Origin of the sequence: Bacteroides bouchesdurhonensis (assembly GCF_900155865.1) — a bacterium.
Taxonomy (GTDB): Bacteria; Bacteroidota; Bacteroidia; order Bacteroidales; family Bacteroidaceae; genus Bacteroides; species Bacteroides bouchesdurhonensis.
Map to the genome: position 1 here is coordinate 1 of NZ_LT707006.1, position 57,671 is coordinate 57,671.

Consider the following 57,671-nt stretch of genomic DNA (forward strand, 5'->3'; position numbering starts at 1 on the left):
GATCATCTGGCTTTGACGTATAACGGTAACCGGTTGCAGGCAGTCAAGGATGCGGCAACAAACTCTGTCTATGGGAATGGTACGGAGTTTAAAGACGGCAGTAACCAGACAACGGAATACACTTATGATAAAAATGGCAATCTGACTAAAGATTTAAACAAGGATATTAGTAAAATCGGATATAATCTTTTAAATTTGCCTGATGAGGTAACCTTTGCCAACGGTAACAGTATCCGGTATGAGTATGCTGCTGACATATCTCACGTTACAACATTAATCTATGAAATGATAATTGTATGGATTCTGTTTAAAAGAATACCGATGTCTGGGAACAGGTAACGGATCTTGTAATCTCAGATTCCATGTCAAAGCCTCCTGAAGTAGTTCTGATTGTTTAGCTACATATTTTTTGTTATCAAACAGATTATTGATTTCAGATGGATCTTTTTTCAGATTATACAATTCACCTCTTCCATAATTATCCAAAATCAGCTTCCAATCTCCCTTGCGCACCATGCGTTGTGTTCCGCTTTGTGTCCAGGTATTCAGTTCATCAAAGTGAGCTATCTTATTCGGCGTAAAAGCACCTTCTTTTTGAAATGACAAAGGCTCTTCTCGAGTAAAGTCTTCTCCTCCGAATCCTTGTTCTACTATCATACTTGAAAACTCTCTTTTCGGATAACTTTTTCCTGTAAGCATAGGCCATAAACTACGTCCCTGCACTCCCACCGGAATATCGGCTCCAATAGCAGTACAAAGAGTCGGGAAAATATCAGCAATAGAAACATGAGCTTCCATTGGCTTTTGCTGTTTAGAAATACCTGCGCCAGCCCACACCATCGGAATACGTGTCAAAGACTCAGGAGTTCCGGCTCCTTTACGGATCAGCCCATATTCACCACAATAGTCACCATGGTCAGAAAGAATAATGAAAATTGTGTTTTCATATTTCCCCTCAGCTTTCAGAGTTTCAATTAATCGCTTCACTTGATCATCTATCAGTCGTATCATTCCCATATAATTACCTCTTAACCTGGGAAGATCTTTTTGCAAGTCAGGGCAAGAACCGTCTTCCAATTCTGCTAATATCTGATATTTTTCACTTTTACGCGCTAAATCCTTACGACTGGTACGGGGTTGAGGTAATTTCTCCGGCGCAAACATTGAATAATAAGGTTCACATACTTGATAAGGATTATGAGGTTCCGGGAAAGACACCCAAATAAAAAAAGGATTTTCTTGTGCCTTGATCCAGTCTAATGCTTCATTTACAATTGTAACAGGCTGTTGTTGTTCCAAAGGAATCGGAGAAGGTTCCAACCATTGTCCGCGTGCATCCTTATCGAGGAAGTTGGCCAGCTTCTTTTCGCCTTCTGTCTTGTTCTTCACAGACTTCCCCCAATGTCCGTATTCAATCCAATGATCCATATCGGTTGGTTTCAGATAAGAATGATTCTTGCCGACAAGTGCTGTTTTATATCCTTTTTCTTTAAACACATGAACCATATCTTTTTGATAATAGACATCCAATACATTATGATTGGTACGTACGTGGGTAGCCGACGGGAAACGTCCCGTAAACATAGAGCAGCGAGCAGGAGAACTCGCAGGTGCCACAGTATAAGCTTTATCAAACCAAGTGTTTTGATGAGCTAACGAATCAACATAAGGTGTTATGTCCATTGGGAAGCCCTCTCTTCCACAAAGATCAGCACGTTGCTGGTCAGTCATAATCAATACGACATTCGGAGTTTTCGTCTGTTGCGCGATAGCAGAAATACTGACAGAAGTTACCGCTGCTGCCAGAGAAAAAGATATATTGTTCATATGCAATTTACCAATAACTTAGTGAGATTATTTATTCTGCCCCGGATAAGGTTCTACCATACAACGCTTCGCCCATGCTTCATAAGCTTTTACCATTTCTGTTACCTTTTCAGGGTATTTGTTAGCAAGATTGTGTTGTTCACTACGATCCTCATTCAGGTTATACAATTCCCATTTCGCTTTTTCTCCAGGGCGGACAATCTTCCAGCCATCATTGGAAAGAAAAGCGCGTTCATTGAAATGTTCAAAACCAAGGTAGTCATGTCCTTCACGATGACCGCTCTTAAAGATAGGCAGAAGGCTCTTACCTTCCATTGGTATAATATCATGACCTTTATACTTTTCCGGATAGCTTGCATCTGCCAAATCAATACAAGTTGCCATAATATCCATTACATGACCGATTTCAGATGTCATTCCACCCACATTTTTTTTGATTCCTTTTGGCCAATGTGCAATCATAGGAGTACAAATACCACCTTCATAAGACTTAGCTTTCCAGAAACGGAAAGGAGTATTGGCTACATTAGCCCAACGAGCTCCTAACGACGCATAGGTAGTTTCCGGACCAGGCAATACTTCTTTGTTATGTGGATATACCATCACCTCTCCTTTGCGAGTCATATCAGGACGGTCATTTTCACCCGGGGAATAATTCTGGCAGAGCTCATTACTACATCCGTTATCGGAAAGAAATAAGATCAATGTGTTATCCAACTGTCCGGTACGTTCTAAAGCGTCAATCACTTGACCAATTCCTTGGTCCATACGATCAATCATCGCTGCATGGACCGCCATGGCACGAGCATCCCACTCTGCAGTCGGATTGTTTTCCCACTTATCTTGAAATTGACGATCAGATAAGAAGTTATCCATTCCAGGAAATATTCCCAATTGTTTTTGCCGTTCGTAACGAGCATTACGAATGGCTTCCCAACCTACTTTATAAGTATCTTTATACTTCTCAATATCTTCAGGCAAAGCATGAAGTGGCCAGTGAGGTGCCGTATAAGCCAGATACATAAAAAATGGTTTGTTTTCTTTTGCATATTCGTTCACTTCTTTCACAGCACGGTCCGAAAGAGCCTGAGTGATATAATATCCATCCGGTACTTCTTTTATAGGTTCTTCACCTTCTACCAGGCTAAACGGATCAAAGTAATCCACCACTCCATAAATGGTTCCATAATGAGTGTCAAAACCTCGATTCACCGGATAATGGCATAAGTCAGAGAAAGTATCATGAAATACATGATGTGCCAACCATTCCCGTTGGTCTTTACGCAAGGGGGTTTCGGCAATATGCCATTTACCTACCATACTGGTGGTATATCCTACTCCTTTCAGAACTTCCGCAATGGTGACTGCATTACGCGAAAGCGTACCCCGATACCCCGGTAAATTGTCATCAAACGTCATACGACCGATACCCGCCTGATGTTGGTAAAGTCCGGTTAATAAAGAAGCACGAGTCGGGCAACTACGACTAGCATTATAGAAATGATTGAAACGAACACCTTGCTGTGCCAGCTTGTCCAAATTGGGAGTGTGAATCTCACTACCATAACATCCTAAATCAGAATAACCTAAATCATCCGCAAGAATCACTAGAATATTCGGACGCTTGTCGGTCCTCTTATTTTTGTCTTTTGCGACGAAATTTCCGGCTAGTGTCAGTGCGGCCGGTAGAAGTAATAATTTAGAATTCATAAATATTAGATATTTAATTTATTTTCAATAGTACAAATATAGGCATTACACCTTACATAATACAAAAATTATTATTCAATAAAGGAAAAATACAGACCATTATATATTCCAAATGCATTGTACCGGATAAGTCCACTCTTGAATTTATCCAGTACAATGCAAAATATTCTTTTTAATTACAGCTTCTATTTTTAAGAAACTTATTTATTCCTTGTAGGTCGTGGTCCCATATAAGAACGTTTCATTCCACCAAAGTCCAAAACAATCTTTTGAATAACTGTTCCTGCATCTCCGCAAATAATTTTTACCGTATGTTTACCAGGCTTATCTATATGCAGAGTGGTTTTATTTATTCTACAATTTTTCAATACGCTTTCATACCAAAGTTGTGCATACTCAAAAGAAGAAGTGGATGGATTCATCACAGGACCTTCGTCGATACATACACCATATTTTGTTTCGACATTCGTTGCTTCATGTCCAGCATATCCTCTGTCTTTACATAGGACGAATGTTGGCAGGACATACGTATAAACATCTACAGAACCTTGTTCGAAAGTGTAAAAATCATATTCTAATCGTGGGGTACTACGTCCTGCTGTCCGCTGTGGTGGAGCCACTGGGTTACCTAATTGGATAGCTGTATTTTCAACACCCAGATTAGGAATTGTTATCATCTTGATATCTTTATTCTCCACTTTGCGATGAAAACTTGCTGCATCTATTGAGACATAGCCGTTATGCTCAACGAACAGGGTATCCATCTCCGCCAGCGAAGGTGAGGAAGGATTGAATACTGAAACGTAAACATTTTCTTTTTCGCCGTTGGCAGACGAGATTTCCAATGTCCCCAACACTCTTTCGCCTACAGGTACTTTTGTCCAATCGATTGATACATCAATACGTTCTTCAGTAGCTGTCTCACCAGTTTTCTTATTCAATACAATCCAATCGTTTGAAACATTTGCCTGCCATTTTAACGGTGCCGTACCTTTATTGAAAACGTCTACATAATATGAACGGCGTAAGTAGGTATTAAAAGCTGGTAATGAGTGGAAACTTTTCAACCCTTTTAATATATCTTCCTCTTCCGCCATCACTCCCAAAGATGCATTATTTTCCAATGAAACTGTGCGCAATTCCGGAAGTTTGAAATAAGAGGAGGCAAAACCTTGTTTCATGGTCATCATATGGTTCCATTTACCACCTAACAAAGAGTTATATCCGTCCGTAATTATTTGCAGGCTATCATAACATACCTTTGTCTTATTTGCCAAGAATCCGGTAGCCGCTCTCTGCTGAATGGAATACCAACGATTTTTCTGACCATTCAAAACCATCTGATTAAGTAACTCACAGCCTTTTACCGGATAATATAACAACTGATAGAAACAGGCTTTTTGGTGGTCATCCGACAATTGATTCAGTATCTTCTCAACAATAGACCCAATACGTGTATATTCGGCCAAGCGAATATCTGCTTCCCGGTAATTTGTAAATGAGAAGTCGGTATCTGTATTCCGTTCATTCCCATGTTTGTCTGTTGCCCATTGATAGCCCCACCCCATAAACTCCGGTTTACGCTCAAAGGCTAACTTGTAGAAAGAGTTAATCACATCTTGATATTCTTCCCGATATTCATCTCCTAACATACCACACAACCATTCGGTACGGTAATTGGCTGCTCTTTCAAAATTGAAGGCGTTGATATCAAAAGCCATTGTCAGAAAATAGTCTACTGCAAATTCACAAGATTTAATATCACCGGCATTAAGTAACCAGATACGGTCGGCTGTCATATCATAAGCTTTACGCAGCTCTTCATACATTAAAGTAGGTGAAACCGTATTCATCCAAAGGTGATCATGAGGTTTACCTAGATAAGAAGAATGGTAATATACGCCGGAACGTCCGGAACGCTTCTGTTCTTTCGGACTACTCAAACGTTTCATATAGCCGTAATTGTCATCCGGCCAGATAATAGTCACATCATCCGGAAGTTCCAACCCCTCATCATATACATCCAATACTTCCTTGTAAGGGGTAAAAGCTTGAGGAATATCTTCTGCACGTTTGCCAATGACATCGACCAGCATTTGTCTCTGCGCCATTAGTGCTTCCTGAAGCATCTTCTTTCTATCGGACATATCATTGCTGGCATTCATTGCTTTATCATGCAAACCACGTAAAGCCAATGTATATACATTTTCAAAAGGAGCACATTCTTCAACACGTGATTTCAAGACTTTATCTACACCTGTTTTGTTATTGATATAGTCCCATTCACCCATTTTATCACGTTTCCACTCACTAGCTGTATTAAACAGCAATGGTTCGCAATGTGACGATCCCATGACAATAGCAAAACTATCCGCTACTAATCTGTTTTCCGGAATCCGATGAAATGCCATCGACGCATCGTGCATGGCGGGACATAAGTAATTGGCTTGAAGACGTAATAACAACTCACAAACCTTTGCATATGTTCTGGGGCCGAAGTTTCCACGTTCTTTTTCAAAATTCTCTTTTGACCATTTATAAAGTCCCCAATCTTCGTCATTGATAAAGATACCTCTGAACTTTACTGTCGGTTCGTTCGAAATATACTTATTGACGTTTACATTCAACTGTTTAAGTTGTTTTACCGGAGCATCGGCCCACCAATACCAAGGAGAGACACCTATCGCTCTGGAAATAGAAAGAAGTCCATAAGCTGTACCACGTCTGTCACTACCAGCAATTACAATTGCATTTTTGATACCTGGTACAGGATTGCTAACCTTCTCTATCAAATATCTTTCCCATCCCCCTGCTATGGATGTAGTGTCAATCTTATTTCGAGCAGCTAATTTGTTGATCCATTCACTTTCACCAATAGTACCTACAATAATAGCGTAACGTGCTGATACATCACCCGGTTCCTTTTCTGCAATTTCCAATGTCTGACCCGCCACACGATTCACATCTTCTACAAATAAAGAAACACTCTTACGTACCACTATTTCATCTTTTCCATCAACACAAACAACAGCCTTTGAGGATGGCGAAACAATAGGAAAACTATTTTTCCCTGCCCCTTTATTCAATAACACTTGCGCTTCTGCTGAAATACAACAACAGCAAAAGAGTCCTAACAACAAAGATTTGGTTTTCATAAAAAATTAATTTATGTATCAATGATACAAATGAAAATAAAAATAAATAGAAACAGGATAAAATATAAACCGATGATTGAGAAATTAGGATCAAATGCTCAATCTCATTCTACTAAGCAACAAAATGTACTCAAAATACAACAATATCGCCTATAACTCAATGACTGTCTTCAAATGAAAACGATCAATTAATAATGCACGCAGTTCTTCATCAGCAACAAATAGACTGGTAGAAAATATTTCTCCAATAGCTCCATTAGTTGTCACTACCGCTAATTGCTTACAACCTTCTACCAATTTACCACTGTGAGGAGAAATTAAATGTTTGCGCTCAGCAGAGTCATTTCCTGAAGTTGTGAGACATTCATCAAATAATATCAAAGCATTATTCTCACTGTCTTTTCCTATATGAAGTCGCTTGTCAAAATCAACTTTCCACCCTTTACCATTAGGGTGGTTTCCTATTGCCAATATCGAACTATTTCCCATATTTATTAATGCATTTCTTATTGCATAACTTTCCAATATCCCTCTAATCCGCTCCAAAGCATATCCTTTCAGGAAACCGGATAAATTTATGGTTGTTCCCTTTTTCTGAAAAAATACAGTCTGGTCTTCGGCAGACAATTGTACCGATTGTATCGTATTTCGGGTATAATGTTCAGAATGGACAGTGACATCAAAACAACCCAAAGTTTTCCTGTGATATTCCAGACATAAATAAATCATTTCATAAAGAGATGAACTGAGTTTCACAGGATGTAAAGAGGCTGTTTGGTTGATCTGTGCAAGTTCGCTATCCGCATCATAATAATTGGCAGTCTTTTCTAATTGCCGCAATATATCCTGTATAGTTGCAATGACCAACAATAATTTATCTTCTGAGTACTGACTGGATAAAATAATATCTACCCGGGTATGCATAGACGGAAACCAAGCATAGAGTAAACTGTCACCATCAGAAGATTGTCTATATAAATGTTGAAAAGAACGACACATGACAAGGGCTTTGTGTAAAATGTCCACCTTTCTTCAAAAGCAAGGTGGACATTTTATTTCTTATTTCAGTTCTTTAATCTTCACATTCTTGAACCATACTTCATCTCCATGATCTTGCAGAAGAATATTTCCTTCTTCAAAATTTCCGAAGTTCGGCCAGTTTTTGTATTTACTGTAAGCCACCAATGCATTCCACATATCATTGTTACGATCGTATTCGATAAGCTTAACGCCATTCAACCAATGTTCAACATGGTTATCTTTTACAATAATAGTAGCCGTATTAAACTCTCCTTTTTTAAAAGGTTTTTCAACCGGAGCCGGAATCAGGTCATACAGTGAACCAAGTTTTCTGTTACCCTTCACACCTAGTTTAGCGTCAGGATGTTTGTCGTCATCAAGAATCTGGAATTCGCAACCAATGGCAGAACCTTCTCCTTTATTCATATCCGGATTAACGAAGTATTTAATTCCACTATTAGCACCTTCAGTAATCTTGAAATCTACAGTTAAAATAAAATTCTTATATTTACGTGTAGTCACGATATCACCACCATTAGCTGATTCCGCTCCACCACTCTTCATCACTTTCAGGATACCATCTTCAATTTTCCAACCTTTTTCCGGGAAAGTAGAAAGTTTTGCTCCTCTCCACCCGTTAGTAGTCTTACCATCCCACAGCAATACCCAACCGTCTTTGGCTTCACTCGGAGAAATAGTATTAGGTATCGCATTTACTTCTGATGCAACCTTATTGTCGCCTTTGCAACCAGTGAAGCAAAGAGCGACAAATACTAACAACATCCATTGGATGTGCCAAACATTACTTTTTGTCTTCTTTTTCATAATACATTTTTTTTAAGATAAATAATATTAATTGTTACGTTTATTGAGCAAATCGTGCTTGTACTTTAATAGATCATTGTTATTAAAATAAAAGTCAGTCATATAAAAGGCTACATCTACTGTGTTTTCACTGGGAGGATAGCTTAAATTTTTAACTACATAGTTATAATCATCCGTTTCAGTTTCTGTGCATCTTACAAAGATTTCTATATCACCTCCTTCATCAGCAGCATTACCGATAGCATGTACTTTCAAAGCAATAAATCCTTCAGGAGTCTTATCATCCCAGAGGTTAGCATAAGGTACCCCATTGATCCAAGTACGAATCGAATTTCCAACAGCTTCAATACGAACTTTGTTCCAAGCATTGTTTTTAAAAACTGTTTACGTACACGGATTCTTAGTTTAAGGATACAGCCAACTACGACGTGCTTCATCATAAATGCCACCTGAGCATGCACTTTTAGATGGATCGATTTCGAATTGATAACCATGTACGCGTCCTTTCTGGTAATCTTTTGTACTTTCACTACGAAATCGTACACCAGAGTTCAAACCATCATCTACTTTGAAATCAAATTCAAGAATAAAATCTCCATAGTTTTTTGTCGTAGCAAGAAATGTGTTATTGGTTCCCATTTTAGAAATACCTACAATGGCACCATCTACAACTTTATACTCAACTGTACCGTTCAGCCTCTTCCACCCTTTCAGGTTCTTACCATTAAAAAGAGGTTCCCAATTCTGTGCTGTCAAAGAAGCGGCACAGAACAAAAGTAAAGCCAGTAAAATATTCTTTTTCATATACAATCTTTTCTAATTTGTAGAATTAACACTAATCCTGTTGGTACTAAATTTGGTTGTTATTATCTATATATGTATTTTCGTGTACGCAAACGATATTAAAGAATTTAATACCCTTATTTGTGGTGCCAAAGTTAAGAAAGAAAATTCATTTAAAACGCAATATTCTGACCAACAAAGGAAAAAATCTATTCAAACTAACTAAAAACAAGGAGAAAATATCCATCACCTGATATTTCCCCCTATTATTCTATAAAAAAGTAGTGATTTACGTTTCTACGTTTATTTTCCTTTTAGGAAAATATTCTGCAGTCTTACATTATATCCCCCTATTTGAAAATGAGTGCAGCAACTATACTTTCCCCAGTATTTGTCCTTCTTGAAAAAACGTTTCACAGAAGTATGCAGAAAAACGTCCATCAGAAAACTCAATGAGATACCATCCGGATACTCTTTGACAAACTGTGCAAACTTAATTAACTATAGGAAATTATATCAGTCTATTTTCAATAAGTTCTTTACATTATCGCACACAGATACTGCAACTTTTGAGTCGGCACATCCATAATAAAGATATAATTTCTTTTTAAAGTAAGCCAATCCTTCGATAAAGACTGTTCCATCCTTGTATTGGCCGCTTTTCTCAAAAGAAGCTTCGGGAACAAAGAAAGGTTTATCCAAACGATCTAAAAGTTTATAAGGATCTTTGTTGTCAAATAGCATTTGTCCGGCACAATAAGCACCTCCCGGATAGTTTGGATCTCCGTTTTTTTTATCATTTTTACCATTATACATTAAAACAATACCATACTTCGTCCGAATAGCCGGAGGACCACATTCTGTCATCTGACTGTCAAAGTATCCTTTACGTGGTCTAGCCAGTTTCTTTAATTGATTATTTTCATCCAATACCGGATACCAATCCACCAGATTTTCAGACGTGGCAGCATAAACAGCATATTCGCCCCAATACATAAAGTATTTACCATCTACTTTATCAATGACTATTTTTCCATCATTCACTTTTGTAAGAATAGAAGCCGATTTACTTGCAATCTTAGCAAACCGACCATCATAAGCTTTTTCAAAAGCAAGCCCATGTTTGGTCCAGTTCTTCAAATCTCTGGAGGTAGCAACGGCAAGGCGGGGAGTTTGACGGTTCCACGCTGTATAAAGCATTACATACAATCCATCTTTAGTCATCGCTACACGAGGGTCTTCACAACCACCCGGACACTCAATACTTTTAAATTCATCTTCAGCAGGAAAGAGTACTGGTGCCTTCAATCTTGACATTGTTATTCCGTTTGTACTTTCGGCATATCCAATACGGGATGTTCTTTTTCCTATCCCCTGTGCAGAGTTGTCTTCTGCCCGATAGAGTACAACAATCTTTCCATCTTTTACAGTAGCTGCCGGATTAAAAGTATCACTTTCTTCCCATTTGATTTTTTGTTCTTGCATTGGACAATCAAAAGCTGTCGGTTGTGGGGAAATGACCGGATTACCTTTTTCAGGGCGCAAAAATGGCCCTATCACCCACTTTTCAGATTGTTTTTCACTTGAAACAATTGAAGAAGGCAACGTGGAGAATCCACATAAGAATAGTCCTATTGCCAAACAAGTTAAGAGTCTTAATTTCATTTTGTCTTTTAGTTTATCAATAAATAAAATTACGCTTTTGAATTCGCTTATATATCTAATTAAACTTTCATAAGCGCATCCAATCATTTCATTATAAATAGCTTATTTTGAGCATATTCATAGTCTATTATTGGTTGTTAATAGTTGAACTATAAAGTATTAATAACTGAGATGTATACTATTAATAGTTAAGATATAGACCATTAATACTCCACAAACAGTTTAATAATGCCCCACCAGGATTTCAGAGAATCACTGGCGTATGTTGAATATTTCTTTCAACGTTTCTCCTCTTAAAGTCTTTCCTGAAATTGCTTTCAGTTTAAAGCCACAAAGTTTCTCCCAGTTTCTTAGTGTAGCCTCATCGACCACCTTTTGTAAGTCGGCATCCCATTCGTTCAAATACCCTCTTAATCCCAGATATTGCACCATAGGAAAATCTTTATCTTCCGGGCGTACATCACGATAATAGATCAACGTTGCCTTTTCTCTGATAAGGATGTCTTGCAAAATAGCTATATCAACCGCACGTACTGAGGTCTTCCGATCTATAGCAAGAGAAGCTGTAATTCCTGCTGCCTGTCCTAAAGCCATCCAGCAAGGTTCCATACGTAATGTAGAAAAGCCGATGTGTGAACCAGATACAGGTACTGGCAATAACAGGTTATCCACCTTGCGGGGCAGAATAACACCCAAAGGAACTGTATATACAGCAGTAGGATAGCTAATAAATCCATCCAAGTGGACTCGTCCAGTTTCCCGCTTACGGGCAGCATGTGAATCAAGTGCATAATGACTGGCGGTCACACTGCCTGAATGCAGGGGCGGACGTTTACCCGGTGACACTGGCAACGCATCTTTGGCCGTAAAAAAATACACCCCTTCAAATCGGCGGCCTTCACGGACATATACTTGACGAGGAAAATATCCATTATCCTCATACTCATCTTTCGCAAGTCCCCACTGTGATATCTCTTTGCGAAAATGTTCAGGAAGCTCGCTGTCATTCTGTGCAAACCAGAACAACCCTAATGTATAATCCCTTAGACGTTCAGCAAATTTATCTCTCCATTCCCAAGAGGAAGTAGGCCAAGGCCAATTTTCTTCGGGAAGATCAGTAGAAAGGAATGCAGCATGTTGGTTATTCCCGTCTGCCTTTCGGTTGGGGAGTTTAACTAAGCTACTCAGTTTCCAGATTCCCCAGCTGTCTCCAGGTAATTTACTACGGTTTCCTCCAGCTATGTGACGGCGATTTTCTTCCATCATTTCGTCTGTCACTTCTGCCATCACACGCTGCGTATTTCGCCCAGTCCATACATCTTCTATGAGTGATACGTATTCTTTCCGATTATAAGATTTCGGTTTGGGGAAAGCAATACGTTTCGCAGGATCATCAGTCAGGCAAAGTCGATAATTATATGCCTGTACTGCGTTATCCGCCTGTCCCGTACTACCTTCTGCAGGTAAGCTTTTCCAGTATTCATAAGTACGTCCGGCTCCCGGTTCTCCAAATTCCTCACGACTCTCCCTACCTACGCGGAATGGAACCCCGGCAGCAGCACCTAAATCTCCTTCATAAGTAGCGTCTATAAAGATTTTACCGAAGTATGTTTCGTTCTGTCCTGTTTCCCGGTTCAATATGCGGATACTTTCGATATGTCCGTCTCTAAGTGAGATATTTTTGTCTTCCGCATCAAACTGCCGCAGCAAAAACACATTGATCTTGTCTTTGTGTTCTTCCAACATCTGTTTGTAGACATGGGCTGCAACTAAAGGTTCAAAATGAAAGCCATCACTACAGTCTTTCACCTGTTGTGATTTATCTCCATATCGGTCGATATAGTATTGTTTTACTCTTGATGTAAACTCTGAGAATAACCCTGTAGTTGCTTGACGAGTAGCAATATCCGTTGCCCCCAATCCATTGACCGGAAGGCCACCCACATGGCTGGTACGTTCCAGGATTACTGAAGTTTTACCTTCTCGGGCGGCGGCAATTGCCGCCATTATACCCCCGGGATTTCCACCGACAATTACCAGGTCATAGCTATTCTGCGCAGATATTCCCCAGCTGAGTAGTAATAAGATACTAAGTGTGTAGAGTCTTCTCACTTTATACGCTTGTTTTAATTTTTATTCTAAATTACTATTCTTGTCCCTATTATTTCAGTTTATACTCTTGGCTCTCTGTATTCCATCCCTTCAGAACCAACATTACACCTTCTCCTAGTTTCTCCTTACCCGTCTCAATGGTTACCACCTTATTCTCTTTAGGCATCAACGTAAAGAAGTTATCCGTATAGAATGATGGACGGATCGGACTCATTTTCGAATTCAAGAATTGCAGCTGATTGAAGAAAGCAATGCGGTTGGAGCTGTTCTTCAGAACCACATCCACAAAGTAACGGTTTCCCTCTTCCCTAACCTTATATGACAGCTTCACTCTGGCAGACTTGAGATCACCCAATTGTTTGAAACCCGAAGTGGCAGGTCCTGTCAACGTGGTCTTTCCCTCATATTTATCCTTAGAACGCCAGTAGAAGTTCGAAGAAACTTCTTTCCCCTTTTCATCCTTCAGGGTCAGCTTGATAAAATGAACCTGGGATATATTCTCTGGGAAACGGATCGTCAGTACATCATTCGCGACTCCGTCCTCAGGAAGATTCACTATAGCAGATTCTTCCAATACTTTCCGACTGTCGATATCATAGACCTGTGCCACTACTTTATAGTCATTGAAATCCCGGTAAAAGTCATTCACTACCGATACGGTATTTTTCAAGTAATCAAACTGTGCATGCAACGGCTCCAACGAGTTGGCTGTATGATAAAGCGATGCCGTCGGCTCCAAAGACCAGTCCCACATACGGGAAGCCACCTGACGCATCGAGCAGTTATGATACCAGAACAGTAGACCCGAACAAAAACGGTCACCGTAATCCAGCTTGTTGTAGTTCCATACCTCCCAGATGCTCTTAGAGTTAATGGCACCCAACAATTGTCCGTTGCGGGCAAACTCATCAATAGATAAAGATTCACCGTATTGATTGACCAGATCTGTATAAAGGGTAGTCATCAAATGGAAACCATTCCCGTCCAGATAATCCCACACCTTCTTGTTAATAGGCCAGAGGTCTTTCTCATCCATCATCTCACGAAGGATTTCTACCGTAGGAAGTGTCGGGGCTCCATACTCAGGATTAAAGCCATCTACACGACTGCCGCGGGGAGAAGCCGTATTTTCATAATGTTGCATCGGGTTCACTTGTTTATAAGGGCTTCCGTCGTGTACACCAGCACACTCGGATTGCATCTGGTAACCTCTGGTTCCATCCAGTTCCATCAACAATTCAGGAGTACCTGTCACCTCGGAGCTTTCATTGGATGCCACGTAATAGGCCAGTGAAGGATGGTTACGGATACGTTTTACCGTCGAAGTGACATTGGCCAAATACGAACCTTTATCCTGGGGATGTTTCGTATCACCTGTCATCCAGAATTCCTGCCATACCAACAAACCTAATTCGTCACACAACTGGAAGAAATAATCAGATTCGGCAATGCCGCCTCCCCACATTCTCACCAGATTTACACCGGACTGGCGGGTATACCTCAGTTCGGCATAGGTACGTTCATCAGAAGTTCGCAGCATGGCTTCCGGAATCCAATTGGTTCCACGGATAAACAAGCGTTTGCCATTGACATAAAATACGCGGGATTTATCGGGTGTGTTTGTATCGGAAGTGATTTCACGTATACCGAATCTTGTTTTTACAGAGTCACAGACTACTCCGTCAACGGATACAGTCAGTTTTAAATCATACAGGTTCTGGGGTCCTTTATTAACAGGCCACCACAAACGGGGTGAGTTGATCACCAGTTGGGGAAATTCTTCGGGAGTGAAGGTCAGCACCTTTTCCTCTCCACGCAGAATTCGGAGTGATTTCTCAAAAGTAATGTTTTCACCAAGGATTTCGCCTTTTACTGTGCAGTTTATTCCGCTGTAGCTGTTCGAGGGATTAACTACTTCCACCGACACAGACTCGCGTGCCTGGTCATAGCCGGGCTTCCGCAGTTCGGATTTGACGAAGGGGTGGCGAAGGGCTACTTTGCCTGTTGTATAAAGGGATATGTTTCTCCAAATACCGGTGTTACGGTCACGAATACCGTCCATGAAGGTAAAATCCCATCCCACTGTCATCAGCATGGTGGTGTTCAGACCGATATTGCCGTTTCCACCATTATGGAATTCACCTACGGCTCCCCATGTTTTGGGCTTGGCACTACCGGGAACATCGACGGGATATACTTTAATGGCGAGCGCGTTTTTCTTGCCTATCTTGACGAATTCCGACACGTTGATGTAATCCTGCATAAACATGCCATGAATAGTACTGAGCAGATTTCCATTCACCCATACTTCCGCCCGGTAGTTAATTCCGTCGAGTTGAAGCCAGATGGTTTTTCCCTTGAAGGATTCGGGGACAGTGAATTCTGTGCGAAACCAGTAGGTGTAGAAATCGCGTCCTGTTTCCGAGATGTCGGGAATCAGCTTAGATTCCAGCTTGTTGTTGATTCCGTAATAGGGTTCGGGGTATTTCTTATTGTATACCAAGGAGTTCAGGACAGTTCCCGGAACGATGGCTGGCATCCACTCTGAAGTATGGAGATCCGGTTGGGAGATTGTCTCGCCGGATGCGTTCACATCGCCTGCTTTAATCATTTTCCATTGATAGTTTCCTCCATGGGTGATCTCTGAATCAAGCAGGAGACGTTCAGGAGAATGGGAGACATTGGTATGGCTCTGACCTGAAACAAATGGTGAACATAAGAAAATTAGGAATAGGAGAAAGAGATGTTTTAATATCTTGTACATGTTTAATTTCTTGTTTTTAATAATTAATTAAGTTATTCGACTTACTTTTCCAGTAGTGCAACTGTACACCACAGATAAGGAGCTTGTCCATGATAATCCCCCGTATTGCGGGGACGGTCATAGTAGTACTGCTTACTATTCTTCTTGTTTGTTCCGACACATACTTCTCTCACAGCCCCCTTATCATTAATATAGGACACCAAAGCCATCCATGCTTTACGTGCAGCAGGACCGTATACCTCTGCATCCAGCCAGCCATTCTTCACACCTACAATAAAAGCAAAAGTAAACATGGCAGATCCGGAAGTCTCGGCCCAGCAGTCAGGCTGGTCAATCAATTGGTTCCACATACCGCTTGAGGTTTGGTAATCCAGCAGGCTTTTCATCATGGTGTGATATCCCTGCATAATGCGTTCGCGGTTTGGATGATTTTTAGGGAGGTTACGTAGTAACTCGGTCATACCGGCAGCCATCCAGCCGTTACCGCGTCCCCAGTAAAATGGTACATCGGGAGCATGATAGAACAAGCCGTTGGGACGTTGCAGCTCATCCAGATAAAGTACCATTTCTTTGGCTGCACGGTCAAGGTACTTGCGATCTTTGGTTACCTTGTAAGCCTGAGTCTGTACGATGGTAATCATATACATATCGTCAATCCAAAGACGTGTCTGCCAGGAGTAGCCTTTGCCGGCCCATTCCTTTTCCGAAGGTTTCGCATTCTCAGGAACCTTCCATTGAGTATCAGCATAAGGCAGTCCCAGTTTCAGGTACTTCTTTTTCTTTGTCATCTGATACAGGTTCAGAGGCAGGCTTCCGAACATATTCAAATCGACATGATTCATAATAGGTAGCAACTTCTTTTCCGTGGTAAACAAAGGCTCGAATTTATTTTCCAGGAGTTTGAAGAGCTTTTTGTCCTTGGTTATTTTAGCCAATTGAAGGGCACCGTTCCAGTTAAAAGTCTCCGGATAACTAATCCATTTACCGGCATGCAGTGCGTGTTTACCATCTACAAAACGGTAGGCTAAACGTTTACCAACTTCTTCCGGAGTGTAACCTTCCGGGAAATCAGTCAATTGACTAGATTGAGCCAAAAGCAATTGAAAAGGAAAAAAAGATAATAGTATAAATATCTTCTTTAGCATAATGATAGATTTTTATTTATTAATCAATAGGGATATAAATATTATCAGAAAGAGTATAAGTTTAGTATTGAAAGAAAAATATTTTCCTCCCAATATTATATTTATGATCTCGTTACTCAATAATCACGAAATTCATGCTTGTCTGATTTAGGATTTTATCGATACTTCATTCCACTATTCAAGGAATAAAGGTAATTATATGAGTATTGTGATTACTCACTTTCAAACATAAACATGGATAGTGATTGTATATTTTATCCAGATAAATAAACGACACTTCGAATCGACTCCAACCAATCTGTTGGTAATCTTTATATCCCTATCTTAAATTTTACATCTAGTGTATATCATCCAAAACTATTATATTCTGTCTTTTTTACACATATTACATAGATTATACTATTCTATATCTTTAGAGAATATCAAAATATGGTATTCAAAAAAGATATAGAATAGGTCTTTCAATTCAACATTTACAACTTATAAAATTCATCCCATCCTTTACGCGGTGGTAATCCCGCCAACATCGAATTGGCAAATTCATTGTTAGTAATCTGTTTTGTACGAGGGTCAAAGAATAACTGTGTATTCAAACGTTGCGCCATTACTCCCAATGAGAATACCTGGCTCAACACCCCATTGATTTCAAACGGTGAACGCGTTTTCTCAACCCCCTGACAGGCAAGTAAGAAGTTCTCAAAGTGGTTTGAAGGACTTTTCGGTACTTCCGGTAATTTATCAGCCATTTCCTTTGCCTTTTCCTCAGGAATGATCGACAATGTACTGCCATGACTACCACCCTTAAAGATCAAATCCTTCGTATAGATAATCTTTCCGGGATTCAATTTAGCAGCCGGAGCAGTTCCCTGGTTCGTTGTAGGGATATTCGGATCCAGACCGGAAACGCCATAACCCGCCGGAATAGGAGGAAGGTTGTCCAAACCGTCATACCAGGTGATATCTACCGGTGGCATTCCCTTGCGGGCAGGGAAACGGAAAAGGATGGTGGAAGAATAAGGGAAGAAGTAATCATTATGGCCTTCCTGGTGAGTCAAGGTAATTTCATAAGGCAATCCCAATTCCAGGAACTCATGAACCGTGTCCAGAATATGTGCTCCCCAGTCACCCAAGGCACCCATACCGAAGTCATACCAGCAACGCCATTCACCTTGATGATACTTTTCATTATATTCATGATAAGGAACCGCTCCCAGCCATGTATCCCAGTCCATATCCTTGGGTAATTGTTGTCCGGAAGGGAGCTTATAAATGTTAGTATCCCACTTGTGCCAACGGCGAACATTATTCATGTGTGCGGACACGGCAGTAACGTCTTTAATAATTCCTGCGTCCATCCACGCTTTAAATTGGAAGTAATTCGCTTCCGAATGTCCCTGATTACCGACTTGAGTTGCCAAGTTAGGACGCTTCAATGCAGCCTGCATCAACAGTTCGGCTTCATAAAATGTACGTGCCAGTGGTTTTTCCACATATACATGTTTGCCTGAGGCCAGAGCCAGCATACTGATAGGAAAGTGGGAGTGGTCGGGAACAGCGATTGCCACAGCATCAAATTCATTTCCTGCCTTGTCGAACATCTGACGGAAGTCTCTGAACTGCTTTGCTTTGGGATACATACCAATTACCTTTTGAGTATGTTTGGCTCCCATGTCCACATCACACAATGCTACTACTTCCACCATACCGGTACGTGCAAAATCGCCGATGATTTGTTCACCGCGGTTTCCGATACCGATATAGGCGATCTTCACTTTGCCGTTTTTACCTCTGTTGGACGTTAGGTTCTGGGCGTTCAACGCTTCACCGCTTCCAAGTGCCAGACCGGCGGAAGCCATTGTCATTGTCTTAAGAAAGTCTCTTCGTGTTACCATAATTTGTTCATTGATATTGATTAAGTATTTCCTTTTGATTAACTATACGTATGAAGGTTTATTGCCGCATTCTATTTTTTATAAATATTGTCTTTATTCCACAAATAAAGAATACTCTGCAAAACCGTCCAAAAATTCATAGCTCACAAAAGTAAATATAATAATGAATATACCAGTTATCATCTCAAAAAAAAATGAATATGATATAGTTATTGTATATCAATCAGTATAATTGGACATAGAGTAGAAGAGGTTGCATCAAAAAGAGTCTTGACAACCTCTTACTGATTTAATTTAAACCACTATTAATCCCATTCAATCTGCTGATCTTCATCAGGAATCAATGTATTGAGGTCACGCTGCATAGACAAAGTTCCCTGCACTGTATATGGCAAACGTTGTCCAGGGCTAGTATGATAATCCACGAACTTATAATCAATATAAAGTGTATAGTAGATATGCTTTAGATACGGTTTAGTCACATCATACTGTTCCTCTATCGTATAATAAGATTGGTTAGATCCCAGCTCAAAAGCATTGCCCGAAACTTTATCATCATTATCACTCCAAAGCCTCAGTTTCTTCTTCTGAAGATCAATTTTCTCATCAGTAAATTCAATAAACACTTTATAAAACTTACGGTCCAAATAATCCACATCCCTCATTCCTGCATATATAAAGATAGTATTATCATCATATACATAACTTTTACGTTCAGTCACTGTAAATGTACCTTTATCCTGATCAGTAATTTTACATTGTGTACTAGCATAAGTACCAGAATAATCATTAAATGGAATCACGTTCAATAATGCTTTCCGATAGTGTTTACGCGGATTGGCCTGATAGTTGTATGACAAATCGTCCACAATCGTCAAAGGCAATATGTATTTGTCCGATAAATCAAGTGGATTCTCTCCATTTTGTCCTCCCAATGTAAAACTGATAGGCAATAAAGCACTACATTCTCCGGCAGGAATTTCCACTGTTTCAGGAAAACTACGATATTCAGGCGTCAGCATTTCATAATAAATCTTATCCATCTCACCATAACGTTCCTTATTCAGAGTTTTCAATGTATCCTCATCGACGGCAATGTGTACAACACAGTTATGAGTATTCATGGTCGATCCGCTAAGGAGCAAAGGAAGATTATATGACACCACTCCACCCGGTTTATAACGAACATAAACCGGAGTCACACCATCACTATTTGGCTCTGCTTTCAATGACACCAATTGCAGGAATTGTTCATCCTCCCATTCGTTGTTACACGATGCGCAGCACACTCCTGCCATCATTATTAGAAAAAGATAATATATTTTTTTCATATTCATACTTAATTTATAAGATTATTCCGGATCTCTCCATCCCGGATTTTGACTCAAATTCTTGTTACGTCTCAGTTCAGTAGGGTTAATTGGCCAGAACCACATCTTAAGAGAAAAGATATTTCTCAAAGAAGGTACTTCTACCGGAGTATGGAAACTTGCAGCCGCTGCTTTGGTACAGTATACATTGCAGCCATAAATTGGAGTAGATTCCTCAGCCGGAGCATCACACCAACGACGTAAATCAAAATAACGTTGCCCCTCAGCAAACAACTCAATCTGGCGTTCACGTTTCAACTTAATACGAAACTTCACCTGATCTTCATAAATATCAGCTTTGTAATCAGGAATACCAGCACGAATACGAATCGGCTGGATACCTTTCTTCAACTCTTCGATGTCTCGTTTAATGGTATAAGTACGACCATCCCATGAAATCACTTCATGAGATCTGGTCAGTTCATTTATTGCCTCCGCATAAATTAACAGGATTTCCGCATAACGGATATCCGGAGTAACCTTAGATCTCAGATATTTGGTTTCATAAGCATTTTCTTCCGTATGGGAGATGTCATCAGGATGCACATATTTTTTTATACCAATTCCACTGCGTAACCAATAAGTGGTTTGTTTGTAACCGTCAGGGCTGTCTCGGTAATAAAAAGCCTGTACATTCGTTCTTTCTCCTTTATTATCGTCTGAGTTAGCTTTCAATAGGTTCCAGGTTGCACCATTATAGGCCACAGAAGCATAGAAACGTGGTTCACGACCTACATACTGTTTACAAACTCCTACTCCCAATGGTCCCAGCTCAGGATAGTCAGCAAGTTCTCCTTTTTCTACAAGATCAGTATTACGTCCCCGCATATTATACCTCATAGGATCAATATACCCTTCTCTTCCAGCATACATGCTATTCATGCCATCACAGTCTTCCCCATCTTTCATGTAGTAAGCATCACATTGTTTCTGGGTCATTCCATGCGTATTATATCCACCACCATCATAACGAGGCATCTGATGAATTACCATAATATTTATACCCTCTCCGCCTTGATTTTGTCCACGCGTAAAGATTAGTTCCGGATTCTGACTAGCAAGAATGGCACCGTTGAATACAGAACGATATGACTCAAATGGATCTATATCCATATATCCTTCCGGCCATTTTTTTTCATCAAAATGATTGTCCGGATCAGATTGTGGTTCCAACGTCGCCGGATAAGCGATAGGATCATTACCAGCCGCTTTTTTATAAGCCACATACAATTTGTATTGGTTCAAGTCCATGACGTCTTTCGCTGCTGCAGCAGCTCTCGCCCATTTACTTTCATCCTTGGTGTCCGAAAGCAACGAATTACCCTGTCTGTCCACCATAGCTGTTTGTACTTCTGCGGGAGCACCTCCATTGGCCAATGGGCTAGCTGCATAAAGTAATGCACGTGCACGAAGTGCCAATGCAGCTCCACGAGTAGGACGAGCAAAATCTTGTATACCACGAGCCATCGGTAATGACGCAGCCGCATTCTTCAGTTCATTGGCAATGTAAGTAGCACACTCTTCATACGTATTTCTCGGATAAGCCATTTGATCGTAGTCCACAGTGTAATCCACACCTTCATCCGGTACAATGGGAACCGGACCAAACGTACGAAACAGAATCCAGTAATAATAAGCTCTCAAAAAACGAGCCTGCGCTTTTAAGTCAGCACGCTCTTCGTCTGTAAATTCCGTATTCATATCAATATAATTAAGGAACACAGCAGCTTGACGAATTGACTTATAAGCCATGTGCCAAATCAAATCACTATTATTTTTTAAACCGGTTTCATCGTACCTTCCATATTTCCAGTTTTCATAACCACCATCACCATAGTACATATCATCAGCAAAATTAAACGGCACATTATTTTTACTACATATATCCTGCATGTGGTTATTGCCGAGATAGGCATAACACTCTGCCAACCATCTATTCGTATAGTCTTTATTACTAAAGATATCTTCCATGGTCATACGTTCATCAAACAAGTAGTCTGAGTCTAGATAGTCTTTACATCCAGTAAATAAAACACTCAGACTAGCAACTACAAGAGATAAAATTAATATTCTTTTCTTCATATACTTTTGTCGTTTTATAAATTAACTGATACACCTAAAGCGAAAGTTTTACTAAGAGGATATTTCTTTCCATCCGAACTACCCATTTCCGGATCCCAAAGTTTGAACTTAGAGAAAGTAAGCAAATTAGTTCCTACAAAGAAGAAACGTACCGTATTCATATGAGCCTTATTTACCCAAGTCTTAGGAAGCGAATAACCAATATCCAATGTTTTCAAGCGCATATAAGAGCCATTTCTCAGCCAGTAAGTGGATTCTTGCTGATTATTGCTGTTAGCTCCGTAAGTCAGACGGGGATATTCGGCATTTGGATCTTCATTTTCGCCTAATATCCAGCGGTTACTATTAGCCATTTCAGTCAATATATTACCCCATCCATCACCGGAACTAAACATGAAGACAGTAGTGCCTTTAATCTGATAAGTTGATTTACCCACTCCCTGAAAATGCACATTTATATCCAATCCTTTCCACTTAGCAGCAATACCGAATCCGTATGTAAGGTTCGGTTTGGTAGTCGCACCAATAGCTACACGGTCGTCACTGTTGATAATACCATCCCCATTAATGTCTTTGTATTTGATGTCACCTGGCATTACTTCTCCCCATGTCTGGCGTGGACTATTACGAATATCATCATAATCTTTAAACAATCCCAAAGCAACTAATCCTTTAGCCTGGTTAATGCGATAACCTTGTTCTTGTTTGTAAAAATAGACCGTATTTTCCTCATCTTTTTCAAGAATCTTATTCTTGCTGTAAGTCATGTTACCGCGTATAGTCAAGTCTACCTTTCCTATTTTTTGGCGATATTTAAAATTCCCGTCAAAACCTTCCACTTTTACAGAACCCACATTAGCTTTCGGGTTACTTTCCACACCAGCCATCCATGGAAGATATTTGCGTTCCATATAAATGTCATCACGATGCTCATAAAAATAGTCTACTGTACCTGAGAATTTATCATCAAACATGCTGAAATCGATACCTAAGTCTTTTTTGGTAGCAATTTCCCATGAAACGTCTGCAGAAGAAACCGTTGCATAACGATAACCTTGCCATACTCTATCGTAACCATAGTCAGCGAACTGATAGTTAGAACCGTCGCCAATAGTATACAGATAAGGAAAACGGTCATTACCCAAATTGTCGTTACCAGTCTTACCGTATGAATAACGAACTTTGAACATATTCAACCATTTTCCGGCTATTTTCTTCACAAACGGTTCTTCTGCAACGTTCCATGCGCCTGAGACTGCAGGAAAGAACCCGAATCGATAATCTTTGTGAAAGTTTTCCGAACCAGTGTATCCGAAATTGAAGTCTATAAAATAACGATAGTTCCAATTGTAGTTTACACGTCCTGCAAGTCCCTGATTACGACGAGCTATACCATTCTTAATGTCTGATCCAATTCCTTGTGTAGATACTTTTGAAGACTGTGTATACTTCAACACTCCTCCTACATGGTGTAATTTAAACCCGCGATCATAATGTAATTCCCATTCAAAAAATTCTCTCCGGTCACCCGATGAGCCTGAAGTCTGTTCCATTTTCTTCTCCGCTACCGTTCTAGAGAAAACCAAATCACCTTCCGGTGTACGATAACGCTCCGCTTTCCATAGTTCCGGATATTTGTAACGTTTAATCCAGTTGGAGTTATTCGTATCATATCCAAAACGTCCGATAAACTTAAGTCCTTTGGTAACGAAATCCAGCTTCTGTTCCAAAGTAATATTTGTTTGAATGTCGTTTTTCCAGCTTTCATTATAACCAGTCTGTGTGGCTTGTATCCATGGATTAAAACGGTCACCGTTATCGTTTCCAATGGCCGGAATCTTCCCGTCTGAGTAAGTAATAGGTGCTGAGATAGCGTTATATCCCATCAATGCTGTCCAGATAGAGGTGGTTCCTTGTCCCGGATCATTCTGCTTACGCAACGAACCTGAAACACCAACCTTCAATAAAGTAGATTTAGTGATGTCTATATCTACATTCATACGATATGTCCATTTACGGAAATTCGTATTCGTGTTATAGTCTTTTTTCATTTCATCATCTACTTTGTACATACCCTGCTGATCCTGATAACTTCCTGACACAAAATAACGAGCCGTCTTACCACCACCACTCAGATTCAAAGTAGCACGTGAACTAAAAGCTCCGTCACGCATCATGACATCCATCCAATTTACGTTCGGAAATAAATCCGGATCCAGTCCCAAACGAAATAAATCTAGTTCTTCCGGTGAAAACAATGGTTCCTGATTACGCGTAATTTTGGCCTCATTCGCCATACGCGCATATGTATACCCATCTACAAAATCATAATTCTGCGTAAACGTGTTATAGAAACCTTCCAGTTTCACATTTACATTCACTTTACCTTCTTTTCCACGCTTGGTGTTGATCAATACTACACCATTCGCACCCTTGCTACCATAAATAGCCGTAGCAGAAGCATCCTTCAGCACGGTGAACGATTCGATATCTTCCACATTAACCTCATTAATATCACGTTCAAATCCATCTACTAATACCAATGCAGCGTTGCTAGCACCGAACGTTGATATACTACGTACCCAAAATTCGGAAGTCGTACCAGGACGTCCGTCTGCTGCCATAGCCATGATACCTGGGACCACACCTGCCAAACCATCTACAACAGAAGTAGTAGGCACTGATTTCAGTTCATCTACATCTACGTTCGTGATAGCACCTGTCACAGCAATCTTCTTTTGTGCACCAGTACCTGTTACAACAACCTCATCGATCTCACGCGCCACTGCCTCATTCAGTGTTACATTCACCACTCGTTGTTCCTTCACTAATACTTCCTTTGTTTCAAATCCGATATAGCTGAACACCAGTTTGTTGTAAGGAGGCATCTTAATCGAGTATTTACCATTCAAATCAGTAATCGCTCCCAATCCTGGCATATTCTGTATAGATACATTCGCACCAATCATTGGTTCCTTATTCGCATCAACTACTGTTCCTGTGATCGTCACCATTTCTTGCGCCAACACATGAACGGAAAGACCGATCAACATCATACATGTTAATAAAAAAATTTTCTTCATAAGTATATATATGTGTTTGTCAATTGTTATTCCTCTTTCGCAATCTTACGGATCACTTTATTACCTGCATCACCGACATAAAAGCAATTACGTTTTTCGTCATAAGCAATTGCTCTAGGGTTATTGAATCTTGCTTCGGTTCTGAGATCTCCGTTTGCATATCCGCTGGTTCCATTATTTCCGCGTCCGGCAAAAGTTTCGATACGCCCCTGAGGGTTCATAACACGGACACAATGATTTGCTTCATCGCAAAAGTAGAAGTCATATTCATCCTCTTCGCCTGCATATGCAGGATTCTTCACAAATACTCCTTGAGTCGGTTTATTCAATTTCGCTTTCGTTCCGACACCATCAATCCATCCCGCAGAGCTTTCCTGTCCGCAAATCAGATATGGAGCCATAAAACACTTCTTTTCTTCATCATAATCCGTACGGGCTATATAATGATTATTGTATTGCATCAGATAAGCGAACTTTCCAGATGGATGAGGGAACATACGTACAACTGCTTTTGAACGTGGATTTTGAAAAGCATATGTAAGTTGCTTAGTTTCGAAATCATATCTATTCACATCGCTGGCATAATAACCAGTACAGTAATACTCCCCATTAATAGGGTGGATCATACTACCATTGGTACTAATGTAATTGAATAGTCCAATAAAAGTCGTAAAGTTTGATGAGCGGGAAACCAAATAAGCTCCAGATCTGTTACTATTATTACTTGTATCATCCGTTAGCACCATGTCCTTGTTTTCATCAGAAGTCCATTGAATACTGAATACACGCTCCAAATCTGGAGTAATAAAATCATATACATATCCTTTTCCGTCATTCGCAGCGAAATCAATTAAACGATTCTTCTGAGTATGAGCACAGAAGTATAACTTGTCAAAGTTTGATTTGGGGTCAAATGACAACCATGTGATATCCGAAAATCCACCACAATCATCAAATGGTCCTTCCTTTTCTTCAAAATCAGTACTCACCTCATAGCGAGTTCCAAGGAATGTACTGACCAGCCATTTCTTTTCATATTCAAAAACCCCTTCAGCCTCACAGCCAGCTAGTACCTCACCATTTTCGTCCACAATACTTAGTTCGACGTTTCCATCGTAAGCTTTCTCAGGAATGACACAATACAGGCTACGATTTTTTACGGTAATTACCCGCGCATTCTTTCCTCCAATAGTTACCTTCACTTTGGAAGGGTCATTTCCAAAGTTATCTCCAAAAAGAATCAAATTACTACCGTATCCCCCCTTCCTGGGCGTAAAATCCGTAATAACTATCGGCTTGTTCGGATCAAAAGCTCCTTCCTGATCTTCATCGTCTTTGCAACTTGCGAAGCAAAGCGCAAATAATACCAGCATAATCCCATAAAACAGATTACCATGCCTAATTTTCCAATAAGTACTTTTTCTCATAAATTAAATTTTAAATCAGTTAATAAATATATAGCCATCATTATAAAATATTTACATATTCTCCATTTAAGAAATCGGTATCAGGTACTTTTCCTCACCATTCCGATCCACAGTTCCCCACTAAAGTGGTTTTATTATTGCCTTTAGTATTTCCGTTTACGCAAACGAAACCGCTGAAAAAAGCTATACTCTTCAGAAGTAAGTTTTGATTGATCGGATTTTTGTCTTTTCTCTCCTTGAAGAGGAATTTGATAAGAGCATGCATTCATATTTAGCTGATAAATAGGTATGTTGTAAATTAAGTATCTCATAATATTTTGTTTATCATTACTTGCATCCAATATCCTCCGATAACAGAGCGGGCTCTGAACCCCACGTATTCACCACTACCCGTATGATGCCAATCACTGATAGGTACACGAGTTTTTGTTTCATCAATGTATTTATAAAGGGGATCTATAAACTTCTCGAATGTATTCTGGTCAGGTGCCATTGCCGCCGTCCACATAATCCAGTCCGATTTAGTGTACTCTTTGCGAGAATCCAGAGGCAAACCATAAAGATTCTGCTTAGTCTGATAATACTTGATTTCTTTTTCGATTACGTTATTGGGGAAGAGATTCAGGTTCCAGATTTTATCCCAAACCATATTATATTTTTGACTCCAAGTATCTTTACGGTCAAAAGCAAGACGATAATGATCACCTTCGTTTGCCATTTCTTCCCATTTCACCGCCATATTCTTGGCAATAACAGCATATTTGTCCGCAACATCATCCAAACCAAGTAGACGTGCCATCTCACTATATCCGGCAACACCCATAATAGCTTTTATTGACAAGTTCGCATTATGCGCCCAATGACCCGCAAAGTCATCCGTACAAAGTTGNATTCTCAGGGTCCTGTCCATACCGCAGTCTTGCAAACAATGTATTGTATATCAATTTGTTACATAAAAATGTATTGTCTTTGTGTTGTGTTTTTTATACTATGTCTATGTACTAAAGAAGTTTATTATAGATATGAAAGTATAATAGTAATATGACATGTTTATAATTAAAACATATACTGATGCTCATCTCTTAAATTGGCGAATAAACATCTTGTAAGTAACTGTTCACAATTAGTTAATGTTATCCGTCATTCTTCGCTTCGCTCCTTTAGATAGATACTCATGATACATATTAATTAGGAATACTAACTTATTTGATTAATTTATTACGCTATAAAGAAGGCTCTGCATAGTCTATTTTTTGAAAAATAAGAATATTATTGTAGTTTTTCTTTCAGATATTAAAGATTGGTTAGTTCCTCGGTGAGAAACAACTTGTTTCTCACCGAGGAACTATTTGTTTCTTTTAAAGAAACTATGTCTTGGCTTTAAATCAAAATACGAAATTTACAACATGTTAATTATTAACCTTTTATAGAAATAAAGCACTACCTTTGATAATTATAGGATGATTATTGACAAATAAGCTAAGATTTATAACCAGCAATGAATAGTAAAATATATTTTTATTACATAAGTTACAGTTCGCAATTAGTCAATGCTGTCTATTATCCCCTTAAACAACAGATGCTCATGATATGAATTAATTAGGAACACTTACCTATATCATCTTGTTTATTATAGTATGAACATGTAGAATAAAATAGTATATGAATAATTTAAATCATAATATAAAAACAAATCTTTTTAATTTTATTGGGCAAGTCTAGCCCTCAGTTCCTTCAATCTATTAGCGGCTTGCAGATTATCAACTTTGATATATCGCATAAAAGCAGATGGACTTTTGTGACCAGATATTCGCATCAATTCTTCTGCAGGAAAACCTGATAAATACATATTCGTACAAAAAGAGCGTCTACAAGTATGGGAGTATATTAGTTCCCATTTTTCGTATATTCGTTTTTCTCGTTCTTTGCCTTTTTTACGAACTATTTCAACTTTCTGTCTTAACTTCGCTTTTAGTCCCAACTCTTTTACCCTATCATTAAATAAATATCTTGGTATTTTGGGTAATTCATAATTGTATTTTTTAAGAATCTCTGGAACATAATCAATCATGGGAATAATAACTGCCTTATGTACTTTTCTTTGTTTAAGGTTTATATTTCCATTATCCAAATCAATGTGTTCTGGACCTAAAGTTGAAAGATCACTATATCGTAAACCTGTAAAACATCCAGTGATAAATATATCGCGTATTTTCTCCAATTGCTTATCATCCGATAGATCGAGCTCGTATATCGCTGCTAATTCTTTTTCACTTAAATAAATAGCATCAGTTTCTTCCTCTACAACTTTGAAACATCTTAGATCAATTGGCGGAATGGCTCCTTTTACAATCTGAAAATTAACAAATCCTTTCAATAATCGTATAATTTTCCCTGCAGAGTTAGTGAGTAATCCTTTTGTTCCATTTGGCTTTTCAGCTTTATAGAATAAATAATCCATGAATTCATTGTAAAATGTCAAATTCAAATTATGAAATGACAAAGGTTGAGATGAATATTCCTTAAAAGCAATTAGATGTTTACGAAGTGTTCTATAATCTTTGATCTGATCTTTAGAAACAGATGGAGCCTTTTCTATAATATATCTTTCTAATGCATCAAATATATCTATTCGATGGGAACGCAAATCATATTCCCTATCTTTTTCCAATTCGAGCAAAACAAAATCAACAGTCGGATCTAGATTATTATCTTTAGCATAAGTAAGAATTTTGCCAAGTTTTGATGTGATTCTAATTAAACAAGAATCAATTTCTTCGTATTGTGGACAAGCACGTTTAATCCATCTCTTCTTGGCATCCCAATATTCAGGTTTAATATTGTATCCAGTAGAGATGAGTGTACGTTTAAACCGATCATAATTATATCGAATATAAAGAACTGTAGTGCCCTCTTGAGTAACGTACTTTGGTTTAATATATGGAAAATATTTTGCTATAGTGATCTGTATTGCATTCGTGTTGCAAATTTAAGAAAGCTATCTAAAACAGCAAATATCTCTTTAGTTAAAGTTGATGATTGCTCATGCTTTTATAATTTTCTTTAAGCTAAGGAAAATATCTGTTCATAAAAGGATAAATATTGCTCAAACGGCATAGAGACCTCTATTTATTGAGTCTAAAAAAGGAGAAAAACATAAAAAAGAGCAGATTTTATCCTTTCTTGACCATAGATTTTCCTTATTTTTTATATTAATTGTCTTATTTTGTATCGATCGAAATAAAATGCTATGGGAAATAACTAGCCTTTACAGGTTTTATGTCTACTCAAGATACACAAAACAGTAGTACTTTTCTCCATAACATTCTATTCAAGATTTGACAATACTGGTATTTGTTAATAGGTAAAAAGAAAAAATAAAAGTATTAAGGATTAAAGTTTTCATTAAGGTATTATTTAAGGTAAGAAGAAATTTAGCTAACATGGGGTTGTTTTATTATTAAGGTAAGAAGATTGTAGGATGGATAACCTTAAATTTTAGATTAATTAAAAGAATTATGAAGAAACTACTAATTATGATGGCTCTTTCTGTTAGTATGCTGATTAATGCTCAGACAACTAACTTTTTTGAACCTGTTAAAGAAATAGCACTACGTGTCCCGTCAGTGCCAATTGTTGTTTCAGACCCATATTTTTCAATTTGGTCTCCTTATGACAAATTGATGGAAGGGAGTACAGAACATTGGACAAGTGCAAAGAAGCCTTTATTGGGTGCCCTACGGGTAGATGGTAAAGTATATCGTTTTCTAGGTAAAGATAAAATAAATTTAGTCCCGATTGCCCCTATGACAAATGTAGAACGTTGGGAAGCAGCTTATACGAATAGCACACCATCTAATGGATGGCAAGAATTTCAATTTGATGATAGCAGTTGGAAAAAAGGAAAGGCTGCTTTTGGTAGCCACGATATGCAACGGGTTCACACTGAATGGAAAGGGAATGATACTGATATTTATATTCGTCGCGAATTCGATATTAATAATTTAGATTTAGCAGAAGATTTTTATTTAATTTATTCTCATGATGATGTATTTGAACTATATCTCAATGGGGAAAAATTAGTTTCTACAGATCTAGTTTGGAGAGACAATGTGTATTTGAAACTGACTGATGCAGCAAAGAAAAAATTGCGTAATGGTAAGAATGTGATTGCTGCTCATTGCCACAATACTACAGGAGGTTCCTATGTGGATTTTGGTTTATTCCGTGAAAAGAAAGATGCCGTAAAGTTCTCTGATGAGGCTATTCAAAAATCTGTAGATGTATTAGCGACTTCTAGTTATTATACTTTTACCTGTGGTCCTGTAGAGCTCGATCTCGTTTTTACAGCTCCTCAGTTGATTGATGATTTGGATCTATTATCCACACCTATTAATTATATATCCTATCGCGTACGAGCACTTGATCAGAAAGGTCATGATGTACAACTCTATATGGAAACTACTCCAGAATTGAGTATTAATGAGAATAATCAACCTACTATTGCACGTACGTTATCTAAAAATGGTATTAGTTATGTTGAGGCTGGGTCCATTGATCAGCCAATATGTGATCGTAAAGGTGACTTAATTTGTGCAGATTGGGGTTACGCATACCTTGCTAGTGTAAATGGAGCTGGGAAATCTATAGGTTTAGGCGATTATTATAGAATGAAAGAATCGTTTGTAAAAAACGGAAGTTTAAATTCCACTATTACAAAATGGACTACTCGCAAAGAAGAGGATAATCCAGCTATGACTTATGTACATAATTTAGGTATAGTTTCCAAGGATAGCAAAGAGGGATTCATGATGATTGGTTATGATGATATCTATTCTATTGAATATATGTATGAAAAGCGTATGGGATATTGGAAGCACGACGGTAAAGTAACCATATTCGATGCTTTCGAGAATTTGAGAGATAATTATCAACCAATTATGGAGCGTTGCCGCGCTTTGGATGCGATGATTTATAATGACGCAGAGAAAGCAGGTGGCAAAAAATATGCTGAAATCTGTTCGGCTGCTTATCGTCAGGTAATGTCAGCCCACAAACTCTTCAAAGATAAAGAAGGTAACTTGATGTGGTTTTCAAAAGAGAACAATAGTAATGGTTGTGTTAATACAGTGGACTTGACTTATCCATCTGCTCCATTATTTTTGATTTATAATCCTGATTTACAGAAAGCAATGATGACTAGTATTTTTGAATATAGTGCTAGTGGTCGTTGGAATAAACCTTTCCCAGCTCATGACTTAGGAACATATCCTATAGCTAACGGACAAGTTTACGGAGGCGATATGCCTATTGAAGAAGGTGGTAACATGGTTATTCTAGCTGCAGCTATCTCAAAAATTGAAGGAAATGCCGATTATGTAAAAAAATATTGGGGTATTTTAACCACGTGGACTAATTATTTAGTAGAGTATGGACAGGACCCTGAGAATCAACTTTGTACGGATGACTTTGCGGGTCATTGGGCGCATAATGCGAACTTGTCAATAAAAGCTATTATGGGTGTTGCCGGATATAGTGAGATGGCACGTCTACTTGGTTTGGATGATGTTGCGGACAAATATGCTGTTATTGCCAAGAATATGGCGGTGAAATGGGAAGAAATGGCAAACGAAGGTGATCATTATCGTCTTGCTTTTGACCGTAAAGATACTTGGAGTCAAAAATATAATATGGTTTGGGATAAAATCTGGAACCTGAATCTCTTCCCCAATAACGTAATCGAAAAAGAAATCAAGTATTATCAGACCAAGCAGAATCTTTATGGTTTGCCTCTGGATTCTCGCAAAGAGTACACTAAATCGGACTGGATTATGTGGACAGCGGCAATGGCACCTGACCAGAATACATTCGAGAAGTTTATAGATCCCCTTTATAAATACATTGATGAAACAAAAACTCGTGTACCTATCAGTGACTGGCATCATACGGATAGTGGTGAATGGGTTGGTTTTAAAGCTCGTTCTGTAATCGGTGGATACTGGATGAAGGTACTTATGGATAAAGCTCGATGAGATGATTAATTTACAATACACTTATTATTAACTAAAATGAAAAACATGAAATGTAAAATGAAAAAAGTATTGAAGGAGTGGCAGTGGGTACTACTGGCATTATTCACGATTTGCATTTGCAGTTGCAAAGATGATGATGACAATGCAAATGCAGTAGCTTTTGATCCTTCGAAACCCGTGTTGATCTCTGATTTCACACCTAAGAAAGGTGGAACCGGGCAGCGTCTGGTTATCTACGGAGAAAATTTTGGATTGGATAAGTCGTTGGTCAATGTTATGATCGGTGGGAAAAAAGCTACTATTATTAATGTTAATAACAATAGTATTTATTGTTTAGTCCCATCACAAGCTTATGACGGTGACATTAAAGTGATAGTCGGAGAAGAAGAGAACCAAGTGACTGGTATATCGGAAAGTATCTTTGAATATGAGAAAAAGATGGTAGTAGGTACATTATGCGGCTATCGTAATGAATATGATAATCAGGGCTGGAAAGATGGTTCTTTTGACATCTGTTGCGGGTTTCGTAATGATGGATGTTTGAAGTTTGATCCGCTGTATCCTGATCACCTGTACGTTGTATATGACGGTGCTGATATTCAATTGTTGGATTTGAAGAATCGAATGCTTTCTACTCCGTTAAATCGTTCATCATTTGGGGATAGACGTTTGCGTTCGCTTGACTTCACAAATGATGGACAATATATGGTTGTAGCTGTCGATTTTAATGGTTGGGGTACTGGAACTAGTCCAAGTGTATATTTCGTGAAGCGTAATGAAGATGGTTCATTTACGAATAATAGTAGTATTCAGTTAATTGCTTCTTATAAACAATGTAATGGTGCTGCTCTTCATCCGATAAATAATAACGAACTATACTTTAATAGTTATGAACGCGGTCAGGTATTCCGTATGGATGTATCCAAATACTTTGAAACAATTAATAATGGTGGTAATTGGAATCCTGACAGAGATGGCGGGAATTATGACGAATTATTTACAATTCAGGACACTGGTTGGGAATTCCAGATTAACATACATCCTAGTGGTAATTATGCCTATATTGTGGTAATTAATCAACATTATATTTTGCGTACTGACTACAACTGGGAAAAGAAACGTTTTGCTCCTGCTTACGTTGTTGCTGGACAGGCGCGTTCTGCTGCATGGGAAGATGCTGCCGGAGTAAGTGCTAGATTAAATCGTCCATATCAAGGAATATTTGTAAAGAACCAAGAGTATGTAGATGAAGGTAGGGAAGATGTGTATGATTTCTATTTTTGCGATAATAAAAACCACTGTATTCGTAAACTATCTCCAGAAGGTATCGTAAGTACTTATGCTGGACGTGGAAACACTACTTCTGTTGTTGACAATAATGTTTGGGGTACTGAGGATGGTGATTTACGTGAAGTTGCCCGCTTCCGTGATCCAAGTGGTATAGCTTATGATGAGAGAGACAATGTATTCTATATTTTGGATGTTGTAGGTCGTAAGATACGTACAATATCAATGGAAGGAGAAACGGGAACATCGGTAGATCTGGAATCAGGTAATTTTAATTAATCAAAATCTAACGAATAAACACGTATTTATATGAAAAAGTATTTAATCATGTTTGCTGTGTTACTATGCATACCATTAACTATGTTAGCACAGCAAACTGTAACTGTGAGTGGTACAGTTACCGACACGAAAGGAGTACCTATGATCGGTGTCAATGTCTCTGTGAAAGATGTTGCAGGTCTGGGTGCTATCACAGACTTAGATGGACATTATCATCTTAAGATGGAGCCTTATCATAAATTAGCTTTTACTTATATTGGTTATGAAACTGTTGAGATTTTAGTAAAAGATAAATATACTATTAATGTAGAGATGAAAGAGGCCGCTGCAAGTGCAATAGATGAAGTAGTGGTTACAGGTATGGGAACACAGAAAAAACTGACCGTTACCGGTGCAGTAACTAATGTGAAAGTGGAAGACTTGAAACGGTTCCCGACTTCTAATTTATCTAATGCACTAGCTGGTAATGTACCGGGAATCATCGCAATGCAGAATTCAGGGCAACCTGGAAAAAACACTTCTGAATTCTGGATCCGTGGTATTTCTACTTTTGGAGCTAGTAATAGTGCTTATATATTGGTTGATGGATTTGAACGTAATAATTTGGATGAGATTAATATTGAAGATATTGAATCATTCACTGTATTAAAGGATGCTTCAGCTACTGCTATTTATGGTTCTAAGGGTGCTAATGGTGTAGTATTGATTACTACCAAACATGGTAAAGCTGGTAAAGTAAATATTAATGCTAAAGTAGAAACTTCGTATAATACACGTACTATTACTCCAGAGTTTGTAGATGGAAATACATATGCCAATTTAATGAATGAAGCTTGTGTTACTCGTAATAAAGGTTTTGTTTTTAGACCGGAAGAACTGGAGATTATACGTTTAGGCTTAGATCCTGATTTATATCCGAATGTAGATTGGATGGATGTACTGTTAAAAGATGGAGCTTGGAGTTATCGTGCCAACTTGAATTTAAGCGGTGGTGGTTCTACAGCTCGTTACTTTGTTTCCGCTAGTTATGTGGAAGATGAAGGTATGTACAAAACCGATGATACTTTGAAAAAAGATTATGATACGAATGCTAACTATAAACGTTGGAATTACCGTATGAATGTTGATATTGATATTACCAAAACGACTCTTTTAAAAGTAGGAGTATCGGGCTCTTTAGCTAAACGTAATAGTCCTGGATTAGGTGATAATGATGTATGGGGAGAACTTTTTGGATACAATGCTCTTAGTACTCCAGTACTATACTCCAATGGACGTATTCCAGCTTTAGGTACAGGAAATAAAACCAATCCATGGGTATCTGCTACACAAACTGGTTATAATGAAAATTGGGATAATAATATTCAGACCAATGTTACATTAGAACAGAACTTTGATTTTATAACCAAAGGGTTACGTTTTGTCGGACGTTTTGGATATGATACTAATAATAGTAACTGGATTAACCGTCATCGTTGGCCAGACCAATGGAAAGCATTGAGCCGTAATCCCCAAAATGGAGAAATTGTTTGGGATCATGTATCCGGTCCAAGTGATATGTTTCAAGATAGTGGTTCGAGAGGAGATCGTCGCGAGTTTTTAGATTTATTATTAAGTTGGGATCGTGGTTTTAAAGATCATCATCTTGGTGCTACAGTAAGATATACACAAGATTCTAAAAAACAGACAGTAGATATAGGTACTGATATTAAAAATGGTGTAGCACGACGAAATCAGGGTTTAGCCGGACGCGTTACATACAATTGGAATTACCGTTATTTCTTTGATTTTAATTTCGGTTATACAGGTTCTGAGAACTTTGCAACAGGACACCAATACGGATTCTTTCCTGCTTTTTCTGCAGCGTGGAATATCGCTGAAGAACCTATTGTCAAGAATAATCTAAAGTGGATGAATATGTTCAAAGTTCGTTACTCACATGGTAAAGTTGGTAATGACAATATGAATGATAGATTCCCATATTTGTATACCATTCAGGATTGGTATAAAGATTCAAAGGATAAAACTCATGACCTTGCAGGTTATAATTGGGGAACAGCAGCATATTCTAATTATTATAAAGGTATACATTATGCGCAGGTAGCTTCTCCATATATAACATGGGAAGTTGCTACTAAAGATGACCTTGGAATAGATTTATCATTATTCAACGATAAATTCTCTGCTACAGTAGATTATTTCTATGAAAAACGTACAGGTATTTATATGACACGCAAATTCCTGCCATTCATTACAGGATTGGAAAGTAAACCTAGAGCTAATGTCGGTGCAGTTCGTTCTAGAGGCTTTGATGGACATTTCTCATTAAAAGAGAAAATTGGGAATGTCGATATGACAATCCGTGGTAATATGACCTATAGTAAAAATGAAGTATTAGATAGGGATGAGGAAAATAAGGTTTATCCTTATCAATATGAACGTGGCTATCGTGTGGATCAAGAAAAGGGTCTTATTGCATTAGGATTGTTTAAAGACTATGATGATATCCGCAATAGTCCAAAACAGGAATTTGGAGTAGTACAACCTGGTGATATTAAATATAAAGATGTCAATGGTGACGGTGTTATTAATAATGGTGACCGAGTTGCTATCGGTGCGACAAGACGGCCTAATCTGGTTTATGGTATTGGTGCTTCTGTTGCATGGAATGGGTTTGATTTTAATGTTCATTTCCAAGGTGCTGGTAAATCAACTTTCCCTATTTATGGCAAGTGTGTATTTGCATTTAGAGAAAATGACTGGGGCAATATCATGAAAGGTATGCTTGAAGATCGTTGGGTAGATTCAGAAACTGCAGAAAAACTTGGTATCCAGGCGAATGAAAATCCGAATGCTCCTTATCCACGCTTAACATATGGTGTAAATGGGAACAATGAGCAGGGGTCTACTTATTGGTTACGTAACGGACGCTATGTACGCTTGAAAAATGTAGATATAGGTTATACTCTTCCGAAAAATATAACGAATAAACTTCATTTTAATAACATCCGTATATTCGTTGCAGGATCTAATTTAATTACTTGGTCAAGTTTCAAATTGTGGGATCCAGAATCAACTCAGCCACGTGGTGAAGAATATCCGTTGACTAAATCAATTACAATGGGTTTAACAGTTAATTTATAAAATAATACGAAATTATGATAAAGAAACTATTTATATTACTGCTGGCCATCTTTAGTGCAGGTGTGTTTTCATCCTGCAATGACTATTTGGAGTCAGACAAGTATTTCAAAGACCGTACTACTATTGAAGCGGTTTTTACAGATAGAGATCGTACAGAGCAGTGGCTTGCTTATGCATATTCTTTTTTGAAGAATCAATGTGCTGATGTAGTGAGTAAAGATGCAGGTACAAGTAGCCATTGCTTTGCCGACGACATGTACTATGGGGACCGTGATATTGCATATGATCCTAAAGAAGGCAGTCAGCTTTCTTATAATAAATTCAAATTGGGAGAGTATAATGAGAATGAGTTTAATGAGGTTTGGCCTCGTTGTTATAAAGGAATCTACCAGGCTTCTGTCTTCATCCATAACATTGATATGAACCCAACCATGACTCCGGAGGAAAGATTGGATTATAAAGGACAAGCCCGCTTTGTTCGTGCTTATTTTTACTGGTTGTTACTTCGTAAATATGGTCCAATACCTTTGATGCCGGATGAAGGAGTGGACTATACTCAAAGTTATGACCAGATTGCCACTCCTCGTAGTTCTTACGAAGAGGTTGCTGACTTCATTAGTGCTGAAATGGTACAAGCTGCCAAAGAGTTACAATATTTAAAACGTATGGATAACGAGAATATTGCTCGTCCAACTAAGGGTGCTGCATTAGCTACTCGTGCTTATGCTTTGATTTTTGCAGCAAGTCCTTTGGCAAATGGTAACAATGATGAGTTTGCACAAGCATTAGTAGATGATCAGGGACGCCGTCTCTTATCTCCTGAATACAATGAAGAAAAATGGGCAAAAGCAGCTGCAGCTTGTAAAGATGTGATGGAATTGGGAGTGTACGAACTTTATCATGCTTCATTCTCAAGTTCTGATAATGGACCTCAAGATCGTCCGACTATTGTTCCACCTTCTGATAACAACTTCTCTACTAAAATCTGGCCAAATGGTTGGAAAGATATTGACCCTTTCAAATCTTATCGTAACTTATTTAGTGGTGATGTGTCTGCTGTGGATAATCCTGAGTTGATATTTTCTCGTATTAATAATACAACTGATGGGGATTATGCAATTGAGGCATTGGTATTGCATCAGATGCCGCGAGATTTTGGTGGATGGAATACACATGGTTTAACACAGAAGATGTGTGATGCTTATTATATGAACAATGGTTCTGATTGCCCAGGAAAGGACAAGGAAATCGGACGCGGTGATGGTTCTCAGCGTTTGACAGGTTTTACAACAAAAGAAGATGTTGAGAAAGGACTTTATAAGCCACTAAGCGAAAATGTTTCTTTGCAATATGCAAATCGTGAACCTCGTTTCTATGCTTCGGTAGCATATAATGGGGCTGTTTGGAATTATATGAGTCGTACAGAACCAAATGATCGTAATCGGCAGACTTTCTACTATCGTGGTTTAGGGAATGGTTTTATGAACTCGCCTTTCCATTTGCGTACAGGTATTGGCATTATGAAATTTGTTAATCCTGAGGATTCTCCAGGTAATATCAGGAAAAAACCAGAACCGGCAATTCGCTATGCTGATATTTTATTACTTTATGCAGAAGCTTTAAATGAATTAGATGGTACCTATAATATTCCTTCTTGGGATGAATCGATGACTTATACGATTAGTCGTAATAAAGAAGAAATGCAGAAGGGTATTCATCCTGTACGTATTCGTGCCGGTCTTCCTGATTATACAGAAACCCAATATGCAAATAAAGACGAATTACGTAAAGCATTGAAACGTGAACGTATGATTGAATTAATGGGCGAAGGCAAACGTTACTATGATCTCCGTCGTTGGAAAGATGCCCCAGTTGAAGAAGCATTACAAATATATGGTTGTAACGTGGTAATGGATGAAACACATCGAAATGAGTTTCATGTACCAATTGCTATTTATAATTTGCCTTCTACATTCTCACCGAAAATGTATTTCTGGCCAATCAGGCATGATGAGCTGAAGCATAATAAACGTTTGACACAGAATCCTGGATGGACTATGTATGATTAATTTGTAATATAAATGAATATATGAAAAGAATATATACTTTAGTAACCCTAGTAGCTCTGATTATACTAGGAACTTCATGTAATGATGAATGGAAAGATGAGCAATATGAACAATACGTTTCTTTTCGTTCCCCATTAGACAGTAAAGGAGTAACAGAGGTTTATGTCCCATATAGTCGTAAGAATGCCGATGGTAGCTATACGGAAGGAAAATCGAACTATGAATTGCCGGTAATTGTTAGTGGATCGAATACTAATCAACAAAATATAACAGTTCATGTGGCACATGATCCTGATACGCTAGAAACATTAAATATCGCTCGTTTTCAAGAGCGTTATGATTTATGGTATCATGATTTAGAAGATGAACACCCGGAATACGCATCTTTCCCAGAAAACATAGAGATTAAAGCCGGAGAAGATGTTAGTTTATTAAATATTGATTTTGATTTTAGAGGAATTGATATGTCAAAGAAGTGGGTGCTTCCATTAAAGGTTGTTGATGACTCTTCTTATGGCTATCAATCACATCCACGTAAAAATTATAGTAAAGCTATTTTAAGAATATTACCATTCAATAATTATTCAGGAGTTTATTCTGGAGTAGCATTATTGAACTACATTAAGGGTGATGAAGGAAATGGCTCTATTATGGCAAATGATATTACTGGATATGTTGTAGATGAGAATACGATATTCTTTTATGCAGGTATAATTAATGAAGACCGCACAGACCGTGCTAACTACAAGATTTTTGCAGAGTTTTCTGGTGGTGAGACTGGAGGTATTGTTAATTTCTATGCAGAGAATGAAGAAATACATTTTGTGAATAACAAAGAAGCTTCTTATCGTATAATTGAGGATATGGACGCAACTCGTCCTTATTTGAAACGTCGTTATGTAATCATTAATAATATTGATTATGAATATACAGACTATACTTCTGTACCAGGAACAGGTATTACATATACAGTAAGAGGCTCATTAACACTTGAACGTCATATCAATACTCAGATTCCAGATGAAGATCAGGCTATTGAATGGTAATAATATCAAGTAAGTAGAATAGAATGGGGAAGGATAACTTTGTATCTAAAAGTTTCCTTCCCTTTTTTGTTATCATCCTCATTAGTATTCACTAATAAGATAGCAAATGCATCAAAATAAATACGTTTTCTCACATTTGGTAGCATTCCTTGACAGAACCAAATTTGATTGCATTGTGGCAAAGCATGAGGAAAATAGATATATAAAGTATGTCACATCTTGGAATTAACTAATTGCACCCCCAACAACCTACACTTGAGTTTGTGACCTAATGATCGGTTGAGACTTTATAATTACCCTTCATCTGGAGAAAGAATATACTTTATTGAAGTTAAAACCTTCTCTTATTGTTTGAATTTCTATTCATACGATATCTTAATTCTACAGTATAATAAAGACGAAAGTTCGATTTAATTTACTCATACAAATATCACCCATTCATTTTACCAGTTGATCATATTTAGAAATAACAACATATCACTTCATTCCGGTCTGTTATTTTTCCTATCTATGTATAAATTTTATTTTCCCTATTTATTGGATTATATTAAATAAACTCTAGTCTTGTTACTCTCATAATTGTACTTAGTCAGTAATGGTTCAATTAACCTTTTCATATAACTTTAGTGCATGCTCTCACACCTGATAAACAGATGAGTTGAGTAATAAAAGTTAGTTTCTTTTATTAAACAAAATATATTCTCGATTTATCAAGATAATCCCTTTATTAGAATACGGGAATAGCACAAGTATAAATTAATTTATTGATATATAAGGTATTAGTGCCATCTGCTGCGGTATGGACAGGACCCTGAAAACCAACTTTGCACGGATGACTTTGCGGGTCATTGGGCGCATAATGCGAACTTGTCAATAAAAGCCATCATGGGTGTTGCCGGATATAGTGAGATGGCACGTCTACTTGGTTTGGATGATGTCGCGGACAAATATGCTGTTATTGCCAAGAATATGGCGGTGAAATGGGAAGAAATGGCAAACGAAGGTGATCATTATCGCCTAGCTTTTGACCGTGAAAACACTTGGAGTCAAAAGTATAATATGGTTTGGGATAAGATATGGAACCTCAATCTTTTCCCCAATAACGTAATCGAAAAAGAAATCAAGTATTATCAGACCAAGCAGAATCTTTATGGTTTGCCTCTGGATTCTCGCAAAGAGTACACTAAATCGGACTGGATTATGTGGACGGCGGCAATGGCACCTGACCAGAATACTTTTGAGAAGTTTATATATCCTCTTTATAAATACATTGATGAAACAAAAACTCGTGTGCCTATCAGTGATTGGCATCATACGGATAGTGGTGAATACGTGGGGTTCAAAGCCCGCTCTGTTATCGGAGGATATTGGATGCAAGTAATGATAAACAAAATATTATGAGATACTTAATTTACAACATACTTATTTATCAGCTAAATATGAATGCATGCTCTTATCAAATTCCTCTTCAAGGAGAGAAAAGACAAAAATCCGATCAATCAAAACTTACTTCTGAAGAGTATAGTTTTTTTTGTGATAGTTTCGTTTGCGCAAACGGAAATACTATAGGCTACTATAAGCCCATTTTAGTAGAGAATACAGAAAGCTTATAGAATTTTATTACATAAAAAAAATGATCAAACGAATTTACTTAGTTCTAAGAATCTGAATGGTGAGGAAAAGTGTCTGACACCGATCATTAAATGGAAAAACTAGAAATATTTTGTAACGACAATTACATGTTTATTAACTGATTATAATTTATGAAAAACATTTTATTAGTAAAAAAGGAAGAAGTTAGGGATGAAAATTTTCATTTGCCAAGACTAAACTTCCCATTTCAAGGGTACGAGTTAGTTCCCTCTTATACTTTCTCATATCAAGTCTATCATACAAATGGAGGCTATGCAAATACATACGATGGAAATTCTACCAGCTATGCAAGTATAAGCGAAGTTCTACTTCCTAAAATAGGGGAAAAAGGAGGTAATATAGAAATCTCTGTAAGATGCACAGATACCGAAACGGATGATTATAGTTATGTGGTTAAAAATTTAAGCTATCCTCCCAGTGAAAACACAATAGATGTAGCCTTTTATATGACTGACTTTTATTTTAATAACAATGATAATGATCTACTAAAGTACAAGCACGATTTGCTCAACAAACGTAATAATTAATATTATTTATCTTAAAAAAAATGTATTATGAAAAAGAAGACAAAAAGTAATGTTTGGCACATCCAATGGATGTTGTTAGCATTTGTCACTCTTTGCTTCACCGGTTGCAAAGACGACAATGAGGATCAAGGAGAAGCTTTTGATCCCAACAAACCAATTGTCATTTCCGACTTTTCGGAAAAAAAAGGAGGAGTCGGTAATAACTTGATTTTATACGGAGACAACTTCGGCAATGACATCTCAAAGGTAAAAGTGACGATTGGCGGAAAAGATGCACGTATTATCACTGTAAAAAACAAGAGTATGTACTGTATCATTCCTCCAAAAGCCTACAATGGAGACATTCATGTAAGTGCTTTGGACGATAATGGACAAGTAATAAGTAGCGCAGAAGCTGAAAGCACTTTTGAATATGAAAAGAAATGGATGGTAAGTACCGCTTTCGGAACACATTACGAAAATTCGAACGAATTCTTTGACATGAAAGATGGTTCACTTGATGCTGGAGGTGGTTTCGGTAATGTTTTCTGGTTTTCATGGGATCCATTGTCTGATTACAATAAATTATATTTTACCAATGATGGAAAAACGACACGGTACCTTGACCTTGAAAAAAATGAAATAGGGACTTTCTCTCATGGTTTTGATAGGGTAACTGCCATGACTTGGACTTTGGATGGTGATCTTATTTTATCTCACAATCATTCAAGTGATACAAGAACAGCAAATTATCTGTACACACGGGAGTCTAATTATAGCACTAGAGAAACCTTAGGTGGATATGCCCGTGGAGTCAATGGAAGTATGGTACATCCCATAAACGGTGAATTTTATTATTCCAGATATAGAGCGGGGGATATGTGGAAATATGATTTTGAGACTGGTGAAAGCAGTTTATGTTTTCAAAACCCATATTCAGGAGTTGCCATTTATCTGGTGCCCCATCCTTCCGGTAACTATGCATACATGTTGGAGCAAGAATTCTATTTCATTATGCGTACTGACTATGACTGGATTAGTAGAACATTTACGACTCCTTATGCTATTTGTGGAACCGGAAATGCTTGGGGGTATTCTGATGGTATAGGAACGCATGCACAATTAAACAGACCTATTCAAGGAGTATTTGTGAAGAATCCGGATTATGCAGGTCGAGATGATGAATATGATTTTTACTTCTGTGATAAAAACAACCATTGTGTCCGTATTCTGACTCCCACCGGACGAGTTACAACATTTGCCGGACGTGGTAATAACGGTACTTCCGGACTATTTGACGGAGAAGTTCGCACAGAAGCACGATTTAACGAACCGCGAGCACTGACTTTTGATCCGAAAAGAAACTGCTTCTATGTAGGCGATGGACTGAATAAGATAATCCGTAAAATTGCGAAAGAAACTGAATAACAAATGATAAACACATTTTTATAATGAGAAATTTTTTACTAACATGTATATTGTTGCTTGGACTTTCCGTCAGTGCACTAGCACAGGAAAATGTTACAGTAACAGGAACCGTGCTTGATACGAACAAAGAACCGATGATCGGTGTGAACGTATCTATAGAAAACATGCCCGGATTAGGAGCAATTACTGATTTGAACGGTAAGTACTCAATAAAAATGCCTCCTTACAACAAACTGGTATTCTCATACATTGGCTACGACAAGGTTACAGTATTGATAAAGGAACAAAAAGTAGTAAATGTTACCATGCAAGAATCTTCTGCCACTGTAATGGACGAAGTTGTTGTGACAGGTACCGGTACTCAGAAAAAGATTGCCGTAACCGGTGCTATCACAAACGTGGATGTAGAACAGTTGAAATCCAATCCCTCCAGTTCTGTTGTTGATGCTTTGGCAGGAGTAGTGCCTGGTGTAATGGCAATGCAATCGGATGGTCGTCCAGGTACGGTTTCTGAATTCTGGGTTCGTGGTATTTCCACATTTGGAGCCAGCAGTGCTGCATTGGTGTTAGTGGATGGATTTGAGCGAGATATCAACGAAGTCAGCGTAGAAGATATCGAATCTTTCACTGTATTAAAGGATGCGTCTGCAACGGCTATTTATGGAAGCAAAGGCGCAAATGGTGTAGTTTTAATCACCACGAAGCGTGGTAAAGAAGGTAAGATCAATGTAGATGTGAAATTAGAAGGATTCTACAGCACGTTTACCCAAAAATATGATTTCGTAGACGGACATACCTATGCTTCCATGGCGAATGAAGCCAAGACCACACGTAATCAAGAACCTCTGTACTCTCACGAAGAATTGGAAATGTTCCGTTTAGGACTGGACCCGGATTTATTCCCGAATGTAGATTGGATGGACGTCATGATGCGTGATGGTGCTTTCAGTTCGCGTGCTACAGTAAACATGAGTGGAGGTGGTAAAACCGCCCGTTACTTTGTATCAGGTAGTTATCAGGATCAGCAGGGTATGTATAAAGTAGATAATGAAATGAAAAAAGACTATAACACAAATACGAATTTCCGTAAATGGACATATCGTATGAACATAGATATAGACATCACTAAATCTACTTTATTGAAGGTTGGTGTTTCTGGTTCGTTGCGTAAACAGAACGACCCGGGACAAGGTACGACTTCTATTTGGACGGCATTAATGGGATATAATGCCATCACAACGCCTATCACTTATTCTGATGGAAGAATACCAGCTATCGGAAATGACAATGGTGACCGTTTTAACCCATGGGTCCAAGCCACCCAAACTGGATTCAATGAAAGCTGGAAAAATAATATTCAAACAAATATTACTTTAGAACAAAAACTGGATTTCATTACCAAAGGGCTCCGCTTTGTAGGACGTTTTGGATATGATACCGAAAATTCAAACTATATCAAGCGATATAAATATCCTGAGCTATGGCGCGCAGAACGTTACCGTAATTCTGAAGGAGATTTGGTATTTACAAAAATTGTTGATGAAAAGAAACTTGAACAAGCATCAGGTTCTAGTGGAGAAAGGCATGAATTCTTCGAATGGGAATTACATTATGACCGTGGATTTAAAGCACATCATGTAGGAGGAGTTTTGAAGTATACTCAATCTTCTAAAGTACAAACTCAGGGGATCGGTACAGACATCAAAAACGGTATCGCCCGTCGTAATCAAGGGTTAGCAGGACAAGCGACGTATAACTGGAATTATCGCTACTTCGTTAATTTCAACTTTGGATATACAGGTTCGGAAAATTTCCACAAGGATCATCGTTACGGATTTTTCCCTGCAGTTTCCGCTGCATGGAACATCGCTGAAGAGCCTTTTATCAAAAAACAGACAAAAGAATGGTTGAATATGCTTAAAGTGCGTTACTCGTATGGTAAAACCGGTAATGATAATTTAAACGGCATTCGTTTCCCATATTTATTTGACATCGAAACAATAACAAAGACAGTTGACAACAAACAAGAACCTGACGGTGGTTATTGGTTTTCAGATATCAATGCCAACGTCAATAGATACTATGGAGGTATGCGCTATTCTTCCATAGCTTCACTCGATACTTCATGGGAAATAGCCACTAAACAGGATTTGGGAGTTGATATCCATTTGTTTGATGATAAATTTACGGCCGAGATCGACTACTTCCATGAGAAACGTTCTGATATTTACTGGGATCGTAAATATTTGCCTTGGATAGTAGGCTTGGAACAAACATTTAAAGCTAATATCGGAGAAGTAAAGACCAAAGGATTCGACGGTCACTTTTCATTTAGGCAAAAAATCAAGAATGTGGATGTAACTTTACGCGGTAACATGACTTATAGCAAAAATGAGATCATTGAGCAAGATGAAGAAAACACAGTTTATGGGTATAAACTAAATCAAGGTCATCGTATTGATCAGGCAAAAGGATTGGTTGCTTTGGGATTGTTCAAAGATTATGATGATATCAGAAATAGTCCAAGACAAACATGGAACGAAGTAATGCCTGGTGATATCAAATATAAAGATATCAATGGTGATGGTATCATCGATGGTAATGACCGAGTAGCTATTGGGGCGACAAAAAGACCGAATTTGACTTATGGATTCGGAACCAGTGTACGTTGGAAGCAATTGGACGTGAATGTTCTTTTCCAAGGAGTAGGAAAATCAACATATTTCATAGACGGTTCCACGGTATTTATGTTCAGAACCGGTGACGGTTGGGGCAACATATTGACTGAAATGGCTAATAGTAATCGCTGGATATTGGGAGAAAATGAAGATCCGAATGCAGAATATCCGCGTCTAACCTATGGCAAGAATGAAAACAATGAACAGCAATCAACTTATTGGTTGAGAAATGGTGCTTATTTGCGTCTAAAGAATTTGGATATCGGATATACGTTACCTACAGCTTTAGCAAACAAGGCTCACTTGAACAGAGTACGTTTCTATTTTATTGCAACCAACTTGCTTACATTCTCTAAGTTTAAGCTTTGGGATCCGGAAATGGGAAGTACGGATGGTAAAAAATACCCACTTAGCAAGACTTTTACTTTAGGTGTATCAGTTAATCTATAAACAACAAAAACATATGAAAAGAAAAATATTAATTTTATCCCTTGTGATGGGTATGAATCTCTCATTCAGCGGATGTGCTGATTACTTGGATTCAGACTATCTGTTTGACGAACGTATGACCACAGAGGATGTATTCAAAGATAAAGAATATACCAATAAATGGTTAGCCAGAGGATACTCTTACCTTGCAGACAACAGCATGCAAGACGTATGTAGTAAAAAGACCATTCCTTTCAATTTTGCAGATGACATGTACTACGGGGATGAGAATGATGGGTATAAAAAGTGGAAAAACGGTGAATATAACGAAAGCGGTTTAGGAGACAACAGCAAATGGATATGGCTCAATGCCTATAGGGGAATTCGTCAAGTAACAATTCTTCTCAACAATATTCATCTGAATCAGGAATTCACTGAAGAAGAATTGAATGATATAAAAGGTCAAGCACATTTTCTAAGGGGTTATTTCTATTGGATTTTGCTCCGTACCTATGGCCCAATTCCTATCGTACCAGATGAAGGCGTTGATTATACGTTAGAATATGACGAAATAGCAAGGTCACGCAACACGTATGAAGAATGCGCTGATTACATCGCCAACGAAATGATAAAAGCAGCAAACATGCTTCAACTTCAACGTGATATGCAAAATATTTCCCGTCCTACCCGTGGTGCAGCTTTAGCTCTCCGCGCACGTGTATTACTATATGCTGCCAGCCCGTTAGCTAATGGTGGAGCTCCTGAAGAGGTTCAAGCAGCCATGGTAGATCGAGAAGGCAATCCATTACTTTCAGCTACCAAAGACGAAAGAAAATGGGCTAGAGCCGCTGCCGCAGCTAAAGATGTTATGGAGATGAATTATTACCATCTATATACTACAGGACGTCGGGAACACGGAGATATAGCTTTTCCTAGCACATTACAACCTCAAAAAGATCCCGAAAACCATTTCGATGAGAAACCATGGCCAGAAGGATACATGGATATCGACCCGTTCGAATCTTATCGTTCTGTATTTAATGGAGCGATCTCTGCTTATGAGAATCCGGAACTTATATTTACCAGAGGTCGTAATCAAGGAGGAGAAGGGATAAATGTAATGTGTATTCATCAATTGCCACGTCGTGAAGGTAAAGGATACAATTCGCATGGGATGACTCAAAAACAATGTGATGCCTATTATATGAATGATGGTTCCGACTGTCCGGGCATGAACGATATGTATGCGAACCAACCCGGATATGAAAACCCACTTCGTTACAACTCCGATCCGCGACCGACAGATTTAGTAACAGAAGAAGAACTCGCTAATTATCCAGAACTGGGTCCTAAAGGAGTTGGAGTCTGCAAACAGTATGCACAGCGAGAGCCCCGTTTCTACGCTTCTGTTGGTTACAACGGTGCTACCTGGAACTTACTGAATGCAGACGAAAGCAAAGACGAAGTAAAAAATGTACAAATATTCTATTATCGTGGAGATCCTAACGGATACAAAAATACAACATATTGGCCTCGTACAGGAATCAGTATCAAAAAATACATCCATCCAGACGATATGAGTAATACACTGCAAACTTCTTATGATCAAAGTCGTATGAATAACTCCAAAGTGGATCCTGCCATTCGTTATGCGGAAGTGTTACTTATCTATGCAGAAGCATTGAACGAACTGTCAGGTTCTTATGATATTCCTTCTTGGGATGGCAGTCGCACTTACACTATTAGTCGTAAAATCGACGAAATGAAGAAAGGTATTCAACCAATTCGTATTCGTGCAGGTATCCCCGACTACACTGCTGACATCTATGAGGACCAAACTAAATTCCGTATCAAACTGAAACGTGAACGTCAGATCGAACTGTTCGCTGAAGGACATCGCTATTTCGACCTACGTCGCTGGTGCGATGCTCCTCAAGAAGAGTCCGCTCAAGTATATGGATGCAATGCGTATAGTACCAAAAATATGTCCACTATCTTCCATACTCCGACAGTGACTCCATCGTTACCATCTATTTTCACTACGAAAATGTGGTTCTGGCCCATTCATCATGACGAGCTGAAACATAACAAAGAATTAACTCAGAATCCGGGATGGAGAGATCCGGAATAATCTTACAACTTAAGAATATTGAACATGAAGAAAATATATTATCTTTTTCTAGCGATGGCAGCAGGACTCTGCTGCACATCGTGCAACAACGAATGGGAAGACGAACAATTCATGCAAATGCCTTCCCTAAAAGCAGAACCGAATAGCGCAGGTGTAACTCCTGTCTATGTGCGCTACGATATCAATGGAACCAAACGCTATAATCTTCCGGTGATTTTTAGTGGATCAACGATGAATACTCACAACCGTACTGTACATTTCGCTGTAGATACAGATACACTTAGAAGTTTGAACCAGGAACGATATGGTAAACGGAACGAACTCTTTTACCAACAATTAACATCCGAATACTGTAGTTTTCCGGAAAGTATAGAATTTCCAGCCGGAGAATGTCAGACTCTATTACCCATAGACTTCACTTTAGGAGGAAATAATGGCGAAAATCCACTAAATTTGAGCGACAAATGGATATTGCCTCTGACCATAGTAGACGATGCTTCTTACGATTATCAGGCCAATCCACGTAAGCATTATCGGAAAGCATTGCTGAACATTACTCCATTCAACGACTATTCGGGCGTTTACGGAGGTACTAAGTATATGATATACATGGACGGTAACAAGAACGAACCACTGACTCTGAATGAACATAGAGCTTATGTGCATGATGACAAAACGATATTCGTCTATGCCGGACTTAGAGATGTTGATTTTTTGGATCGCAAACTCTACAAAGTATTCATCGAGTTCACAGACGAAAGAATTGATATCTTGAAAAAGAAATTGAGAATCTATAGTGATAATGACAAGAATAATAAATTTAAGGAAATCGGGCAGTCTTATTATACTATTGAAGAAGAAATGGACCCACAGAAACCTTATTTAAAACATATTTATATCACTCTTGGCTTGTCATATGAATTTGAAGATTACACCACAATCGGTGAAAATAATAGAATTAAGTATCTCGTGGAAGGTACATTATCTATGCAACGTGATCTCAATACATTGATTCCTGACGAAGATCAACAAATTCAATGGTAATCTTTGTGTTATAATTTAAATTAAACGGAAAGAATGGTTCTAATATAATAGAATCATTCTTTCCTTCATATTTTAAACTTAAGTATGAAAGCCCATTCCATCAGTCGTCGCGAATTTCTAAAAAACTTAGGTATTGCCGGAAGCGGAGTAATTCTAGCTGCCAGTCCATGGCTTTCGGCCTTCTCAGAGGTAACTCAAACCAATAACGAAAAGTGTCGTCTAGCCATCATCGGTCCTGGTTCCCGTGGACGCTTTCTTATGAGTTTCCTCATTCAAAACCCTAAAGTCGAGATTGTAGCCCTATGTGACATCTACCGTGCCTCCATAGAAGCAGCCTTAAAGCTCACTCCTAATGCTAAAGTGTATGGCGACTATCATGAAGTACTGGAAGACAGAAATGTGGATGCTATACTAGTAGCAACACCTTTGAGTTCCCACTGCCAAATCGTAATTGACGCCTTTGACGCAGGAAAACATGTATTCTGTGAAAAATCAATCGGTTTCACAATGGAAGAATGCTTCCGCATGTATAACAAACATTTGAACAGTGGCAAGATTTTCTTCACTGGGCAACAGCGTCTGTTCGACCCACGATATATAAAAACCATGGAAATGATCCATGCCGGCACGTTCGGAGGAATTAACGCTATCCATACTTTCTGGAATCGAAATGGTGACTGGAGACGTCCTGTACCTTCACCACACCTGGAACGCCTGATCAACTGGCGCCTGTACCGGGACTTTTCAAAAGGATTAATGACCGAATTAGCTTGTCATCAGCTCCAAATAGGAAGCTGGGCATTACGTAAACTTCCCGAACGAGTAATGGGCCACGGTGCTATTACCTATTGGAAAGACGGCCGGGAAGTCTACGATAATGTCAGTTGCATATACGTATTCGATGACGGTGTAAAGATGACATTCGATTCTGTCATATCCAACAAGTTCTACGGTCTTGAAGAACAGATCATGGGTAACTTGGGTACTGTCGAACCGGAAAAGGGAAGGTATTACTTCGAAAATATCCCTCCTGCTCCCGGTTTTCTTCAAATGGTCAATGAGTGGGAAAATAAACTGTTCGACTCCCTTCCTTTTGCAGGAACTAGTTGGGCCCCTGAGACAGCTAATAGTAATAAAGGAGAACTCATACTAGGAGAACGCCCCAAAACAGACGGGACCTCACTATTGTTGGAAGCATTTGTAGAAGCAGTTATCACCGGTAAACAACCGCCGCGAATTGCAGAAGAAGGTTATTATGCCAGTATGCTCTGTCTATTAGGACATCAAGCAATGGAAGAAGAGAAAACACTCAGGTTCCCTGACGAATATAAGATCAATTATCTGAATCATCAATCCAAATCCACTGGGACACTATGAAAGACAGTATCATAACCGCACAACGGAAAAAGAAAGAGTTGATCAATCTGTTAGTGTGCTTCATTATAGCCAATCTGGTCAATCTATATGCGATAATTACCTATCATACTCATTTTTTGGAGATGATAACTAGTATATTCTATATAATTATATTTACTTTTTTGATTTATGCCTTTTGGACAATTATTCGTATATTCTTTTATGGTATAAAGGTATTATTTAAAAGAGAAAGTAAGATACAAAAATAGACTTATACATTTGTAACTAATAAAAGGAAATACTTAATCAATATCAATGAACAAATTATGGTAACACGAAGAGACTTTCTTAAGACAATGACAATGGCTTCCGCCGGTCTGGCACTTGGAAGCGGTGAAGCGTTGAACGCCCAGAACCTAACGTCCAACAGAGGTAAAAACGGCAAAGTGAAGATCGCCTATATCGGTATCGGAAACCGCGGTGAACAAATCATCGGCGATTTTGCACGTACCGGTATGGTGGAAGTAGTAGCATTGTGTGATGTGGACATGGGAGCCAAACATACTCAAAAGGTAATTGGTATGTATCCCAAAGCAAAACAGTTCAGAGACTTCCGTCAGATGTTCGACAAGGCAGGAAATGAATTTGATGCTGTGGCAATCGCTGTTCCCGACCACTCCCACTTTCCTATCAGTATGCTGGCTCTGGCCTCAGGCAAACATGTATATGTGGAAAAACCACTGGCACGTACATTTTATGAAGCCGAACTGTTGATGCAGGCTGCATTGAAGCGTCCTAACTTGGCAACTCAAGTCGGTAATCAGGGACATTCAGAAGCGAATTACTTCCAATTTAAAGCGTGGATGGACGCAGGAATTATTAAAGACGTTACTGCCGTGTCCGCACACATGAATAATGTTCGCCGTTGGCACAAGTGGGATACTAACATTTATAAGCTCCCTTCCGGACAACAATTACCCAAGGATATGGACTGGGATACATGGCTGGGAGCGGTTCCTTATCATGAATATAATGAAAAGTATCATCAAGGTGAATGGCGTTGCTGGTATGACTTCGGTATGGGTGCCTTGGGTGACTGGGGAGCACATATTCTGGACACGGTTCATGAGTTCCTGGAATTGGGATTGCCTTATGAAATTACCTTGACTCACCAGGAAGGCCATAATGATTACTTCTTCCCTTATTCTTCCACCATCCTTTTCCGTTTCCCTGCCCGCAAGGGAATGCCACCGGTAGATATCACCTGGTATGACGGTTTGGACAACCTTCCTCCTATTCCGGCGGGTTATGGCGTTTCCGGTCTGGATCCGAATATCCCTACAACGAACCAGGGAACTGCTCCGGCTGCTAAATTGAATCCCGGAAAGATTATCTATACGAAGGATTTGATCTTTAAGGGAGGTAGTCATGGCAGTACATTGTCGATCATTCCCGAGGAAAAGGCAAAGGAAATGGCTGACAAGCTACCGGAAGTACCGAAGAGTCCTTCGAACCACTTTGAAAACTTCTTACTTGCCTGTCAGGGGGTTGAGAAAACGCGTTCACCGTTTGAAATCAATGGGGTGTTGAGCCAGGTATTCTCATTGGGAGTAATGGCGCAACGTTTGAATACACAGTTATTCTTTGACCCTCGTACAAAACAGATTACTAACAATGAATTTGCCAATTCGATGTTGGCGGGATTACCACCGCGTAAAGGATGGGATGAATTTTATAAGTTATAACATAACAAAAAGCAGAGAGAACATGAGACTGACTGAACGAAAGAATTTGTTTCTTATGTTAATCGCCCTACCACTTCTATTTTGCTCGTGTGGTAGTGGCGATGACTCTCTTCCGACAAAGGAAGAGAATGATAATAATAAAGGAGAAGAACCTACTATAATAGTTAATCCTGTAACCGACTTAAAGGGTGAAGAGACACAAAATGCTAATGAGTTGAAAGTAACCTGGCAAAATCCAAAGGATCCAAGGCTAATAAGAGTAGAATTATCTTATGCATTATTGACAGAAAGAACTGAAAATGAACCTCTCACACAACAAGTGAATGCAACATCGGGAAGTAAAGGCTCATTCCTCTTAAAACTAGCCCAATATGGAAATTATGAAATATCAGCAGTTGCTATCGATAATTATGGCAGAAGATCAGAAAAAGTAACAATTACTGCCACACCATCCAAAACAGGATTTGTCATTGACTGGTCTGCTCTTGCTGATAGCTGTACATATGTCCTAATAGAACAGTTTATGAATAAAAATAAAGGAACCTTCTGGAAATCTCCCAAAGACATAAGTGGGGGTTCTTTCAATATTTATTGGCAACAAGCACATGCGATGGATGTTGTAGTATATTCTTACGAACGAATAAAAGATGAAAATCCAGACTTAGCCAATACTTATAAAAGATATTTTAAACTTTGGTTCGAAAACAAAGCCAATAATTATCATCATAGTGCAAGTGATGAAACGGGCTTTCTTAATCCTTTTACTGATGATATGTGCTGGATTTGTTTGACAATGATACATCTGTCAGAAGCTACAGGAGATAATACATATATTAATATGGCTAAAAAGATCTATGATCAACATATCATTACCAGAGCATGGACAGATAACAAGGGCACAGGATTGCCATGGCAGACCGAAAGTAATGGAAGAAATGCCTGTACAAACTCTCCGGGTTGTTTGATTGCCGTCAAATTATATAAGAAATTTAATAAAGAGAATTATCTTACAGATGCAAAAACATTATACAAATATATTGAGAGCAATCTATTGAAAGATGACGGCAGAGTAGAAGAACCTCCATTAACCTACACTCAAGGAACATTTGGTGAAGCATGTAGACAGTTATATCACGTAACTCAAGAAGCAAGCTATATGAGAATGGCTGAGAAGGTAATAAATTATACAGCGACAAGTAGTAGATGTCTTAGAAATGGAATATTAAGAGATGAAGGGACCAGTATGGATCAAAGTATTTTTAAGGCAGTATTTGTACCTTATGCAATAAATCTTATTTTGGACGACAAAGCACTCAGTTCTATCAGAACTTCTTTAAGAAGCTTTATGAAAGAAAATGCCAAGACATTGCGTAACAACCTGAATAGAAAAAAATATCCGGCTATGTACTGCGATTACTATTGGGGAAGCATGTTCTCCGGAGATGTTGCTTCAATGGGAGCCCAAACTAGTGGAGCATCTTTAATGGAAGGAATTGCACGCATGCTGGCTAGTGAAAATAATCCTGAATAACACTCAGGACTATAATTTATAGTTACAAATTTTAAATTTAAAGTACATGAGACCAACTGAACGAAATATCTGGTCATTTATATTAATTATACTGCCACTAGTATTTTATGCTTGTGGTAGCGGTAATGACTCTTTGCCTCCTGGAAGTAACAATGATAAAGACAAAGGAGAAGCACCTGAAGTAATAGTTAATCCTGTTACTGATTTAAAGGCAGTTGAGACTCAAAAAGCAAACGAGTTACAACTAACCTGGCATAATCCTTCTGAAGCAGTTTCTGTAGAGATCTCTTATCTACCGGATGGAGAGGATGAAACAAATGCTACTATCACCAATGTACGAGTAAACGATAATATTAAAGGCTCTTTATTAATAAAAGCTCTAGAATATAATACATACCGGATTTCTGCGACTGCCATTGATAACTATGGAAGGCACTCGAAGAAAACTACGATCACAGCTACACCTGCCGAAAAAGATGCAGAAGTATCTTGGGAGATCGTAGAAAATAAATTACCTATAGCCGATCCCTACGTTTTGTATTACAATAATAAATATTATGCTTATGGTACCCGTATCAACGGGTTTGAAGTATATATATCAGAAGATTTAAAGCATTGGAAACGAGGTGAGCGTTTAGCATTATCTCCCGAGAACTCATGGGGAGACAAATGGTATTGGGCACCTGAGGTATATTATATTGCATCAAAGAATATGTTTTATATGTTTTACACAGTAAATGAACATATTTGTGTAGCTACTTCCACTAATCCCGAAGGTCCTTTTGTACAAAGTGAGAAAAAGCCTATTATTGCCAATGAAAAAGGAATCGACACATCATTTTTTATGGATGACAATGGTACGCCTTATCTTTATTTTGTACGTTTTACCGGAGGAAATGTTATTTGGGTGGCTGAGATGAATAAAGATCTGAAAAGTATTAAAACAGAAACATTAAGACAATGTATCAGTGCCGAAAATTCCTGGGAAAAGAAACAAGGAACTATCACAGAAGGACCTTCTTTAATAAAAAGAGGAAATACTTACTATTTGCTTTATTCTGCCAATCATTATGAAAGTCAGGATTATGCTGTAGGGTATGCGACATCAAATTCTCCATTAGGTCCATGGAAGAAATATAGTGGAAATCCTATTTTGAGAAGAGATAAAGAAGCTGCCGGTGGATTGGTAGGCACTGGTCACGGAGCCCCATTCATATGTAAAGACGGAAGTTATAAATACATTTTCCATGCTCATGCCAGTTCCACCAGTATTGGTCCAAGAACATCTTACATTAATGACCTCCATTTCTCGGACAACGGAATAATAAACATTAGTGGAGAATTGATTAAACCGGTCATAGTAAAACAAAAAGTATCTATACTCAATAATGTTCAATAAACAAAAAATTATTATTATGTCAAAAAAGTTATTTATATTCGTATTTTTACTCCCTTTTCAATTATTATTGGCTCAATCTAGTCAATTGACTGATTTCCCGGAAGGTTACACTCCGGAAGAAGTTGGTAAACGTTTAGCCTACCGTTTTGTAGATGGTAAACACGCACTGCATGCCGGTAAATGGATTAGTTATCCGGAGACTTTTAACTGGAACGGTGCCCTTCAATTGGCTAAAATAACCAAGGACAAAAAGCTCTTCAAACTCCTGGAAAATAAATTCGAGCCTTTGTTTACCACGGAAAAGAAGTTGCTACCTATCATGAATCATGTCGATTTGAATATGTTCGGAAGCCTGCCTCTGAACCTGTATCAGATGACAAAGAAAAAGAAGTACCTGAAACTGGGACTGCCTTACGCTGATACTCAATGGGAGGTTCCTGAGAATGCGAAACCTTCGGAAAAGGAATGGGCCGGCAAAGGCTACTCCTGGCAGACACGTCTTTGGATTGATGATATGTATATGATTACCATCGTACAGACTCAGGCTTACAAGGTAACCAAAGATCGTAAGTATATTGACCGTGCAGCCAAAGAAATGGTACTTTATCTGGATGAGCTGCAACGTCCCAACGGCTTGTTCTATCATGCTCCCGATGTACCATTTTACTGGGGACGCGGTAACGGCTGGATGGCTGCCGGTATGACCGAGTTACTACGTAACCTCCCTAAAAATCATCCAAACCGCGAACGCATTATGCAGGGATATCACACCATGATGAAAAGCCTGCTGGATTACCAAACCTCAAGCGGTATGTGGAACCAATTGATTGACCAGCCTGACTGCTGGGCCGAGACTTCCGGATCTGCCATGTTTACTTTTGCTTTTATTGTAGGTGTGAAGAATGGCTGGCTGGATGCAGAGGTATACGGTCCTGCTGCACGTAAAGCATGGATGGCTTTGGTGTCCTATATTAATGATAAGGGAGCTGTGAGAGAAGTATGTGTCGGAACAAACAAAAAAAATAGTAAGCAGTACTACTATGACCGTCCCCGC

31 protein-coding genes and 6 pseudogenes (1 of these 37 running past the window's edge) are annotated in these 57,671 nt (G+C 38.6%); 19 read left to right on the forward strand and 18 right to left on the reverse strand.

The window, feature by feature from the left end; translation table 11 throughout:
• Nucleotides 1-339: pseudogene (locus CZ225_RS00005) on the forward strand (hypothetical protein); the annotation flags it as partial.
• On the opposite strand, the gene CZ225_RS00010 reads toward CZ225_RS00005, so the two are convergent.
• The 18 genes and pseudogenes from CZ225_RS00010 to CZ225_RS24625 all read right to left on the reverse strand — a co-directional run.
• On the reverse strand, nucleotides 274-1,827 hold the full coding sequence (locus CZ225_RS00010) for a sulfatase family protein (RefSeq protein ID WP_077152516.1): 1,554 nt from the start codon (nucleotides 1,825-1,827) through the stop codon (nucleotides 274-276). The pseudogene CZ225_RS00005 and the gene CZ225_RS00010 overlap by 66 nt on opposite strands.
• A gap of 27 nt (nucleotides 1,828-1,854) precedes the next feature.
• Nucleotides 1,855-3,537 carry an arylsulfatase gene (locus CZ225_RS00015; RefSeq protein WP_077152517.1) on the reverse strand — a complete coding sequence of 561 codons (1,683 nt, stop codon included), beginning with the start codon at nucleotides 3,535-3,537 and terminating at the stop codon, nucleotides 1,855-1,857.
• Between the two features lie 200 nt (nucleotides 3,538-3,737).
• Entirely contained in the window at nucleotides 3,738-6,692 is a 2,955-nt protein-coding gene (locus tag CZ225_RS00020) for a glycosyl hydrolase 115 family protein (protein WP_077152518.1), read from the reverse strand.
• A 150-nt stretch (nucleotides 6,693-6,842) separates the two neighbouring features.
• Nucleotides 6,843-7,691, reverse strand: coding sequence for an FAD:protein FMN transferase (locus CZ225_RS00025; protein ID WP_077152519.1), 849 nt, complete (start codon nucleotides 7,689-7,691; stop codon nucleotides 6,843-6,845).
• 60 nt (nucleotides 7,692-7,751) lie between these two features.
• Nucleotides 7,752-8,444, reverse strand: a pseudogene (locus tag CZ225_RS00030) (3-keto-disaccharide hydrolase); the annotation flags it as partial.
• 258 nt (nucleotides 8,445-8,702) lie between these two features.
• A pseudogene (locus CZ225_RS00035) lies at nucleotides 8,703-9,341 on the reverse strand (3-keto-disaccharide hydrolase); the annotation flags it as partial.
• A 495-nt stretch (nucleotides 9,342-9,836) separates the two neighbouring features.
• Complete coding sequence (locus CZ225_RS00040; protein WP_077155606.1) at nucleotides 9,837-10,985, reverse strand: glycoside hydrolase family 130 protein; 1,149 nt, start codon at nucleotides 10,983-10,985, stop codon at nucleotides 9,837-9,839.
• Between the two features lie 252 nt (nucleotides 10,986-11,237).
• Nucleotides 11,238-13,097 carry an FAD-dependent oxidoreductase gene (locus CZ225_RS00045; RefSeq protein WP_077152521.1) on the reverse strand — a complete coding sequence of 620 codons (1,860 nt, stop codon included), beginning with the start codon at nucleotides 13,095-13,097 and terminating at the stop codon, nucleotides 11,238-11,240.
• A 49-nt stretch (nucleotides 13,098-13,146) separates the two neighbouring features.
• The gene (locus CZ225_RS00050) at nucleotides 13,147-15,861 is read right to left on the reverse strand and encodes a glycoside hydrolase family 2 protein (protein WP_077152522.1); all 2,715 of its coding nucleotides are present in this window, start codon (nucleotides 15,859-15,861) and stop codon (nucleotides 13,147-13,149) included.
• A gap of 41 nt (nucleotides 15,862-15,902) precedes the next feature.
• Nucleotides 15,903-17,006, reverse strand: coding sequence for a glycoside hydrolase family 88/105 protein (locus tag CZ225_RS00055; RefSeq protein WP_077152523.1), 1,104 nt, complete (start codon nucleotides 17,004-17,006; stop codon nucleotides 15,903-15,905).
• 473 nt (nucleotides 17,007-17,479) lie between these two features.
• Nucleotides 17,480-18,898, reverse strand: a complete 1,419-nt coding sequence (locus CZ225_RS00060; RefSeq protein ID WP_077152524.1) for a Gfo/Idh/MocA family oxidoreductase — start codon at nucleotides 18,896-18,898, stop codon at nucleotides 17,480-17,482.
• Nucleotides 18,899-19,203: 305 nt separating this feature from the next.
• Nucleotides 19,204-20,229 carry a DUF4973 domain-containing protein gene (locus CZ225_RS00065; protein WP_077155607.1) on the reverse strand — a complete coding sequence of 342 codons (1,026 nt, stop codon included), beginning with the start codon at nucleotides 20,227-20,229 and terminating at the stop codon, nucleotides 19,204-19,206.
• A 21-nt stretch (nucleotides 20,230-20,250) separates the two neighbouring features.
• Nucleotides 20,251-22,350 carry a RagB/SusD family nutrient uptake outer membrane protein gene (locus tag CZ225_RS00070; RefSeq protein ID WP_077152525.1) on the reverse strand — a complete coding sequence of 700 codons (2,100 nt, stop codon included), beginning with the start codon at nucleotides 22,348-22,350 and terminating at the stop codon, nucleotides 20,251-20,253.
• A gap of 14 nt (nucleotides 22,351-22,364) precedes the next feature.
• On the reverse strand, nucleotides 22,365-25,433 hold the full coding sequence (locus CZ225_RS00075; RefSeq protein ID WP_077152526.1) for a SusC/RagA family TonB-linked outer membrane protein: 3,069 nt from the start codon (nucleotides 25,431-25,433) through the stop codon (nucleotides 22,365-22,367).
• Nucleotides 25,434-25,459: 26 nt separating this feature from the next.
• Entirely contained in the window at nucleotides 25,460-26,860 is a 1,401-nt protein-coding gene (locus tag CZ225_RS00080) for an IPT/TIG domain-containing protein (protein ID WP_077152527.1), read from the reverse strand.
• A gap of 307 nt (nucleotides 26,861-27,167) precedes the next feature.
• Nucleotides 27,168-27,771: pseudogene (locus tag CZ225_RS00085) on the reverse strand (glutaminase domain-containing protein); the annotation flags it as partial.
• Between the two features lie 794 nt (nucleotides 27,772-28,565).
• Nucleotides 28,566-29,531 carry a site-specific integrase gene (locus CZ225_RS00090; protein WP_234982964.1) on the reverse strand — a complete coding sequence of 322 codons (966 nt, stop codon included), beginning with the start codon at nucleotides 29,529-29,531 and terminating at the stop codon, nucleotides 28,566-28,568.
• Nucleotides 29,532-29,624: 93 nt separating this feature from the next.
• A pseudogene (locus tag CZ225_RS24625) lies at nucleotides 29,625-29,849 on the reverse strand (Arm DNA-binding domain-containing protein); the annotation flags it as partial.
• 529 nt (nucleotides 29,850-30,378) lie between these two features.
• Here CZ225_RS24625 and CZ225_RS00095 point away from each other — a divergent pair.
• The 18 genes and pseudogenes from CZ225_RS00095 to CZ225_RS00185 all read left to right on the forward strand — a co-directional run.
• On the forward strand, nucleotides 30,379-32,892 hold the full coding sequence (locus CZ225_RS00095; RefSeq protein WP_077152529.1) for a glutaminase domain-containing protein: 2,514 nt from the start codon (nucleotides 30,379-30,381) through the stop codon (nucleotides 32,890-32,892).
• Between the two features lie 57 nt (nucleotides 32,893-32,949).
• On the forward strand, nucleotides 32,950-34,458 hold the full coding sequence (locus tag CZ225_RS00100) for an IPT/TIG domain-containing protein (protein ID WP_077155608.1): 1,509 nt from the start codon (nucleotides 32,950-32,952) through the stop codon (nucleotides 34,456-34,458).
• Nucleotides 34,459-34,488: 30 nt separating this feature from the next.
• Entirely contained in the window at nucleotides 34,489-37,602 is a 3,114-nt protein-coding gene (locus CZ225_RS00105) for a SusC/RagA family TonB-linked outer membrane protein (protein ID WP_129585711.1), read from the forward strand.
• 14 nt (nucleotides 37,603-37,616) lie between these two features.
• Nucleotides 37,617-39,671 (forward strand): RagB/SusD family nutrient uptake outer membrane protein, encoded by a 2,055-nt coding sequence (locus CZ225_RS00110; protein ID WP_073350283.1) that lies wholly within the window; start codon nucleotides 37,617-37,619, stop codon nucleotides 39,669-39,671.
• A 20-nt stretch (nucleotides 39,672-39,691) separates the two neighbouring features.
• Nucleotides 39,692-40,717: a DUF4973 domain-containing protein gene (locus CZ225_RS00115; protein WP_077152531.1), complete on the forward strand. Its 1,026-nt coding sequence runs from the start codon at nucleotides 39,692-39,694 to the stop codon at nucleotides 40,715-40,717.
• Nucleotides 40,718-40,823: 106 nt separating this feature from the next.
• A complete protein-coding gene (locus CZ225_RS24755; protein WP_077152532.1) occupies nucleotides 40,824-40,946 on the forward strand; it encodes a DUF4372 domain-containing protein in 123 nt (40 codons plus the stop codon).
• 557 nt (nucleotides 40,947-41,503) lie between these two features.
• A pseudogene (locus tag CZ225_RS00125) lies at nucleotides 41,504-42,118 on the forward strand (glutaminase domain-containing protein); the annotation flags it as partial.
• 362 nt (nucleotides 42,119-42,480) lie between these two features.
• Nucleotides 42,481-42,897 (forward strand): hypothetical protein, encoded by a 417-nt coding sequence (locus CZ225_RS00135; RefSeq protein ID WP_077152535.1) that lies wholly within the window; start codon nucleotides 42,481-42,483, stop codon nucleotides 42,895-42,897.
• A gap of 27 nt (nucleotides 42,898-42,924) precedes the next feature.
• On the forward strand, nucleotides 42,925-44,304 hold the full coding sequence (locus tag CZ225_RS00140; protein WP_077152536.1) for an IPT/TIG domain-containing protein: 1,380 nt from the start codon (nucleotides 42,925-42,927) through the stop codon (nucleotides 44,302-44,304).
• Between the two features lie 23 nt (nucleotides 44,305-44,327).
• Nucleotides 44,328-47,432 (forward strand): SusC/RagA family TonB-linked outer membrane protein, encoded by a 3,105-nt coding sequence (locus tag CZ225_RS00145; RefSeq protein WP_077152537.1) that lies wholly within the window; start codon nucleotides 44,328-44,330, stop codon nucleotides 47,430-47,432.
• Between the two features lie 13 nt (nucleotides 47,433-47,445).
• Complete coding sequence (locus tag CZ225_RS00150) at nucleotides 47,446-49,542, forward strand: RagB/SusD family nutrient uptake outer membrane protein (protein WP_077155609.1); 2,097 nt, start codon at nucleotides 47,446-47,448, stop codon at nucleotides 49,540-49,542.
• Nucleotides 49,543-49,566: 24 nt separating this feature from the next.
• A complete protein-coding gene (locus CZ225_RS00155) occupies nucleotides 49,567-50,586 on the forward strand; it encodes a DUF4973 domain-containing protein (protein ID WP_077152538.1) in 1,020 nt (339 codons plus the stop codon).
• An 84-nt stretch (nucleotides 50,587-50,670) separates the two neighbouring features.
• The gene (locus tag CZ225_RS00160; RefSeq protein WP_077152539.1) at nucleotides 50,671-51,963 is read left to right on the forward strand and encodes a Gfo/Idh/MocA family protein; all 1,293 of its coding nucleotides are present in this window, start codon (nucleotides 50,671-50,673) and stop codon (nucleotides 51,961-51,963) included.
• Nucleotides 51,960-52,211 (forward strand): hypothetical protein, encoded by a 252-nt coding sequence (locus CZ225_RS23990; RefSeq protein ID WP_077152540.1) that lies wholly within the window; start codon nucleotides 51,960-51,962, stop codon nucleotides 52,209-52,211. Before CZ225_RS00160 ends, CZ225_RS23990 begins: the two co-directional genes overlap by 4 nt.
• Nucleotides 52,212-52,268: 57 nt before the next feature.
• Entirely contained in the window at nucleotides 52,269-53,687 is a 1,419-nt protein-coding gene (locus CZ225_RS00170; protein WP_077152524.1) for a Gfo/Idh/MocA family oxidoreductase, read from the forward strand.
• Between the two features lie 22 nt (nucleotides 53,688-53,709).
• Nucleotides 53,710-55,218, forward strand: coding sequence for a glycoside hydrolase family 76 protein (locus tag CZ225_RS00175; protein ID WP_083714696.1), 1,509 nt, complete (start codon nucleotides 53,710-53,712; stop codon nucleotides 55,216-55,218).
• Nucleotides 55,219-55,669: 451 nt separating this feature from the next.
• The gene (locus CZ225_RS00180) at nucleotides 55,670-56,617 is read left to right on the forward strand and encodes a glycoside hydrolase family 43 protein (RefSeq protein ID WP_392387501.1); all 948 of its coding nucleotides are present in this window, start codon (nucleotides 55,670-55,672) and stop codon (nucleotides 56,615-56,617) included.
• A 16-nt stretch (nucleotides 56,618-56,633) separates the two neighbouring features.
• On the forward strand, nucleotides 56,634-57,671 hold the 5' portion of the coding sequence (locus CZ225_RS00185; protein ID WP_077155611.1) for a glycoside hydrolase family 88/105 protein. 66 nt of this gene lie beyond the right edge of the window; only the first 1,038 of its 1,104 coding nucleotides appear in the window; the start codon lies at nucleotides 56,634-56,636; the stop codon falls past the right edge of the window.

Coding starts and splice junctions, on each gene's coding strand:
- CZ225_RS00010 (WP_077152516.1), bottom strand. CDS start 1,827: ATGAACAATATATCTTTTTCTCTGGCAGCAGCGGTAACTTCTGTCAGT.
- CZ225_RS00155 (WP_077152538.1), top strand. CDS start 49,567: ATGAAGAAAATATATTATCTTTTTCTAGCGATGGCAGCAGGACTCTGC.
- CZ225_RS00040 (WP_077155606.1), bottom strand. CDS start 10,985: ATGAAATTAAGACTCTTAACTTGTTTGGCAATAGGACTATTCTTATGT.
- CZ225_RS00135 (WP_077152535.1), top strand. CDS start 42,481: ATGAAAAACATTTTATTAGTAAAAAAGGAAGAAGTTAGGGATGAAAAT.
- CZ225_RS00175 (WP_083714696.1), top strand. CDS start 53,710: ATGAGACTGACTGAACGAAAGAATTTGTTTCTTATGTTAATCGCCCTA.
- CZ225_RS00055 (WP_077152523.1), bottom strand. CDS start 17,006: ATGCTAAAGAAGATATTTATACTATTATCTTTTTTTCCTTTTCAATTG.
- CZ225_RS00145 (WP_077152537.1), top strand. CDS start 44,328: ATGAGAAATTTTTTACTAACATGTATATTGTTGCTTGGACTTTCCGTC.
- CZ225_RS00075 (WP_077152526.1), bottom strand. CDS start 25,433: ATGAAGAAAATTTTTTTATTAACATGTATGATGTTGATCGGTCTTTCC.
- CZ225_RS00140 (WP_077152536.1), top strand. CDS start 42,925: ATGAAAAAGAAGACAAAAAGTAATGTTTGGCACATCCAATGGATGTTG.
- CZ225_RS00020 (WP_077152518.1), bottom strand. CDS start 6,692: ATGAAAACCAAATCTTTGTTGTTAGGACTCTTTTGCTGTTGTTGTATT.
- CZ225_RS00150 (WP_077155609.1), top strand. CDS start 47,446: ATGAAAAGAAAAATATTAATTTTATCCCTTGTGATGGGTATGAATCTC.
- CZ225_RS00080 (WP_077152527.1), bottom strand. CDS start 26,860: ATGAGAAAAAGTACTTATTGGAAAATTAGGCATGGTAATCTGTTTTAT.
- CZ225_RS00065 (WP_077155607.1), bottom strand. CDS start 20,229: ATGAAAAAAATATATTATCTTTTTCTAATAATGATGGCAGGAGTGTGC.
- CZ225_RS00115 (WP_077152531.1), top strand. CDS start 39,692: ATGAAAAGAATATATACTTTAGTAACCCTAGTAGCTCTGATTATACTA.
- CZ225_RS00060 (WP_077152524.1), bottom strand. CDS start 18,898: ATGGTAACACGAAGAGACTTTCTTAAGACAATGACAATGGCTTCCGCC.
- CZ225_RS00100 (WP_077155608.1), top strand. CDS start 32,950: ATGAAAAAAGTATTGAAGGAGTGGCAGTGGGTACTACTGGCATTATTC.
- CZ225_RS00110 (WP_073350283.1), top strand. CDS start 37,617: ATGATAAAGAAACTATTTATATTACTGCTGGCCATCTTTAGTGCAGGT.
- CZ225_RS00105 (WP_129585711.1), top strand. CDS start 34,489: ATGAAAAAGTATTTAATCATGTTTGCTGTGTTACTATGCATACCATTA.
- CZ225_RS24755 (WP_077152532.1), top strand. CDS start 40,824: ATGCATCAAAATAAATACGTTTTCTCACATTTGGTAGCATTCCTTGAC.
- CZ225_RS00015 (WP_077152517.1), bottom strand. CDS start 3,537: ATGAATTCTAAATTATTACTTCTACCGGCCGCACTGACACTAGCCGGA.
- CZ225_RS23990 (WP_077152540.1), top strand. CDS start 51,960: ATGAAAGACAGTATCATAACCGCACAACGGAAAAAGAAAGAGTTGATC.
- CZ225_RS00070 (WP_077152525.1), bottom strand. CDS start 22,350: ATGAAGAAAAGAATATTAATTTTATCTCTTGTAGTTGCTAGTCTGAGT.
- CZ225_RS00095 (WP_077152529.1), top strand. CDS start 30,379: ATGAAGAAACTACTAATTATGATGGCTCTTTCTGTTAGTATGCTGATT.
- CZ225_RS00160 (WP_077152539.1), top strand. CDS start 50,671: ATGAAAGCCCATTCCATCAGTCGTCGCGAATTTCTAAAAAACTTAGGT.
- CZ225_RS00025 (WP_077152519.1), bottom strand. CDS start 7,691: ATGTGTCGTTCTTTTCAACATTTATATAGACAATCTTCTGATGGTGAC.
- CZ225_RS00050 (WP_077152522.1), bottom strand. CDS start 15,861: ATGTACAAGATATTAAAACATCTCTTTCTCCTATTCCTAATTTTCTTA.
- CZ225_RS00170 (WP_077152524.1), top strand. CDS start 52,269: ATGGTAACACGAAGAGACTTTCTTAAGACAATGACAATGGCTTCCGCC.